Here is a 57,671-nt window from a genome sequence, read left to right as displayed (position 1 = left end):
GCCAGGTGCAGCAGGGCGGCGGCGGTCACCCCACGGGCGCCGCCGGTGGCCACGATCACGGACGCGGAGGTGATCCGTCCCGTCCCGCCCGGCGTCACCGGCTGCGGCACCGCCCGCAGGAGGGTGCGGGTGCCGTCGGCGCGGAGTCCGACCTCCATGTCGGCTCCGCCTTCGAGGAGTTCCCGCACGATCGCCTCGGCGAGCTCCTCGCCTTCCCGGCCGCCCCGCTCGCAGTCGACGATCCTGACCGAGGCGTCCGGCCACTCCCTCACCGCCGTCCTGGCCAGTCCCGCGACACCGCCCAGCCACGCGCGGCCGGGGACACGGCCACCTAGCCCGAAGTCGCCCCCGGTGTCCTGCACGGTCACGAACAGCGCACCCCCCGCGGCGGCTCGCGCCGCGACCGTACGCGCCGCGCGGAACGCCGACCGGTGGACCTCCGCCGCCTCCCGCGGCCCGTCGCCCGCGGTCAGCCCGCCGAGATGGACGACAGCGCGGGTGCCTGCGGGCACCTCCGCCGACGCGGTGGCGTCCACGCCGCGCTCCGCCAGCTTCCGGGCGACGAGACCGGTCAGCCCGCATCCGTCCGTGCCCTCGCCGGTCACCACGACCGGGCCGTCCAGCAGTCCGGCCGTCACCAGGCCGGAGGCCGGCGACTCCACCAAGCGCGGCACCAGCCTCGTCAGCACCGCCGTCCCACCGTCCCCGGCACGCGTGTCGGTGAGCCCGGCGTCCTCCAGGGTGCTGGAGGGCGCGGAAGCCCTGCGGGGCTCCGGTACGGGGCCGACCGCGTCCCGAGGTTCCGGCGCCGGGTCCCCGGAGGGGCGGGCGCCGGCGGTGAGCGCATCGACGATCTCGCGCAGTGTGCGGAGCTTGCCGAGGTGGCCGACGTCTCCCGCCCCCAGGTCGCCGACCTGACGACGTACGGCCGACAGGATCTCGACGCGCTTGATGGAGTCGACCCCCAGGTCAGCCTCCAGCTCCATGTCCATGGCGAGCATGTCGACCGGGTAGCCGGTGAGCCGGGCCACCACGGAGAGCAGCAACTCCTCCAGTTCCGGCGGAGAGAGGGGCACGACCTCATCAGCCGGTGAGGGTGCCGGTGCCGGAGCTGTCGCGGGCGAGGGCGCTGATCCCGCCCCGCCGTACGCGGGGCCTGCGGGAGCGGCGACCGGGGCGGGCACGGCCGCCGTGACACCGGTCGTGACCGGAGCCGGCGCCACGGACTCCGGCGCGCGCCCCGGTGACGAAGGCAGGGGCAGGGGCAGCGCCACCGGGGGTGCGGCAGCGTCGACCACCTCAGCCGTGCGGGGCATTCCGAGCATCGCGGCCAGAGTCGTCTCGGTCATCCGCAGAAAGGCGACATGGCTGTCCGTCAGCATGCGCTGGCAAGCCGCGTGGGCCTCCGCGGTGTGCCTCTGGACGCTCTCGACCGCCGCGTACCAGTCGGCGCCGACGGCCTCGGCGGCGTAAGGGGTGACGGCCTCGTGCACGGGCCCCGGCCCCGGCCCCGGCGACGGTACGACGTCGTGGGCGCTCACCGGATCGTGCGCGGGCTCCGGCGCGGGCAGGGGGACCGCAGTAGTGCCGGACCCGGACGCGTGCACGGCGGCGGTCCAGGGCCGGCCTTCCGGTCCGCGCTCCGGTACGGGTGACGCTCCGCGAGCCGGTGCGGGTGACGGTTCGCCGGATGCGGCGCGGGGCGGGTGGAGCTGACCGTAGTTGGCTCCGCTGATCTTCACGGTCATTCGGGGCTCGCGTTCCTTCGCTGAGGCTCCGGGCGTGCCGTACGGCGCCCAGAGGCTGTCGAGATCGAGGGGGACGCCGCGCACGGCGAGTTCGCCGAGCGCGGTGTGCAGGGTGCTGGCCCCGGACCGGCCCGGCCGGTCCAGGGGAACGGCCGCGTGTTCGCGGTCGCCGAGGATCTGTCCGACCAGACCGGTCAGCGCGGCGCCCGCGCCGACTTCCACGAAGGTCCGGACCCCGGCCGCGTACATCGCCTCGATCTGGTCCTGGAAGAGGACCGGTGAGGCGAGATGACCGGCGATCCGGCCGCGCACCTCGTCGGGGTGCGAGGGGTACGGTTCCGCGTCGGCGTTGCCGTAGACCTCGATCCCTGGCGCCGCGAGCGGCACCGTGCGCAGGTAGGCGGCGAGCGGCTCGGCGGCCGTGGCGACCAGCGGGCAGTGGAAGGCGGTCGACGTGGCCAGCCGACGGGTGCCCACGCCCTCGGCCGCGAACGCCTCCTCGGCGCGCAGGACAGCCGTCTGGGAACCCGAAAGCACCGTCTGGCGCGGGGAGTTGTGGTTGGCCGTCCAGATCTCGCCGAATCCGCCGGCGGCCAGCACCTCCGCCACGTGCGCGCGCTCCGCAGCCACGGCCAGCATCGCGCCCGGCCGCACCGCCGCGTCACGCATCAGCTCACCACGGCGGCGGGCCAGACCCACGAGCGCCTCCGCTTCCAGCGCGCCCGCGCAGTGCAGAGCCACCAGCTCACCGAAGCTGTGGCCCGCCACGCAGTCCGGTCGCAGCCCCAGCTCCCGCACCACGTCCAGCAGGGCGAGCGCGTGCACGGCGAGGGCCGGCTGCGCCCACTCGGTGGAGTCCAGGAGTGCCCGCCGGTCCGCGCGCTCCTCATCGGTGAAGGCGGGCGGCGGGAACACCACCCGGTGCAGCGGCCGTCCCTCGAAGCGGGTGCCGCCGAGCCGGTCCCACGCGGCCTGGGCGGCCGGCGCCAGCATGGCGAGGTCGGCTCCCATCCCCACGTACTGGGATCCCTGCCCCGGGAACAGGAAGCCGATACGGCCCGGATCGGGCTCCCCGGACGCGTACCGGACGCCGGTGGGTGTGGAGAACGCCGTGCCGGGCCGCTGCCGGATCGACGCGATCGCCTGCGCGAACTTCTCCCGCAGATCCTCACCGTCGGTGATGACGACCGCCAGCCGTACCGGGTCGGCGGACGAGAAGGAGGCGTGGCTCTCCCGTGCCAGGGCGGCCAGCGGACGGCCGTCGTCCACCCGCGGCAGTACCAGATCCGGCACGGAGGCGCCGCTGAGGAGGACGAGTTCGCTCGGCGCCGAGCGGTGGCGCAGGGCCGCCCGGCCCCGCGCCGAGGGCACGTACTCCTCCAGCGTGACGTGGAAGTTGCTGCCGCCGAAGCCGAAGCTCGACACCGAGGCCCGGCGCGGATGCCCGGCGGGCCGCACCCACGGGCGGGTCTCCGTGTTGACGTAGAACGGGCCGTCGGGAGCGGCGGCCGCCGGATTCGGCCGGTCGACCTTGACGGTCGGCGGCAGCACCTTGTGGTGCAGGGCCATGACCGCCTTGAGTAGCCCGGCCGCGCCTGCCGCGCACTTGGTGTGGCCGATCTGCGACTTGACCGAGCCGATCGCGCACCACTGCCCGTCCGGGCGGCCCGACGCTCCGAACACCTCGCCGAGGGCGGCCAGTTCGGCGGTGTCCCCGGCCTTCGTGCCCGTACCGTGCGCCTCGACCAGCTCCACGGTCTCCGGTCCGTAACCCGCCTCCTCGTAGGCGCGTCGCAGGGCGCGCGCCTGGCCGTCCGGCAGCGGGGCGTAGATCGCCGTGCTCCTGCCGTCGGACGAGGTGCCGATGCCCCGGATCACCGCGTGGATCCGGTCGCCGTCGCGCTCCGCGTCGGACAACCGCTTCAGCGCGTACATGACCACCGCTTCGCCGAGCATGGTGCCGTCGGCCGAGGCCGAGAACGGCCGGCAGTCACCGCTGGGGGACAGCGCGGGGGTCTTGGAGAAGCAGAGGAACATGCCGATGTCGTTCCCGGTGTCCACGCCACCGCTGATCACCAGGTCGGCCCGGCCGAGGGCCAGCTCACCGACGGCCGTGGACAGGGCGGCCAGTGAACTGGCACAGGCGGCGTCGGTGGTGTGGTTGACGCCGTGCAGATCGAACCGGTTGGCGATGCGGCCCGCGACGACGTTCCCGAGCAGCCCGGGGAAGGTGGACTCGCGCCACGGTTCGAAACGGGCCGAGATCCGGTCGCACATCGCCTGCGCCTCCGCCTCCCCGACGCCGCTCTCCCGCAGGCCCGCGAGCCACATCGGGCGCTGGGTGCGCCCGTACATGTGCGGCAGGAGTTCCAGGGCGGCCGCGCCGAGGACGACACCGGTCCGCTCCCGGTCCAGCCCGGCCGTTCCTCCGGCGTCCGCCAGCACCTGGTCGGCGACCATCAGGGCGAGCAGCTGGGAGGTGTCCGTCGCCGGCAGGTTGGCGGGCGGCACCCCGTAGGCCATCGGCTCGAAGTCCACCTCCGGCAGGAAGGCGCCCCGGCGGGCGTACGTCTTGTCGGGGGCGGCCGGGTCCGGATCGTAGTGGTCCTCCACCCGCCAGCGGGACGGGGGCACCTCGGTCATCAGGTCCCGGCCGCCGGTCACGATCCGCCAGTAGCCGGCCGCGTCCGTCGCGCCGGGCACCACTGCGCCCACGCCGATCACGGCGACGGGAACACGGTGGGACGGGGACTCGTGCACGGTCTCTCCTCGGAGTGGGGCCGTCGTCGTGGGCGCCTGCGGGACGCCGGCCGCGCTCACGCCAGCTCGCACGGCGTGTAGGTGAAAGCCTCCGGCGTCAACGGGACCCCGTAGGTGCGCAGTTGGTGGGCCCGGGTCAGCACGGCGGCCCCTTCGAGCAGGTTGAGCGCGATCTGCACCACGGACCGGTTCGCCGGTTCGGCCAGTAAGGTGCCCTCGACCCACCGGTTGAACGCGCCCATCGCCGGCCCGCACCAGATCTGGTAGTCGGCGCGCCGTGACCCGTCCCCGGTGATCGCCCACCGGCTCGAACTGCCCAGATACCAGCGGAAGACCAGCGCCATGCGGTGCTTCGGGTCGGCCTCCGCACGGGTGACCTCCGCGGGATCGCGCTGCTCCCAGAAGGCGCGGGTCCGCTGCCAGATCTCGTCGAACGGGGCGCGCAGCACATCACGTTCGATCGGGACGCGCAGCGCGGAGGGAATCTCCTCGAGCGAGCCGTGCGCCCGGTACGCCGAGTGGAGCCGGCCGGCCCGCTGGGCGAACATCGTTCCCCGGGAGAGGACCTGCAGCTTCACACCGAGCTCGAACATGTCGGCCGCCGGCGCCATGGCGACATCCGCGATGTCCGCGTCGCAGAGCATCGACTTGGCCTCGTCGGACAGGCCGGACTCGACGGCCGTCTGGTTCACCGACCCGACGACCACGTACGACGCGCCGAGTGCGAACGCGGCGGCCACCGCATCCGGCGTGCCGAGACCGCCCGCCGCCCCGATGCGGACCGGCCGACGGTAGCCGTACCGTCTGCACAGGGCGTCGCGCAGCAGGGCGATCCTCGGCAACAGGGCCGACAGCGGCCGGTTGTCGGTGTGCCCGCCGCTGTCCGCCTCCACGGTGATGTCCTCGGCCACCGGCACCCGTGCCGCCAGCTCCGCCTCCTCCGGGCTCAGTTCGCCCCGGGCGACGAGAGAGTTCAGCAACGCGGCCGGGGCGGGGGAGAGGAATTTCTCGGCCACCTCCGGGCGGGAGACCTTGGCGAGCAGCGTCGTACCCCGGACGATGCCGCCGTCCGCGCCCCGGCGCAGCCCCCGGGCCGCGCACAGCACGACAGCCGGGGTCAGCTCCATGAACGCCGATGCGGAGATCCGCGGGACACCGCTGCGCAGCAGCAGCTCGGCGACGCGCCACTCCAGCTCCGGTTCGGCCGGTGAGTGGATGAGGTTCACGCCCCAGTTCGGGCGCGGTCCCAGCACCTGGACCAGCGTGTGCACGGCCCGCTCCACGTCGGGGTAGGCCAGACCCCCCGCGCCGAAGAAGCCGAGCATGTCCGCCCGGGCCATCGCCGTCACCATCCCCGTGGTCGAGATGCCGTTCGCCATCTCACCCGCGACATAGGGGAAACGGACGCCGTGCGCCTCGCAGAAGGTGCGGCCGCCGAGCCACTCCGGATACAGCGGCGGCAGCGTACCGAGCACCGGTCCGCCGGGTACGGGACCGGTCGCGAGCCCCAGCTCACGGCCGTCCGGTCCGCTGACCACATGGACGGGTTCCCGGATCCTCCGGGCGCGGGCCGCGATCCCTTCGGGGGAGAAGGCCGGCGGGGACGCGGCCGGGGAACCGGGAGCTGCGAGGACGGACACGGAGAGGCTCCAACGGGAGAGGATGTCTGCTGGTCAGGCGTGGCGGGAGGACGAGAGGGCGGCGGGTGCGCCCGGCGAGCCGGTGCGTGCCCGGCCGGGCGGGGCCAGCCCGGACCAGAGGTAGTCGAGGCCCACGGGGGCGGACGCGCCCGAGGACCCCAGCAGTGACCTGACCCGGGTGTCGTCGAACCGCCGCCGGTGGGCGAGGTAGGACGTCATGCCCGGATAGAAGTCGAGCAGTGCTTCCAGCGCCGACGGGGCTTCCGGCTTGACCGCGACCAGTTCGATCGAGAGCGGGACCAGTTGTTCGAGCAAGGTCACGACGGTGGGCACGGGCACGTCCCGGTCATGGACGACGTGGTACGTGTCGACCCCGCCCGACGGTCTCCGGCCGGCCAGCCGCACCATGACCTCGGCGGCGTGCTCCACCTGCAACAGGTTCAGGTGGCCGTACGGATGCCCCACCGTGCGGAGGCGGGGCCGGCCGGGGTCCCCGGGGCCCGCGGCGTCTCGCGCGTCACGCAGGATCCGCTCGACGACCAGCAGCGGATGCGCGGGCAGTTCGGGGTGCGGCGGCACGTCGGAGACCAGGATGCTCGGCCGCATGACCAGGGCCGGCCGGCCGTGCTCCCTGGACCACGCGTGGACGAGCAGCTCCGCCTCGTACTTGGAGCGTTCGTAGGCGTTCTCGAAACCCCAGGAATCGTCCAGCTCGTCCTCGTAGGCCACCCCTTCACGCCGTGCTCCGGCCACGAAGGCGGTGCTCACGTGGTGGAGCAGGGGCCGGCCGCGGCCGGCGGTGGCCAGCTCCAGAAGGTGCCGGGTCCCCTCGACATTGGTCCGGCGCAGCTCCGGGAGGTCCCCCTCCAGGTTGATGCTGCCCGCACTGTGCCAGATCGTGCCGAGCCCGTCGGCGAGCTCCTGGAACGCCCGCGCGGCCAGTCCCAGCCGGGGCTGTACGAGGTCGGTCTCCACCACCCGCAGACGGCCGGGGAGCCCGGCGACGAACGCCTCCGGGGCGCCTGTCAGTTCGAAGAACCTGATGATGCGGTGAAGAGCGTCTCCCGACCCCGCGTGGGCCAGGACCGTGAGCGACCGGTGTGTGTCGAGCAGGCGACGCAACAGGCGCAGTCCGAGAAATCCGGTGGCGCCGGTGAGGGCGACATGCACGACCAATGACTCCAAGGCTTCGAAAGGAACGGATCCGCGACCGGGTGCGGAGCGACGGGCTTGCCGGGGCTGCGGCGACCAGGAGCCGCCGACGGGGCGCCACCGGCCGTTCCACGGCGCGGAGTGTCATCCGGCGGTCGTGGTGCGAGCGGTTCGTCCCGTCCGGCCGTGCCGCTACGACGAGTGCTCGCCGACCCCTCCGACGCCCCCAGCCTCGCCGAGGCTTTCCGGACCCTCCCGGGCCCGATGATCTCCGGCGCACGGCACACGATGTCAGACCGTGAGCAGGGCGGGACCTCCGATTCGATCTGCTCACCCGAACGAAGTACCCCGCGCCGAGGCGGGCGCGACCTGCACGAACGGGAGGGTTCCCGCCGCAGACAGGGACGCCCTTCCCGCCGCAGACAGGGAAGCCCGGACGCACATGAGTGACACGGCGGAGCGGAGGCGCGCGGAGCTCTGTCCCTCCTTCGGGGGATCTTGCGGACGGCGTTCCGGGACGGCGCCGCCGAGCGCGCCCGCGTTCCCGGCCGGGGCTCCGGGCGGCAGCAGACCAGTCACCGCACGGCGTACGGGCACCCGTGAGCCCGAGGGCGCACACGGCGGTCCGCCGTGACGGGTGGCGACCGGGCCGACGGGGGCGGGAGCGGCCTTCCGGTGCCGGACGGCTCCGCCGTGGCCGGTGGTCATCCTGGATGGCCGGGCGGGTCGGCCGGGTCGCCCGGTGCGGTTGGGCCGCCGCGCTCCGCCCTTCCCTCTTCCCCTCGGCCCGCTCGCTGTCGGCACGAATAGGAGCCCTGCCCCCATGCCCGTCCCCGATCAGTCCGCCCGGCCCCTCCCCTCGGACACGTCCGTCCGGCCCGGTCGGTCCGTTCCCTCTCCACGCCACCCTGCCCACTCCGTCGACCGTGCCTTCCTCAACCTGGAACGCCGCCGGCCCGACGTCCGTTGGGACGCCGGCGGCGTCGCGTACCTCAGCGGTCCGGCCCCCGCCCTGGCGGACCTTCGCGCGTATGTGGGCTTCCGCCTGGGCGAACTGCCGCTGCTCACCAGCCGGGTCGAGGGCGGCCGGCGGCTCCGGTGGCAGCCGGACGCGGACTTCGCCGTGGACCGGCACGTCCACGAGGTGGTCGCCGACGGCCCCGACGGGTGGGACGCCGCCCTGCACACCGCGCTCAACGCCCCGTTCGCGCCCGGCGCGTACTGGGGGGTCTGGCTGGTTCACGGTCACGCACCCGACGCGTACGCCGTGTGCTACCGCTTCCGCCACGCCTGCCAGGACGGTTCGGCCGCCGCCATGACCTTCCGCACGATGCTGGGCGGGGGTGAGGTCTCCGCCCGCCCGGTGCCGGGCGGGAGCCAGGGGGCCGGGGTGCCGCGGCGCGTCGGCGCGGCCGTCGGGCTGGCCACGAAATTCGCCGCCGGCACCCTCGCGGTCCGCCGGTACCGTCCCGGTGCCGCGTTCGTCCCCTCGGGGGAGCAACGGCTGTGGCGGGGGCGCGTACCGGTGGACACCCTTCGCCGGATCGGTGCGCCGCGCGGCGGCTCGGCCCACGATGTCCATCTGGCCGCACTCGCAGGGGCGTTGTCGGCCTGGTCGGACCGCTCCGGCGTACCGCTCCCACGGGTGACGGCCGTGCTGCCCGTCGACGCGCGCCGCGCCGACGAGGACCAGACATGGGGGAACCGATGCTTCGCCCTGCCGTTGGAGCTGCCCGTGCGGATCGCCTCACGACGTCCGGACGGGCCCCAGGACGGCGCGGCGTCCCTGCGGCGACTGGACCACGTCATGAAGGCGACCCGGAAGCTGCGCGGCGAGGCGTGGCGGCAGGCCATCCAGGACCTGGTGCGCTTCATGCCGGGACGCCCCACCGACTGGTACATGCGAAGGGTGCTCTCCCCGCGCGTCACCAACGTCATGGCCACCTCCATGCCGCTCGCCGACAGGGGGAGCCTGGGGGAGACGCAGGTGACGGGCACCGCCCTGCTGCCCCTGCTCGTACCCGGGCACCTCTTCGGGGTGGGGCTGTCGTTCTTCGGCGACTGGGCCGAGGTGTCCTTCGTCGCCGACCGCGCACTTCCGTCGGGGGAACTGCTGCCGGAGCTCTGGGAGCAGGCCGTGGGGGAGCTGGAGGAGAGCTCGGCGCCCGCCTGAGCACGTGACTCCCCCTGCCGGGGCGACGTGGAGGATCAGGCGGAGTCGGCGGCCGGAGCGGGGCCGGCCACGCCGGGCAGCGGCAGGAGCGTGCCGCGTGCTCGGCGCCTGCCCGCCCGGAGTTCCCTGCGGAGGGCTCGCTGGTAGGTGCGGACGTCGATCTCGATGCCGTGACGGTAGGTGGACACGTACGTCTTCTCATGGCGCCGCCGTTCACGGGCGATGGCCCGTTCCATGTCCGCCGGGGAAGGAAGGGCGACCGTGCCCTCCATCAGGTCGGTGATCCACTCCGCCTGCGGTTCGAGCAACGGGAAGGCGGCACCGGCGGGTTGGGCGAGCCCCATGAAGTAGAGCCCGGGGAGCCTCGGCGGGACCGTGCGGAGGTAGAGCTCGGTGCGGCCGCCCGGGGCGGCGAAGACGGAGGGGTCCAGGAAGGGGAAGGTGAGGGAGTAACCCGTGGCGTGGACCACGGCGTCCACGGGTTCGCGGCTGCCGTCGGTGAAGGCCGCCGTGTCCCGGTGGAAGGAGCTCACGCCGGGCTTGGGGGTGACCGCGCCCCGGGCGAGCTGGACGAGGAGTTCGTCCGAGGAGGAGGGGTGGGCGGCGAGCGGGCCCCGGACAGGTTCGGGGAGCCCGTAGTGGGCCGGGGCACCACGCGTGAGCCGCAGGAGGAGCGCCATCGCCGGCCCCTTGAGGGGCAGCGGAAGGCGGGACAGCGGGCTCCACACCAGGTGGTCCGCCGGCCGGCCGAGCAGCATCTTGGGGAAGACATGCGCCGCGTCGCGTGCGGAGAGGTAGGTCCGCGCGGCCGTCCGGGAGATCTCCGCCGCGATCTCGCACGCGGAGTTGCCCATGCCGATCACCAGCACCCTCAGCCCGGCGTACGGCTCGGGGGAGCGGTAGTCGTGCGAGTGGACGGCGGCCCCCTCGAACTCCTCGGCCCCTGGGACGGCCGGGTCGGGAAGACGGGGGGCCCAGTGGTGACCGTTGGCCACCACCACTTCGGTGTAACGCCGCGTCTCCGTCTCCCCGTCCGTGTCCCCACGGGGCCGGCGGGTGACCTCCCAGCCGCCGTCGTCCAGGGGCCGCACCGAGGTGACCTCGGTGCGGGTCGTGATGTGACGGTGCAGGCCGAAGGCCGTGGCGTAGTCCTCCAGGTAGGCGAGGACCTTGCTGTGGTGGGGAAAGACCGGGTAGGTCTCGGGCATCGCCAGCGAGGAGAAGGACATGCTCTCCTTCGAGATGTTCGCGTGCAGCGATGCGTACACCCCCGACATGCCGTTGTCGTTGCCGTACCGCCAGAGGCCGCCGATCCTCGAACCGGCCTCGAAGCAGTCGAACGGGACGCCGCGGGAGGCGAGGACCTTGCTCGCCGCCAGGCCGGACGGCCCCGCACCGATCACGCACGTTCTCCGCATGGCTGACCGACCTTCCCTCGTGTGGACGTGACCGCGGCCGGTACGCGCGTGAGCGGGACCGCACGAGGGGGCGGGACCGGACGACGGGGGCCCGGGCGCGGCGCTCCTGCCCCGGCCACGCTAGTCATCCGCGCTCCTCCGGAACCGGTCGACGGCGATGAACCCGCCGCACGCGTGACATGCCGTTCACCGCGTTGACGCCGACGCGCGTCCGGCACCGTTTCCGCTGCGTGGCCCGCTCGTTGACCACGAGCGGACCGGTCGAGCCGCCGTGTGGCCGGCCGGACGAACCGCCGGCCGGACGACGCGGACCGGTTCCGCGAACATCGGGAAGACCTGGCACGACGGAGCAGCGCGATGGACGTCAGAGATGTGCACCACTCCTACCGGCAGCACGCCGTTCTCCGGGGCGTCGACCTCTCGCTGCGCCCCGGCACCCTCGCCGGGATCGTCGGGGAGAACGGTGCCGGCAAGACCACTCTGCTGAAGGTCCTCGCCGGTGAACTCAGGCCGGACCGGGGGACGGTGCACCATGCCGGCAGGTTCGGCTACTGCCCGCAGTCCGTGGTCCTGGACGACTCCTTCACCGTTCGCCAGCATCTCGACTTCTTCCGGAGCGCGTTCGGGCTCCCGGACCTGCGGCGGGCCGGTGAGGTGATGGAGACCCTGGCCTTCACCGAGTACCTCGACCGCCGCGCCGGCCAGCTCAGCGGGGGCTCACGGCAGAAGCTGAACCTGACCCTGGCGCTCATGCACGATCCGGACGTGCTGCTGCTGGACGAGCCCTACCAGGGGTTCGACTGGGAGACGTATCTGCGCTTCTGGGAGCTGGCGACGAGTCTTCGCGACGCCGGACGCTCGGTGCTCGTCGTCTCGCACCTCGCGTACGACATCGACCGGCTGGACGTGCTGTGGCGCCTGGACGGCGGGCGCCTCACCCTTCAGGAACGGCGTGCGGGGGCGACGGCATGAGGCGGCACTGGTCCCTCTTCACCACGGCGTCCCGGTACGCGTTGATCGGGCATGCCCGCAACCGGTTCGCGATGCTGCTGGTGGTCGTGTACATCCCCGTGTGGATCGGGCTCGCCTATGTGACCATCCCCGACGGACGCGCTCCGTTCCGGCTGCGGGCCACGGGGGAGATCCTGTCCCCTCCGGGGAACCACCTCACCCAGATCACCGGTGCGCTGAACGCGGTCACCCTGATCGCCGGGTTCATGATGTTCGCGGCCACCTTCACGGGCGGCGCGTTCGACCGTCGCCTGGCCATGGCGGGATACCCGAGATACCACCTCGTCCTCGCCAAGCTCTCAGCGCTCACCTTGGTCTGCGCCGCCGTCGCCGCGTACGCGACGGCCGCCGCCGGCTTCGCGTGGGCCCCCCGGCAGCCCGTCATGCTCGCCGCCGCGCTGTTCTGTGCCGCTCTCACCTACGGCGCGTTCGGCGTGGTCCTCGGATCGGTGCTCCGCCGCGAGGTGGAGGGCATGTTCGCCATCCTGATGATCAGCATCCTCGACGTCGCCCTGCAGAACCCCCTCTCCAGCTCCGGATCGGACAGCGCCGTCGTGCGATTCCTGCCGACGTACGGAGCCGTGCAGGCGAGCATGTCCGCGGCCTTCTCCGAGGCGTCGGTGCGCGAGGGCCTCGCGATCCAGGTCCTCTGGCTCACCGGCGCCGCGGCCGCCGGATTCCTGGTCTTCCGCCGGCGTACCCGCAACGCGCTGCCACGGGAACGGAAGCGCCGAATTCCGGCTCCTGCCGGGCCCGCTGCGGCCGAGGGCGCCCAAGAGGACCCGCCCGCAAGGGCCGTGACCAAGGGAAGCCGTTGATCGTTCTGTAGCCGCGGGCGCTGACGCGGCGCCCGGACCGACACGTTCCTCGTGCAAGGAGCACCACCCTCATGAGCCTTTCGCGCACCGTCCGGCGCGGCGTCCTCACCGCCGCCCTCCTGTCGGCCTCCGCCCTGGCCGTCCCCTCGCCCGCACAGGCCGCCCCGCTGCCCCCGGCCTGTCAGGAGGCGCTGCTCGAGACCCTCGACAAGTTCCCCGTGGTCGACTTCACGGTCCCCGACAAGGTCCAGAACACGATGCTGGCCGAGGTCCTGGGGCTGAGCGAGGCCGACCAGGCGGTCCTCACCGAGACGGCGTGCGCGGCCTGGAACACCTGGGCGACCGAGAACGGTCAGGCGGTCGCGGCGGACCTCGACACCCGCTACCGGAACGCGGCCGGGCCCGTGTGCAACAAGTTCGCCAAGTCCTCCATGGCGACGATCAAGAAGTACTCCCCGAACGTGCCGGCCGCGACGCGGGAACTGGAGAAGGTGGCCAAGAAGGTCTGGAAGAACTCCATGGAGAAGCTGGCCGCGGAGGCCACGAACGCCGACTGCCGTACCGCCTACACCGGGGTGAAGGCCGGCTGGTAGCGGAAACCGGTCCGACCGGCCTGCGCCCACGGGGTGACGCGTGTGAGCAGGCCGCGCACGCCGTCGGGCTGACCCCGGCGGCTCGGCCGTTCGCCACCTGGATGTGGCGTCCACGGCGTGATGTTCGCCCACGCTGAGGCACTTACCGTCACAGGTTCCCCGTGCGACGGTAAACTCCGGGCGTGAGAGCCGACGCCGTACGCAACATGGAAGCGGTCCTGACCACCGGGGCGCGCATGCTGGCCGCCGATCCGGGCGCCAGTATCGCGAGCATCGCCGCCGAGGCCGGGGTGGACCGTCGTACGGTCTACCGGCGGTTCGCCTCCCGCGAGGAACTCCTCGCGGCCGTCCACACGGCCCGGCTGGAGGCCATCGAGGACGCGCGACTGCGCGAGGCCCCGGTAGCTGTGGCATTGCACCGGTACGTCGAGGACGCCGACGTGGCCGAGGCGGTTCAAGGGCTGAAGTTCAGCTCGCTGCTCAACAACGGCGAGTCCTGCATCGCCCAGACCCGCATCCTTGTCCCGCGGTCCCGTCATGAGGAGATCGTGGCCGCGCTGAAGGAGCTCGTGGAGTCCCTGAAGGTGGGTGACCCCGGGGAGCCGGACACCTTCATCGGCCCGATGATCCGCCCGGACCAGCAGCAGCGGGTGCGCGACTACATCGCGCTGGGCATCGAGGAAGGTGCCCGCCTGGTGACCGGAGGCCCGCAGGTCCCCGAGGGCCTGGAAGAAGGCAACTACGTCACCCCGACCGTGTTCGCCGACGTCGACAACTCGATGCGGATCGCGCAGGAGGAGATCTTCGGCCCCGTCCTGGTCGTCATCGCGTACGACGACGAGGACGACGCCGTACGCATCGCCAACGACTCCGAGTACGGCCTCTCAGGCGGTGTGTGGTCCTCCGACGAGACCCGCGCCCTGGCCGTGGCGCGCCGGATCCGCACCGGGACCGTGACCGTCAACGGCGCTTCCGTCGGCTTCGACGGTCCGTTCGGAGGCTTCAAGGCCAGCGGCATCGGTCGCGAGTACGGGGCTGCCGGCCTCGCGCAGTACACCGAGTACAAGACCATCACCGTCTGAACGGTTCAGTGCGCCGCGAGCGCGCCTCGCCGAGCGGTCTTTTCGTTTCCGTGCCAGTCCAGAATGAGGACGGTCGCGTCGTCCTTGAGATTGCCCTGGCAGGCGTCCAGCACCGCAGTCGTCAGCGTGCGGACGGCCTCCCTCGGGTGCGAGGCGCCGGTCTCGCCCACAAGAGTGGCCAGCTCGACAGCCGCGGCCCCTCGTTCCTGCATTCCGTCGGTGAGCAGGACGAGGCGGTCGCCGGGTCGCAGCTGAAGCGTCTGGAGCTGGTAGGAGGTGGGCGCCGCGACGCCGAACGGCAGGTTGACCGCGAGCTTGACCTCCTCGGCCTCTGTGGCCCCTTCCCGCAGGCGAAGGGGCCAGGGGTGCCCCGCGTTGACGAGTTCGCAGGTGCCCGTCTCGAGCCGGACGCACAGCAGCTGCCCGGTCGCCAGCCCACGGTTGTGGCTCAGCAGGGCCTCCTGAGCGTGATCGGCCTGGCGCAGCGCGTCGCAGCCCGCACGGCGGGCGCCGCGCAGCGCGCCCGTGACCAGTGTCGCCAGCAGGGCGGACTCGGTGTCATGGCCCATGGCGTCGGTGATGGACAGGTGCAGCGTGTCCTGGTCGAGGGTGTAGTCGTAGGTGTCGCCCCCGATGTCGTCGGCCGGGACAAGACCTGCGGCGAGGGTGAACTGGGGAGCCTCGCAGCAGGAAGCCGAAGGAAGCAGCTGATGCTGGATCTCGGCGGCCAGGCTGGTCCGGGTGGTGCGCCGGCCGGCCTGGTACAGGTCGGTGAATCGGCGGTCCGTCACGATGATGTAAGCCAGCGCGTGGGCCGCTTCGCTGATCTGTTCGAGCACCGCCTCGTCGGTGTGCTGCAGTGTCAGCTCCAGCACACCGATGCAGTCGCCCCTGTTGCTCACCGGCGAGATCACGCGGCGTCCGCCCTGGCCGTCCGGCCACACGTGCTGGCGCTGGCTGCGGAGCACCGTGTCGTAGACGCTGCCCTGCAGACCGATCCGCTCCGGAACATCCGCCATGTCACCCTCGACGGGCGCGGTCAGGCGCAGCAGCCGTTCCCCCAGGAGGTCGACGAACAGGAACGACACGCTCTGCGCCCCGAAGCGCTTGCGCAGATCGTGCGCGACCACGCCGACGGACGCCCCGGGCGGGGCGGACTCCGCGGCGGCCAGAAGCTCGCCAAGTTCCAGGTCTCTGCCATCCATGGCAACCTCCCATCGTCTGTCGCCCTTGTGCCCTGGGATTCGCCGACCTCACTTCGCAGCTTCTCGGCAGCCCTCGCCTCCTCCTCCACGACGCAGGCGCTCGGATGCCAGGTCCGGCTCTCCTTCGCGGACTGTTCCGGGGCCACCTCACGCCTTCGACCGCGGTACGGCGGAGACGCGGTCCAGTACGTCGTCGCGGCGCACGACGTCGAACAGCCCGCGAGTGGCCGCCCCCGGCCCGGCCTCCGTGCGTCGCCACCCCGCCGTGAAGGCCCGCGACGGTCACCGGATGCGCCGTGCGCGAGTGCGTGATCCGATACGAAGGTGTCGCCCTTCCGCCCACCGCAGACTGGCTTGCCGGCCCCGCCACCCGGCCCCTCGGGCCGGTGGCGCCAGGCCTTGGAGCGCAGGCTGGACCGGGTCGTGTACGTCCTGCCCGTCTGGTTGCGGCGGCGCCGGGTGGGCTGGCTGCTGCCGCTGGCGGCGCTGCTCGCGGTCGCCGTCACCGACTGGAACACCTCCGGTGACTTCCGGGCGCTCTCCTGGATCGTGATGGTCCCGGGCCTCGCCGCCGCGCTCTGTCCGGTCTGGGTGACCGCGGTCTTCGGGCTCGTCTCCGTCGTGGCGTACCTGGGGCTCGACGCAGCCTGGTCGCACGAGTACAGGGCCGGTCTGCCCGACTTCATCCTGGTCGCCGCGGGCAGCGTGCTCGCGATCGCCGCCTGCTGGCTCCGGCTGCGCCGGGAAGGCCGAATCCTGCACATCCGCAACGTCGCGGACGCGACCCGCGCCACCGTGCTGCGCGACATGCCGCCGCACATTCACGGTGTCGAGAATGCCCACATCTATCTCCCTGCCGACGCGGTGGCCCGGCTGGGCGGCGACTTCTACGACCTCCAGCCGTGCCGCTGGGGAGCCCGGGCCCTCATCGGCGACGTGCAGGGGAAAGGGCTGGGTGCCCTGGCCGCGGCCGCCGCGATCCTCGGAACGTTCCGCGAGGCCGGCTACCACGTGCCGAGCCTCGGCACCGTCGCAGGACGGCTGGAAGTACGGATGGAACGCCAGAGCCAGCTCGGCGTGGCCATGGGGTACGCGCAGCCCGACCGCTTCGCGACCGCCGTGCTGATGGGATTCCCCAACCCTGGCTGCGGCGAGTCATGGGTGGACGTCGTCGATTTCGGCCACGAGCCGCCGCTGGTCGTGAGCCCGCGCGGGGTCAGGGTGCTGCGGGTGGCCAACCGGCTGCCCCTCGGCCTCAGCGACCTGGATCCGGCCGGGGTGGCACCCGCCGTGACCCACCGCTTCAGGCTGGCCGACGACGACGTCATCGTGCTGACCACCGACGGAGTCACCGAGGCTCGAAACGCGGCGGGCGAGTTCTTCCCGCTTCGCTCGTTCCTGGAGGACGCCGTCGTCCGTGATCCTGGCGCGGTGGCTTCCGCACGCCAGGTGGCCGCGCTGGTCTCGGAGGGGCTGCTGCGGCACTCCGGGGGGCGGCTCCACGACGACACGACGATCTTCACGCTGCGGTTCTCCGCCACCGAGGACACGTACTGGACGCTGCCGCGGGAAGAAACCGCCGCGCGGACGCTCGGTCCGCTGCCCGCCGGTGACGGTCCGTTCCATCCGGGCATCGTCCGGCTGCGGAGGGGCCCCGAGGAGGGCCCCACCGCAGCGCGCGGTCCCGACGCGGCCGAGTGAGCAGGGTTACGGGCAGTCTCCGTGGTGTCAGGCGCATCGCGGTCTTCCGGACCAGCGACGGCCACTGCCGCGGGTCCGGGGCCAGGTCAGGCGGACGGGGCCTCGGTCCTGGCGGGGGTTGCCGGGACCTCCCCCTCGTCCAGGGCGATGTCCTTCGTCTCCTTGCCGATGAGGAGGGCGGTCAGGGTGAGGACGGCCATCACCGAGAGGTAGACACCGACCAGCCACGGGGAGCCGTCGCCGGCCTCCCAGAGGGCGACCGCGACGAACGGGGCGACAGCCGCGCCGAGGATGGAACTGACGTTGTAGGCGATGCCGGAGCCCGTGTAGCGGACGCTGGTCGGGAAGAGCTCCGGGAGCATCGCACCCATCGGGCCGAACGTCGTACCCATCAGCGTGAAGCCGAGGACCAGCCACAGTACGACGCCGAGCGTGCCCAGGTTGATCAGCGGCACCCAGACCAGGCCGAAGACGATGATGCCGGCGGTGACCCATACGAGGGTCCTGCGGCGGCCGTACTTGTCCGCGAGCGGGCCGGAGATCAGGGTGAACGCGGCGAAGAACAGCACGCCGAAGATCATCATCAGGACGAACGTGGTGTAGCTGTAGCCGAGACCCGGAACGTCCGCGTCCTCGGCGGTGCGGCCGTAGCTGAGCGAGAACGTCGTCATCAGATAGAAGAGGACGTACGTCGCCAGCATCGCGAAGCTGCCCAGGACCAGCTGCTTCCAGTGGTGACGGAAGACGGTGGCCAGTGGCAGCTTGCGGACCTTGCCGGTCTCCTGTGTCTTCGCGAAGACCTGCGACTCGACCAGACGCATGCGTACCCACAGCCCGATCGCGACCATGACGGCCGAGAACAGGAAGGGGATCCGCCACCCCCAGCTCTGGAAGGCCTCGGAGGGCTGCGAGGGGTCGGCGCCCGCCGCGGAGGGCAGCAGCGCGGCGATGACCAGGAACAGGCCGTTGCCGATGATGAACCCGAGCGGGGCGCCCAGCTGGGGGAAGGTACCCCATAGCGCGCGCTTCCCGGCAGGCGCGTTCTCGGTGGCGACCAGGGCCGCGCCGCTCCACTCACCGCCGAGCGCGAAGCCCTGGGCGAGTCGCATCAGCACCAGCAGCGCCGTGGCGACCCAGCCGGCTTGCGCGTACGTCGGCAGAACGCCGATCAGGAAGGTGGCGATGCCCATCGTGAGCAGCGAGGCCACCAGGGTGCCCTTGCGGCCGAGACGGTCGCCGAGGTGCCCGAAGACGATCGCACCGATGGGGCGGGCGACCATCGCCGCGCCGAACACCGCGAAGGAGGAGAGCAGAGCCGTGGTCGGGTCGCTGCTCGGGAAGAAGAGTTTCGGGAAGACCAGGACCGCGGCGGTCGCGTAGACGTAGAAGTCGTAGAACTCGATCGTCGTGCCGATGAGGCTGGCGATCAGGACGCGGGAGCGCGAGTTGACGGGCGCGGCGTCGGCCTGGGAATGCGACGGGGCCTGGGTGGGCCCGGTGCTGGGAGCGTACATCTCTGGGGCTTTCCCACGAGGGCGTAGTGCGGCCGTCGACGTAGGGGGCGCCGGCGGTCCCGCACGGCGGTGCGGGTCCCCCTCGTGGCAAGGCCGCGCGACCCGTGCGGGCGTCGAAACGATCTCACGCATCTCACGGACCGGTTATGTGTCGTCCAGGATCTGAGACGGTACACCCCGTCGCCGGGCTGTTCCGGCCCGTCGGCCGCGCCCCGGCCCGTCGGCCGCGCCCCGGCCCGTCGGCCGCGCCCCGGCCGCCCGCTCGCCACGCGGCCCCAGGACCCGGGTGAGGGCGCCCGCAGGCGGCGGCGCTCACACGTGGGCGGCCTCCCAGCGGACCGCGAGGTCCAGGAGGTGGCGGTCGCTTCCGCGCGGGCCCACCAGGCACAGGCCCACTGGGGCGGTGCGGCTGTGGACAGGGATGCTGACAGCGCAGCGGCCCGTGAGCCCGGCGAGGCAGGTGAGCTGGAAGGTCTGGGCCCTGGCCTGCTCGATGACCGGGCCGCCGAGTGCGGCCTCCTCACGGGTGGGAGCCACCGAGGACGCGGACGGCAGGATGAGTATCCGGTTGCCGAGCAGGTCGTCGACACGGGCGCGTGCCTCGCGCAGGACCCGCTCGGCCGCCGCGAGGTCGTCCGGGGTGTACTTCGACGCGGTCTCGAAACGGGACCTGACATCCGGGTTGAGCGACTCCCAGTGCCGCGAGACCCACGGCCCCCACTGGCGCCAGGCCTCCACGCCCTGCTTGGTCTGGAAGGCGCGCACCCAGCCGGGCAGCACACCGGCGTCGAACCGTACGCCCCGGATGCGCGGCAGTCCGGCGGCGCGCCAGCCGCCCACCGCCCGGCGCACCGAGGCGGCGACCTCCGGTGAGGCCACGTCGATGATCTCCTGGGCGAGTACGGCACCGGACGGAGCCGGGCCGCCGTCACGGGGCAGCAGCACCCGCCCCGCGGCGCGCAGCGCCCTGGCGTCACGCGTGATCCACCCGACCGTGTCGAAGGACGGCGCGAGCGGCAGCAGCCCCTTGGTGGACACCGCGCGGTGGCTCGGGCGGATTCCGTACAGACCCTGGTAGGAGGAGGGGATGCGGATCGAGCCTCCCGTGTCGGTGCCGAGACCGATGTCGGCCTGGCCCAGTGCGACGGCACTGGCGGGACCTGAGGTCGAGCCGCCCGAAATGCGCTCCGGAGCCGCCGGGTTGGGCGGCGTACCGTAATGTCCGTTCGTGCCTGCCAGGCTGTACGCGAACTCATCGGTACGGGCAATTCCGGCGACGGCCGCCCCCGCCGCGAGCAACGCCGCAACGGCCGGAGCCGTGGTGGCTTCCGGGCGGCTCCCGGCCAGCCACTCAGGGTTGCCCGCACCCACCCGATGCCCCTCGACGGCGAACAGATCCTTGACGGCCACGGTCAGTCCGGCCAGCGGACCGGATCCCGTCGCGGGCACCAGTGGGTCGCCGAGCTCTCTCCACACCGTGGGATCGGGCTCCCCGGACGGACGGGTGTCCTGTGCCGGCTCCCTGCCGGCTCGCGACGCCGCGAACGCCGGCTGTCCCGCGGACGAGACCAACGCCCCTGCCCCTGCCGCCGCCGCGAGTCCAAGAATCGACCGCCGGTTCGTCCACATCTGGCGCACCCCTCATCTCGTATGCCGGTGATGGACGCTAGGCGGGGTGTGTATCGGCGCGGTTTCGCCGTCATGGGTGACAGGTAAACGGCCGACCGGACAGGAAAGGTCACCTGTCTGATCGGCGGAACCGGTATACGAGACCCGGCCCGCGCCCACGACCCGCCCCGTCGCACCTCTGGCTGTGCGGTGCACGCATCACCACCCCACTGGACCGGCACGGGCCGGCGACAGCGACGAAATGGCCTACGCATCACAGGTTTTTCCATCCGGACAGGGGGGCCGACGAGAAAGCGGGCACGGCGACCGGCTGCCGCCGGGGGCAATCCTCAGCGCTTGACCCGGTTGCGGACAGCGAGCACGGCCAGGCCCAGCAGGACCGGCTCGGTGAGGCGGGAGGCCATCTCGACGTAGGTGCCGGCGGTCGTCAGGTCCTGATCGGAGTGGGAATCGGGCGCGGCGACATGCACGGGAGGACGTTCGAGGGCGGTCGGACGGTTGCCGGCCCTCTCCGGCCCTCTCCGGCAGGACCGGGGGAGGGCCGTGGCCGGCCTGGCCGCTGTGGTGCGTGGGTCCAGCGCGCAGCGCATGCTCAGGCCGGAGCTGGTCAAGCCGGGCGTCGCTCCGGAGGGCCGCCCGCGACCGTCAGCAGGTCCACCACGAAGATGAGCGTCGAGTTCGCCGGGATCGAGGCAGAGGGGGACTGCTTGCCGTAACCGAGGCGCGGAGGAACGATGATCTGGCGCCGGCCGCCGGCCCTCATTCCCCTCACTCCACGGTCCAAACCCTTGATGACCTTGCCGCCGCCCACGGCGAACTTGAACAGCCGGTCGCGCTCCCAGGAGGAGTCGAACTCCCTTCCGGACGCGAAGGTGACCCCTACGTAGTGAACCTGGACGACCCGGCCCGGCTGCGCCTCGGGCCCGCCCCCGACCACGATGTCCCGGATCGTCAGCTCGGTGGGCGCATCACCCTCCGGAACCTCGATCCCGGGCTTCTCCAGTTCACTCATCACGGTCCCCTCGTTCGCCACCGGATTCCCCGGCACGGGCCGGCCGGACACATGGACATCCCATGCGGCAGGACGATCACGGTACCGGGAACGCGCGAGCTCAGGGGTGCACCCGTGCCACGGATGGAAGTAGCCGTCTGCCCGACGTGCGTGCGCGGGCTGCCGGTGGGGCTACCCGGCCTTGCGCTCCCGGCGCGTGCGCTCGAACTCATCGACATCCGACATCCACGGGCCGTACTGGTCCAGTGCGGCGCAGCCACCGCGGACGAAGGCGCTCACCAGGGTCCGGTACCCGCGCATCCCGTCGACGAGGCTGTACTCGACCCGGTACTCCGGATCCGACCCGCCATCGCCCTCGCGTTCCGTCGTGATCCGGGCGATGGAGTCCGCGTAGAAGTGGAGCTGGATTCCTTCACCCTTCTTCTCGTCCTCGATGGTGAACACTTCGTTGTCCGAGGCGGAGCGATCGCCGACGAACTCCCAGAACTCCTCCGTGGCAGTGCGAGGACTACCGGGGAGCCACTTCCTTTCGACATCCTTGTCGTCGGTGAACGAGAGGGGCGTCCTCCTCGCACCTTCGCCGGCGGCTTCCCCGTCGCCCACGGGCGCGTTCCTGGAGCGGTCCGCGGCCTCCGAGCACATCAGGAAGCTCACGGTGCGCACCGCGTCATCGACGAGTCCCGGGTGCGCGCGGCGCACGGCCGCGTCGACCGTCGTGGCCATCCGGTCCCAGTCGCGCTTGTCCGTGGCTCGCTTGCCCCGTCGCGGATCGCGGCCGAGCCGCATACCGGCGCACGCCTGCTCCGCGGTGGCGATCACACGTATGACCTCGGGCAGCAGCGCGGGGTCGACGGCAGCGGGCGTCCGCCTCGGAATCGTCGCGCCGTGCACGTACTGGCCCGTGTACATCAGAAGCGCGGCGTCGAGCGGACCGAGTTCCACTCCGCGTTCGGCGCGACGGCGGTCCGCACGGTGCTTCTGAGCGCGTTTCCCGTCGGAGGTCTCCGTTGCCGCACGCATCGCCGCGCAGACCTGACCGCGCTCGAGCAGATCGATGTCAGCCCCATGGGCGATGAGCCGGCTCCTGTCCCACGGGATGCGTCGGAAGAGTGCGTCGACGTCGGCGGGCGCTGAGAGAAGGACCGGGTCCAGGAGCGCGGCTGCGGCGTTCTCGTCGAGCCGGCCCCGGGTTCCGGCGGCGTCGCACAGTGGAAGGACCGCACTCCACAGCAGGAGATGCCTGCCCAGGTCCTCCTGTATCACCGCAAGATGGGCATCCCTGATCGGGAAAGTGAACGTGCGAGGCTCGTGGTTGGCGTCGGCACCGGCGCCGAGCATCAGTTTCAGCTCACCGTCCTCGCGGATCACGTTCGGGATCCAGCCGCTCCTGCGCGTGAAAACGATGTCTCTCATGGCCTCAGTCTTCCCCATCGGATGAGGCCAGGGCCGAGGGGTGAGGTGCAAGGGCCACCGCTCGTACGTGGGCCGGACGGTGGCGGACCGAGGGGAGTAGGCGTGGTCACCGCTCCCACAGGCCGTCGACTTCGCCGTGCGCACTTCGGCCCCGGTCGAGGCCCGCGTCCGTGACCGTGCGACGCGTGGGACTCCCGTCGGGGCCTGGCCTGGAAACAGGCCAGGCCCCGACGGATACCGACGCGACCGGCAGACTCACCCGCCCCTGCGGACTTCCGCCTGGCACCTGCGCGCCCTCGTGTCCGCGGTGGTGCCCCCGGACCGGGCTTCGCAGCTCGCATGCCGCGCAGGAGTGTTGAGTTGCCCGTGTTTCATTCGGCCCAGGGCATCGGCGGGACGGGAGCGAACGTGGTCTCGGGGTGAGCGGCCACACCCTCGGTCGCGTTCGCCATGGGCAGGGTCAGTTCCAGCACGTGCAGTGCGTGATCTGTCGGCAGGTGCGACGTGGCCTTTCCGGCCACAGCCGCCGCGAAGTCCGCCACGCCCCGGGCGAAGTGTCGTTGTGGTGATCGCCCAGGCCCGCGAGGCGCCCGGTGTCCCGGGCGGCTGCCCGAACGACGCGGTCGTGACTTTCGCTCCGCTCAGCAGGTCCGGAAGACCCCCTTCGGGATCGTCCTGGGCCCATGCCGCGAGAATCAATCGTCACTCGGGCGATAATCGGGGGACCCGTCGAGGCCGCGCCGTTATGGTGTGCCGATGACGTCGATCAGGCAGGTCCAAATCACCTTCGACTGTGCGGAACCCGAGCGCGTCGCCCGGTTCTGGTGCGAGGTGCTGGGGTACGTCCTACCGCCGCCGCCCGAGGGGTTCGACAGCTGGGCCGATTACGATCGCTCGCTGGCGCCCGAGCGGCAAGGGGCGTCGTTCGCCTGCGTCGATCCCTCCGGTGCCGGTCCGCGCCTGTACTTCCAGCGTGTTCCCGAAGGGAAGATCGTCAAGAACCGGGTGCATCTCGACGTGCGTGTCGGCACCGGGCTCGTGGGTGACGAGCGCCTCGCCGCACTCGAAAAGGAGTGCGCGCGGCTGATGGCGCTCGGCGCGGTGCACGAGCGCACACTGCTCGCCGACGGCGTCGACGAGTCCTGCATCGGGATGCGGGACGTCGAGGGCAACGAGTTCTGTCTCGACTGAGGCACCGCGAACATCCTGACGACGGCGTCACGCACCCACGACTCAGCCGCCCTGCACCGTGAATGACAGGGCGTCAGTGCCCCGGCGCAGGCATGGCGTACGGGCGGAGGACCATGAGAGGGCCCTCCGAGGTCGCCACCATGGCGAAGGGGAACCGGTCGAGTTCCAGGCAGAGCGCGATGTCATCGGGATGGACGCCCTGGCGCACACCCTCCGCCAGCTCGGACGCGGCGCGCGACTCGCCCGCGCGGCGGAGGTAGCCGGCCGCGTCCGTCCCCGCCCCGGCGGCCCGCCCGGCGATGTACTGGGCACACGCCAGGTCTTCATCGGCGCGCCCGTCCTCGCCGGTGACCACGTACGTGACGCTGTCGCACTCGCGTGTCCGCAGGAGCCGCGCCGTCGCCTCCGCCACCACGAAGCTCGCGCACAGCACCAGTGACGCGTCCCTCACCGCGAGGGCGCCGACCGTACCCGCCGTGGTCTTCTGGACGACGGTCCTTCCGCCGAGGTCGAGGGAGCGCAGCAGGCCCGGAGAGTTGACGGTGTCGAATCCGGGTGCGGGGGCACCGTCCTTGATCGCCACCCACTCCGGGTGGCGAGCCTTCAGGGCTTGTGCCCCGTCCAGCGACTCGGCGAGAACGATCTTCTCCGCGCCCTGGGCGAAGGCCCAGGCCGCCACCGTGAACGCGCGCATGACATCGATGACGACCGCCACGGGCGGAGCCTCGACGTCGACCAGCTCGGGTATGCCGAGGAAACGTGTGTCCATGCGGGCATGATCGCGTATGAGCGACCCGAGGCACCCGGATGGTGGCGCGCATCACACCGACGGGTGGAAACAGCAAAGGCAAGGAGAACCCTCTCCTTGCCTCTCCCAAGTTATAGCGCGCCGGGGGGCTTGCCGCAAGGCCCGGGTCACGGCGCAGAATCGTCGGCCGATGCCACAATCCGCGGAGATGGAGGAACGACGTGCGTGAGTTGCCGTCGATGTACGAACCGGTGGTGGGACCGGCGACGCCGCTGCCGGTGTGCCCGCCGCCCGGCCCATCGGAGGGAAGGCGGCGGGGGCGGGAGGCGCCGGTGACACGACCGGCCCCCGCAGCACGACGGACCTCGGAGGTATCGCGGTGACCGAGCAGTACGTGCTGGACCTTCAGGACATCGACGAGACGCAGGTCGCGGTCGTCGGTGGCAAGGCCGCGCACCTGGGCGCGCTGTCGCGGATCGACGGCACCGGCGTGCCGGGTGGATTCTGCGTGACGACTTCCGCCTTCCGCCGGATCATGGCCGAAGAGCCGTCGATCGAGGACCGGCTCGACCGGCTGGCGAGGGTGGACCCGGACGACCACCGGACGACCCGCACGCTCAGTGCGGAGATCCGCCGGGCCATCGAAGGGATCGCCGTCCCCGACGACCTGTCGGCGGCGATCACCCGCGCGCTCACCGCCCTCGGCGAGCAGGCAGCCTGTGCCGTCCGGTCCAGCGCGACGGCGGAGGACCTGCCGACGGCCTCGTTCGCCGGCCAGCAGGACACGTACCTCAACGTCCTGGGGCCGACTGCCGTCCTCCAGCACATCAGCCGGTGCTGGGCCTCGCTGTTCACCGAGCGGGCCGTGACCTACCGCAGGCACCACGGCATCGACCACCGTACGGTTCACATGGCCGTGGTCGTGCAGCGGATGGTGCTCCCGGACGCTTCCGGCGTCCTGTTCACCGCCGATCCCGTCACCGGCAACCGCAAGGTCGCCACGGTGGACGCGGGCTTCGGCCTCGGGGAAGCCCTGGTCTCCGGCATCGTGAACCCGGACGTGTACAAGGTACGGGACGGTGAAGTCGTCGCCAGGACGATCGCCGCCAAGCGGCGTGCGGTGCTGGCCCTTCCCGCCGGCGGCACCCAGGAAGTGGCGGTCGACGGACAGCGGCAGAGGCAAGCCGCGCTGACGGACGACCAGGCCGTGCGGCTCGTGCGGCTCGGGCGGCGGATCGAGGCGCACTTCGGCTGTCCGCAGGACATCGAGTGGTGCCTGACCGGCGAGGACTTCCGGATCGTCCAGAGCCGGCCGGTCACGACGCTGTTCCCCGTTCCGGAGGCCGGCGACCCGGAGAACCGCGTCTATGTCTCCGTCGGCCACCAGCAGATGATGACCGATCCCATGAAGCCCCTCGGGTACTCCATGTGGCAGCTGACGGCCATGGTGCCGATGACCGAGGCCGGCGGGAGGCTGTTCGTCGACGTCACCTCGCGCCTGGCCTCGTCAGCGAGCCGCGCCGGCCTCCTGGATGCCATGGGGAAGGGCGATCCACTGGTCAGGGACGCTCTGGAGACCGTCCTCGACCGCGGCGACTTCGTCCCGTCGGTCCCCGACACGGCTCCCGGCAGGCGGGCGGGCGTTGCGCCGACCCCGATCGAGAACGATCCGGCCGTCGTCACCGAGCTGATCGAGCGCAGCCGGAAGTCCATTGCCGCCCTGGAGCGCGGCATCCGGGCGAAGACCGGCACGGAGCTCTTCGACTTCCTGCTGGAGGCGTTCGAGGAGCACAGGAGCGTCCTCGGTGATCCCCTGAGCTACCAGGCGATCATGGCGGGGATGGAGTCCACATGGTGGCTCAACGACAAGCTGGGGGAGTGGCTGGGTGAGAAGAACCCGGCCGACACCCTGACGCTCTCCGCCCCCGACAACATCACCTCGGAGATGGGACTCGACCTGCTCGACGTCGCGGACGTGATCCGTCCCCGGCCGCAGGTGGTGGCGTTCCTGCGGGGCGTCCAGGACGAGGACTTCCTGGACGAGCTGGCCGAGCTCGAGGGCGGGACCGAAGCACGTGACGCCATCGAGGCCTACCTCGACCGCTACGGCATGCGCTGCGTCGGCGAGATCGATATCACGAGGCCGCGTTGGCGCGAACGTCCCACCCCGCTCGTGCCCGTGATCCTCGACAACGTCAGGAACTTCGAGCCGGGCGCCGCCGCACGGCGTTTCGAGGAGGGGAAGCAGAAGGCGCGCCAGAAGGAACATGACGTGCTGTCGCGCCTGCGGAAACTGCCGGACGGGGACAGCAAGGCCGACGAGGCCAAGTGGATGATCGACCGGGTGCGCACCTTCATCGGATACCGGGAGTACCCCAAGTACGGCATCGTCAGCCGCTACTTCGTCTACAAGCAGGCCCTGATGGGGGAGGCCGAGCGCCTCGTGAAGGCCGGCGTGCTCCCCGAGGCGGAGGACATCTTCTACCTCACCTTCCAGGAACTCCACGAAGTCGTGCGCTCGAAGCAGGCGGACAGCCGGCTCATCCAGCAGCGCAAGGAGGCGTTCCGGTCGTACCACGCGCTCACGCCGCCCCGGGTGCTCACCTCGGACGGCGAGGCCGTCACCGGGTCGTACCGGCGCGACGACGTGCCTGCCGGAGCCCTGGCCGGTCTGCCGGTCTCCACAGGGATGGTGGAGGGAAGGGCCCGTGTCGTGCTCGACATGGCGGACGCCGACCTCGAAGCGGGCGACATCCTCGTCACGGCCTTCACGGACCCCAGTTGGTCGCCGCTGTTCGTCGGAATCGCGGGCCTGGTCACGGAGGTGGGCGGCCTGATGACTCATGGCGCGGTGATCGCCCGGGAGTACGGACTGCCGGCCGTCGTGGGCGTCGAGCAGGCCACCACGCTGATCCGGGACGGGCAGCGGATCCGTGTGCACGGAACCGAGGGGTACGTCGAGATCCTCGCCTGACCGGCTACACCGAGATCCGGATTTCCGCACGTTGCCGGGTTTGCACGCGGTTCCCAACGGGCGCATCGTGGAGACAGGGCAGCTGTGACGGAAGCAGCACATCGGTCCCGGGCGGAACCCGGCTTTCGGGCAGGAGCGCCGCCCGGCCGACCGGAAAGCCCGCTCCATCACCAGGAGTTCCGTACGCTTCCCAGTGCAGCGGGCCCGGTCCGGTGGGCATGTCCGACTGGGGCAACCGACCGGAACCGGCATCTCGTCGGCGAAAATTGGGGCAGCGATCAATCAAATCCGGTGTCGGCACGGTGACATCTTCCCACGTTCAACAGTCGAATGCTCATCGTGATCCGGCAGCCGTCGAAAAGAGGGGAAGGCCATGGCTACGTTGGCGCCGTTCCCGGGAGCAGCATTCTTCCACAAGGGGCAACGGAGCCCCCTGATCACCGCAATGGGAAAACGCTTGATGGACGAAGGGTGCGGAAAGTACAAGGCGGGCCCTGACCTTGAGTGGACCGAAGCGGACCAGAAGTCCTATGCCGCCTGGCAGCAGAAGCTGAAATTGAAGGGGGCGGACGCCAACGGCATTCCGGGCAAGATGTCCTGGGACAAGCTCCGCGTTCCGTCGGCCGGGCAGCCGGCCGCCGGCGGCGGTGGTGCTCGTGTCGCGTCCCCCGTGCCAGGAGTCGGCGTCGCGACCCCGTACCGCAGGAAGGGGCCTCACTGGAGCCTGGGCTATCACACCGGCGCCGACTACCCCGCTCCGCAGGGGAAGACCTGTGTCGCGGTGCGCAGCGGTTCCATAGCCCGGAGCGGACGGGACCCGAGTTTCGGCAACTACCTCGTGCTGCGCACCGGCGGTTTCGACTACTGGTACTGCCACCTTTCCAAGCGGACCGTGGACGGCGGTGCCGTGAAGGCCGGTCAGAAGGTCGGAGAGGTCGGCTCCACCGGAAATTCCACCGGTCCGCACCTCCACTTCGAAAAGCGTCCGGCGGGTGGCGGGTTCGGTTCCGACGTCAACCCCAACTGGTGACCTGGAACCGTCAGGGTGAGGGCTCGCGGGAGGGCGTTCCCGGAAAACGGTAGTGGGATGACCCGGCGTGTCCTCACCGCCCGTTCGGTATCCGCCCGGCGCTGAATCCGGCAGTCGTGTGTCCGTCGTCGCAACGGCCGTTGACGCGAAATGAGTTGAGCTCGCGTCAGTCCGACCCGGTACATGCGCCGTAAACCCCGGGCGAGTAATACTGAACTCGTCCATATACGGATCTGAATATTGGATCTCTCAACCCTCGTACGGATCACAGGGAAGGAAACTCGCCATGCCAGTCGATTCCCAACTCCAGGTGAGCGGGGGCGTCACTCAGGCACTCGTTGCCGCGCTGGACCAGATTCACTCCGCCATCACGGCCCGCATGGTGGGTCCCGACGGAAAGCCTTCCGGCTCGGCCGTTTACATGCACCTCCCGGTGGGCTACCCCATCGACCCCGCCATGTACTCCTTCGCGTGGACTCCGGCCGGTGGTGCCACCTCGGCCGCAGTCTCGAGTGACGGCCGTTTCGCGCCGGCGGCACCGGCCGCACCGGCGGCTGCCGAAGCCACCACCCCGGCAGCCGCACTGTCCGCGGTACCGCCCAAGCCCGACCCACAGCTCCAGCACTCGCTCCAGGCCGCGGGCTTCACCTCGAACCTCGTCGACGAGATGCTGATGGTCACCAAGGACGGCATCGCCGTCGCCTGGCCGGACCGCAAGGTCAGCTTCGCGTACAAGACCGCTCTGGTCGGCATGCAGGCCGAGCCCGTGCCACCACCCAGCGCCGAGGTCCAGGCCCGGATCGATGCCGCGCGGAAGACGCTCTTCACCTTCGACGCCGAAGGCAACATGACCGGCTACTCGCGCAAGTACGAGATCTACAACAAGAACAAGAAGTCGTACGAAGACGCGGTCACCGCATTCGCGGGTGCCTTCGCCGCAGCCACCGCCGACCCGGCGCTGGGTCAGGTCTGGCCGGTCACCAGCACGAAGTACAAGGGTGCCGTCGACTCCGCCAGGGCCGACCTCTTCGCGATGGGAGGCCAGGAGGTGGAGGACGCCATCGCCACGACCCAGTCGATCGGTGGCAGCGCCGCAGCGTCGTTCATCGCGCAGGCCCGCACGATGTTCGACGCCTATCAGCTGGGGCTCGCCGGAGCCGTGGCCGTGAACGTGCCGTACTCCTACATCGACCCCATCTCCTGGTGGGACCGGAAGAACAAGGACTTCGGTACGGTCGAGGTGCATGTCGAGTCCAACAAGCTCGACAAGTCGGCTGCGGGCGGCAGCAGTTCCTTCGGACGGAGCTACTACGACAACAGCGCCTCCTCCACCTCCGGCAGCGCCGGTTACAGCATCGGCTTCTTCGGCGCCTCCGCCAATGTCTCCCACTCCGAGAGCAGCGCCTCCTCCGGGATGCACACCGACAGCGCCACATGGTCGAGCTTCCACGACGAAACCTCCAACGCCACGGTTGACTTCGAGTGGTTCATGGCGACCATCCGACGCCCCTGGCTGCTCGGTGACCTGTTCCACATGGACGGCTGGCACATCGTCGGCCAGCCGAAGGGCTGCATCAGTGACGGCACCCTCGACGGCCAGATGGGGAAGACCGACAAGCTGCTGCCCATGGTGCCCAAGGGCTTCGTGGTCGTCCGCAACGTGAAGATCTCCGCCGACAACTGGGGTGCCGCGGGTGACGCGTTCCAGAAGGCCGTCGCCGACGCGAGCTCCAACACCAACACCAGTTCCACCAGCTTCGGCGGGTCCGCCGGCTACATGGGAATCGGCGGCTCCGTGCAGCACAGCGAAAGCGAATCGCACGGCGTGTTCGAGTCCAGCGGCGGCAGCGACTACGGCTGGAACTACCACAGCGACGGCCAGCGGGGCACGCTGGAGATTCACGGCTCGCAGATCGTCGGCTGGGTCGGAGAGATCACCCCTCCGGCTCCGCTGGTGGACGCGCCCAAGGGTGAGGAGAAGAAGGAGGAGGAGAAGAAGGCCGAAGCGCCCAAGCCCGCGGCTGAAGCCCCCGCGCCCACACCGGCGGCCCCGGCGCCCGCTGCACCAGCGGCTCCGGCTCCAGCAGCCCCGGCTCCTGCGGCAGCCCCGACTCCGGCAGCACCAGCGCCCGCGCCCGCGGCTCCCGCAGCCCCCGCGCCTCCGGCCCCGGCGGCTCCGGCTCCGGCAGCCCCGGCGCCTGCTGCTCCTGCGGCCCCGGCAGCCCCCGCGCCTGCCGACCCGGCTCCCGCAGCCCCAGCGCCCCCGACGCCTGCCGCTCCGACCGCCTGAGGAGGGTGCCGTCATGGCCGCCCACGAGGACCTGCCGGTCGCCCTCGGTCAGCAGGTCCTCGACCAGTTGCTGCGGACTTACGTCACAGCGGGCGCGGGGAAGTTCGCGCTCGCCGTCCTGCCGGGGCAGGCGGTCGACGACGACATGGTGCAGAACGGTGTGGTCAACCAGCTCCTCGTCTCCGAATGGCTACGGGCGGAGTACGACTTCCCGCTGCTGCTGAGGCTGAGCGACTGCACGCCGATCCCCGCCGCGCTCGGCAGCGGTATCTCCGCCTCCTCCGTCTACACGCTGATCGCCCAGTACGGCCGCCCCTCGGCCGCCCCCGACACGGACGCCTGGGCACGCGTCCGTGATCTGCTCAACGCCGCGAAGCGCGACCTGGGCCCCAACCCCGCCGGTCTTCCCCTGGGCCTCGAACCGGACGACTGGGCGGCGCCCAGCGGTGCCGTGCACTGGCAGACCTTCGACAGCACCGTCACCGCGTCACAGCCCGCGCCCCCGGCACAGGAGGAATCCCTCCCGGACGCCAATCCCGAACTGTGGCGGCTGCGTTCCGCATCCCTGACGCAGCCCGCGGCGGACACGCCCCGGAGCGCGCTCCTCGCCCTCGACGCAGACCGCGTCGAGATGCTGCGGACCGCGATCGACTCGGGGGAAGCCGATGCGCTGGTCCCTTCCGAGGTGGTCAGCGCCCGCGAGCACGCGGCCTTGAGGAGGCCGGCCCTCAGGCTGCTGCCCTCCTTGCGCCCGTCCGCCACGCCGGATGCCCCGGAGGCGGCCGACACGGTGCCGCCGGTCGCTCCCGCGAGCGCCCCGACCGGCGGCGGCGACCTGCACATCCACTTCGAGCACAGCCTGGTGCGTCTGGTGCGCAGGTTCGCCGGGACGCCCTGGTGGCATCCCGAGCTCATCGCGGAACCCGGCTGGTACGTGCCCGGGATGACCCGCGGCCAGCTCGTGCCGGCCCCACCCGAGGACGGCACGGCGCACTGCCTCCCCCTGGCGCTCCTGCTGGTACGGGACGTACGTATCACCGGCGGCTGGACAGCCGAGGCGAACGCCGCTCTCGGCGCCGCCGCACCCGCCTTCGGCCCCTTCCTGCTCAGGTCCGGCTCCGCACCGGCCGCCGGCAGCCCTGGTGCGACGACCGTCCAGGGGCTGGGCACCCAGGTGATCGGCATTCTCGGTACGCCGATGACCGCACTGCCGCCGATGGACGACCCCGGTCGGCCGCCTCCGCCCGCCTACGTGCCCTTCCCCGGTGCGGCCTGGTTCAAAGGCGTCCCGAAGAGCCCGATCGTCCTCGCGATGGGCCTGCGGTTGGTCGCCGAGGGCTGCTCGGCCTACACGAAGGCGCCGGGGCCCCAGTGGACCCAGGCGGACCGGGACTCGTTCGCCCACTGGCAGCGCAAACTCGGGTACCGCGGCGCGGACGCGGACGGCCTCCCCGGCCCGGCCTCCTGGAAGGCCCTGCGCGTGCCCGCAGGGGCGTGATAGTCGTCGGTGGTGAGCCACACGGCGGCCGTGTGCGGGGTCCGTAGCCCCGCGACGAAGACGGGCCAGAGTGCCGACCCCTCCAGGACCAGGCCCGTACTGCCGCAGTTCTCGGCCGCACGAGCCGTGATCAGCTCTTCGACGCGGGGCCAGAGCTGACCGTAGTGGTCGAGAACGGACGTCATCAGTTCGTCCACCGTAAGTGATCCGTAGTGCTCCGCGACGTGCGCCGGCACCTCCCGGTCCGGCGTTCTCCAGGGTCGCCCCGGGTGCCGGGCCAGCACGTCGGTACTCATGCACTCGAACCCAAGTCTCTCCGCCACCACTTGGGCGACCGTCGACTTCCCGACGTTCGACGTCCCGCCGATCAGAACGACTCGTACATCACGCACGCCGCCGACCCTAGTGGTCCTTCCGGAAAGGTCCCTGCAGCCGGCCGTCGTCGTTCACGCCTGAGGGTTCTGGCTCGCTCTGCTTCAGCAGCGACGCGCGCCGCGCACCAGACGGCGGCCAGGAATGTTCCGGCACGCCCCTGAGGGCTCCGGCCGGTCTTCTGCGTGATGATTGACGAGAGAGTTTCTCGCCGCACAGACATGAGCCGCTGCCTCAAGGACGGCGGGAAAGGGGCGGCAGCCATGCCTACCTCCAGGACGAAGAGACCGGCCGCCGCCGCACTCGCCGCGCTCACACTTGTCGTCACCGCGGCCTGCACCAGTTCCGGCGGAGGGGAGACACCATCCGCACCCCGCGCCAAGGTTCTCGCCGTGAAGATCGACAACGTGGCCGCGGCCCGGCCGCCCACCGGCCTCGAGAAGGCCGACATCGTCTACGTGGAGCAGGTGGAGGCAGGCCTCAGCCGCATTCTCGCCGTCTACTCCTCCGGTCTGCCGCCGGTCATCGGCCCCGTACGCAGCGCTCGCGAAACGGATCTGGAGCTGCTCCGGCAGTTCGACGAGCCCACGCTCGCGTACTCGGGCGCCCAGTCCGCCCTCCGGCCGTCGATCGAATCGGCCCCCATTGAGGCACTGCCGCCGTCGAAGGCGCCGGACGCCTACTTCCGCAGCGGGGACCGCGACGCACCGCACAATCTGTATGTGCGCCCGGGGAAGATCCCGCACGCCTCCACCGGGGTGAACGCTGCCGGGGACATCGGCCTCCGCTTCGCCGCGCCGCCCCAGGGCGGCACCCCGGTCAACGAACGTACCGTGTCGTACCCGTCGGCACGCTTCACCTTCACCTGGGCCGAGGACCGGGCGGAGTGGCTGGTGAGCATGGACCAGACCCCTGCCCGTACGGCCTCCGGGCGCCGGCTCGGAGCAGCCACGGTGATCCTGCAGGATGTGGACGTGCAGCCGTCGCGCTTCCGGGACCGAGGGGGAAACACCTCGCCGTTCAGCGCGACCGTGGGGGCGGGCTCGGCTGTGGTCCTGCGTGACGGCATGTCGTACGACGTGGCATGGGAACGGAACAGCGCCGATTCAGCGACCGGCTTCACCACCAAGGACGGCGAGCCGATGACATTCGCGGCCGGCCAGGTCTGGATCGTGCTCGTACCGGACTGACGCACCGGGCTGACGCGGTGCAGCAGCGAAACCGGGCGTACGTCGCGGGACGCTGGCCAACTCCTGGGCAGGACCGCGTGCGGCGCGGCCCACTACGCCCCCGGGCCGCTCTCCGCGGAGTCCTTGGGTCCATCTCAGCCGCAGCTGGACAGTCGCCTTCGACGTGCCGTCGGCCAGGACGGCGTTCCCGTCCATCCTGCCGTTCGACACCCGGAAACGGCTGCTGCTCTCACCGCGGGCAGCGTTCCCCTCGGGGGAAGCCGCCCTGCCCGGCCGACGACCACACCCCGAACCACTGCTCGGCGCCGTACTCCTCGAACCGCTCCACCTCGGTGAACCCGAGTCCCGAGGCGAGTCGCATCGAGCGGTCGTTGGCGGACTGCGTGCAGAGCACCACGGGCTCGTCGGGCAGCGTCTCGGCGCACCAGGCGAGAGCTGCCGCGCAGGCCTCGGCGGCGTAACCGCGGCCCCACGCCTTCGGCAGGAGCATGTACCCGAGTTCGGTCTCGCCGGCTTCCGGGCGTAGGTGTCCCGGACGCTCCGCGCCGCGCCGGTCGAGCGTGATCATGCCGATCATCGCTCCGTCCAGCTCGACGACGAACAGGCCGGGGCGTCGCCCGGGCACTTCCGGCACGGTCCGCTCCAGCTCGTCCCGCGGCCGAGGGCCGCCGATGTAGGCACCCACCTCCGGCGAGGCGAAGAGCTCGATGAACGCCGTACGGTCCCGGGCCTCGGGCCCGCGGAGCACGAGGCGCTCGGTCGTGATCGGGGCGGGTGGCCAGGTGCCGGTTCCGAGCTCGGTCATGGCGGGGAACCTACCGCACGCTCCGCGAGTTTCCGCGTACGGGACGCACCGGCTTCGATGCTGCGCCATGGTCCGAGGCGCGGGACCGGCGGAAGGCGTCTCCGTCGGCCTTCCACGCGGCCCGCGTCGGAGTGATCGACGTCGTATGTGATTCGCTGTCCGCGTGATCGGGTCGTTCGGCAACAGGGGTACCGGGTGGTTGTGGCGTGGTGAACGCGTGTGGTCCGGTCGTGGCGGCTGCCGGCTCCGGGCGAATGACGAAGGCAGGCATCTGCAAGTGAACGCTGGACAGGCGAGGTTCAGGAACGGCCCCGGCCACGGACACCAAGGACGACGATGAGACCACCCGGCACCGACACCGCCGCTCTTGAGCGCGCACGGCTCCGGAGCGAGTTCGACGACTCAGGACACCGGGGTCGGCCGGCTGCTGGAGCGCTTCCTCGCGATGAAGGACTTCACCCCCGCCGCGGTCGCGGAGGCGGCGGAGTGGTGGAGCGCCGACGAGGTTGCGAGGGGCTTCGCCGAGACCGCCGCCCTGGAGGAGGAGCGGTCCGCGACCGCCCGTCTCGACCAGGACGCACTGGACCGCTTCTGCAGGATCTGGGCCGACTCCGGGTACGACGACCGTTGGGATGTGCACTACGTCCTCTTCGACAGCTGCACACTCGACGACGCCGGCGAGGCTCGCGACGCGCTCCTGGGGTTGATCCGGACCCTGGGACTCGAGCTGGTCGATGCCCCGCCGGGAGCTGCCACCGGTGAGGTGTGGGTGCGCACGGATCCCCGTATCGACGCCGAACTCGAACGCTGGTCATGACCGGGCGGGTGAGGGCCGGCGATGAGTCAGGAGCCCAAGGCGTGGTACGGCGCCAGGACCTTCTACAGATGGCTGAGCTGGGAGAACCGGCCCTACGAGGAGCGCGTCGTGCTGTTCCGGGCGGCGTCCCTCGACGAGGCGATCGAACTGGCGGGGCGCGAGTCGGCCGAGTACGCCGAGGAGGGCGGTTTCGAGGTCCTCGACATGGTGCAGGCATACCGGATCTGCGACGGCGACGAAGAAGTGGGCGCGGGTACGGAGGTGTTCTCCGCACTGCACGCGCTGGATCTCCCGGCGAACGCGTTCCTCGACCGCTACGACTCGGGACCGGCACACACCCGGATCGGTGAGTGATGTCGCTGGCGGCGGCGCTCGGCCCCTGAGCAAGGTGGGAGGACGCATGGGTGGCCGCCCGTCACGGATCACGTGGCGGGCGGCCGTTGCCGCGGGGAGCAGGGGCCGGTCAGGCCGGGAGCGGGGGCCGGGTGCCGAGACGCCACACGGGCGTCGGGCTGAGGGCGCCGCGCGCACTGCCCGTGCGTCAGTTCTTCTTGAGCTCCTCGGCGAGCATCACGAGGATGCCGCTGGGACCGCGGAGGTACGTGAGCTTGTAGACGTCCTCATAGGTCGCCACACCGCGCAGCGGACGGCATCCGTGCTTCGCGGCCGTTTCGAGGGCCTTGTCGATGTCGTCCACCGAGAAGGCGACGCGGTGCATGCCGATGTCGTTGGGGCGAGTGGGCTCCGACTCGATCGCTTCGGGGTGGATGTACTCGAAGAGTTCGAGGCGGCCGTGACCGTCCGGCGTCTGCAGCATCGCGATCTTGGCGTGATTGCCGTCAAGGCCGACGGCGGTGTCGGTCCAGTCGCCGCTGACCGTGTCACGGCCGAGGACCGTGAGGCCGAGGTCGGTGAAGAAGGAGATCGCTGCTTCGAGGTCGCGAACGGCGATGCCGACGTTCTCGAGTTTGATGGCCATGCGTGGGATGCTACCGAGCCGAGCCGAGCCGAGCCGAGCCGATCGGTCGCTGTCGAGGACGCGGCCGAGCGCGCGTCGGGATCCTGAGCCGGGTTCGTGAGCCGGGCGTCTGAGCCGGGCGTCTGAGCCGGCTTCTGACCCGGCCTTCTGTGAAGAGGCCCGACGGCGGAGGGAAATCCTTCGGGTTCTCCTCTCGCCGCACTCCCAGGAGTGTGTGCGCCGGATCAGCGGAAGGCGACTGCGCTGCGGGTGGCCCAGTCCGCGAAGGGGCGCGGCGCACGGCCCAGGACCCGCTCTACATCGGAGCTCACCCGACGCTCGGCGGGCCAGCGGCTCCCCGAGGATGGCGAGGGTGCCCTCCACCACCGGCTCGGGCATGAACGCGAGCATCTGCTCCCGGGCCTCCTGGCGGGTCTGCTCGACGAAGCGGACCGGCTCCCCGAGAGCGGCGCCGATCGCTGCGGCCCGCTCGCGCGGCGTGGTCGGGGCGGGGCCGGTGAGCTCGTACACGGCGCCGGCGTGGCCGGGCTCCAGCAGCGCGGCGGCGGCCACCTCGGCGACGTCCGCCGGGTCGACCATCGGCAGGCCCACGTCACCGAACGGGGCGGCAGCCACCCGCTCGGTACGGATCGAATCGGCCCAGGCGAAGGCGTTGGAGTCCAGCCCGCCGCAGCGCAGCACGGTCCAGTCGAGGCCGGAGCCGCGGAGCGCGGCCTCGAAGGCGGCAGGGTGGCGGTACGCCTCCGGGCGGGTGGCGACGCCGAGGGAGGAGACCAGGACCACCCGCCGGACGCCGCCCGCCTTCGCGGCGTCGAGGATGCCCTGCGGGTCGTCGCCGGCCACCAGCAGGAAGAGCGCGTCCGCGCCGTCGAGCGCGGGGCGCAGACCGTCGGGAGCGGCGAGGTCGGCCTGTATGTGACCCGGCGGGCGGTCAGGGGCCGGGCTCATGTGCCCGCATGCTCCCCGGCCGGTTCCGAGGCGTCCGGGCTGCGAGCCGCCTGAGCGCCGGTTCCTGCGAACCCGCCCGCACCGGGCGCTCCGGCCGTCGCCAAGGGCCCGGCCGGTGGTCGCCGGCCGGGCCCCTCGTATCGACCGCGTTCAGGGTCAGACCTTGTCGGCCGCGATCAGCAGGTACTGGAAGCTGCCGTCCTTGTAGGCGTCCAGGAACGCCTTCTCGATACCGGTGGCCAGCGGCGACTTGGCACGCAGCTCCCAGTACGGGATGGTCGCCGCGGTGAGGTCGACGACGCTGGAGGGCACGAGGCGGTTGGCGGCCATCTCCTTGAAGTACTTGCTGCGGGGATGGATGTTGCAGATGTAGTGGGCGTTGATCTCGCTGACGGCTCGCGACGGCAGCCCGTACGCGTCGTTGTAGCAGCCGGTGATGGTCACATAACGCCCACCGTGCTTGAGGAGCCTGGCGTACTCGGGAAAGAGGAGCGAGAGGTCCACGTACATCGTGCTCTCGTTGTTCCAGATGGCCTGGAAGCTGTCGCTCTCGAAACCGGTGTGGAGCATGTTCTTGAGGTGGAAGCTGACCTTGTGGTCCACGCCGCGTTCCTTGGCCTGGCCGTTGGCGAACGCGACCTGGGTCTCGGAGATGGACACACCGTCGACGCGTGCCCCGAAGCGGCTGTGGGCGACGAAGCTGCTGCCGCCCCGGCCCGATCCCGAGTCCATGAGACGGTCCTCGGGGGTGATGTCGCCGAGGTGCGACATGAGGACATCGGCCTGGGCGCACTCCAGGCGGTGCAGCTCGGCCGTCAGCCGCTGCTGGCGGGTCTCCTCGGGGCCTTCGAGGACGGACCAGTCCACGTCGCCGACGCCGTAGTGGTGGTGGTAGATGCCGTCGACCTCCCCGAGGCGGAGGTTGACCGGGTTCTTCTCCTCGTTCCAGTAGTTGGCGACCGACTTCTGGTAGAGGCTGCGCAGGGGATGGGCGGCGGTGTCCTGGACGGTCATGCAAATCTCCTTGGATACGTGATGAACGGTGTGTGTTACGGGTTCAGCCGGCTTGCTGGTAACGGGCGCTGGTGGCATGCCACTCCTTGCTGCCGCCCATCCACGCCCACAGACCGGCCAGGTAGCGGCGCAGCTGGGGCGAGCCGGCCGTCGCCAGCACGGCGCAGTCGGCCTCGACGGTGTGCATGAGTTCGTCGTGGATGGCTGCCGTGCGGTCGACGGCTTCCTGGAGGGAGCAGTTGTCCTCGGCGGCGATGAGGTTGGGCAGATTGGTGTCCCCGGGATCCTCCTTCGCCATCGAATAGATGTCGTTGAGCAGGACGTTGGCCATGCCCGCGTAGAGGTAGGTACGGCGCACGGTGGGGTCGGCGAACTCGTGCGCGGGGAGCTCGTAGCCGCCGACCGGGTCGATCAGGACCATGCACGGGTAGAAGGCGTTCTCGTACCGGTGCAGGAGGTACTCCCACACCGCGGGCGTGCGCCCGCTGCTGCGCCACTGGGCCTCCTGCCCGTACGCCACGAACATGACGGCGAGCTCATGGCGCAGCCGCGCCACCTGGGTGGTGCTGGCGATTCCGGAAAGGTGCGCGAGGCTGGACCGGAAGGCGCGCAGGACGGGCTGCCGCTGGACGAGTTCCTCGAACTGCGCCAGATAGCGTGCGGGGAGGCGGACGGGGTCGATCACCGCGTGGGCCATCGCGAGGCGGGCGCCGAGGAGCTCCGGTTCGGTGTCCTCGCCCTCATCGACCCAGTGGTCGTCCACGGACCATTCGGCGAGCCCGCAGCGGGCCGCGGCCAGCAGGCGGTCGGGGTCGTCGCAGTCGGGATGCGCGAGCATGAACAGGCGCCCGAACTGGTGTGAGCGAAGGCGTTCGAGACGGCCCGTGAAAATGCCGGTCTCCGCGGCCCAGTCGACCAGGCGGTTGTTGACCTCCTCACCGAGAGCCGGGTCGTCCCGTACGGCTTCCGGGCAGTACAGGGTAGGGATCCGTACCTCCCGGGCCTGGTCCGGTGTGCCGCCCTGCCCGGGCGGCGGGCCCCCGTCCTGCCCGCCGCTCCCTGCCTCGGCCGCCTCGGCCGCCTCGGCCGCCTTGGCGGACGGGGCGGGGGAGTGGAACAGCCGGGCCGCGGACGTGCCGATTCCGGCCGGGCCGGCCAGCAGTCGGTCCAGGAGCGCGGAAGAGGGAGGAAGGGACGGGCTCCGGACGGCGGTTTGGGACGTGAGAGCCGGCAGGCGGCCTGCCGGGAACCCGTTCCGTGTCCATGGGGGGTCGTCGGCACCACTGGATGAGCTCATGCGAACAGAGCCTTTCGGCTGGGGACTTGGGGGCACGCCTCCTGGCGGCCGCGCGTGGGGCGGGCCGAAGGCAGGCGTCAGAGGCGCGCCGCCGTACATGGGCGCGCGGGCCCGGCCGGACGCGGACGGCGCGAGGCCGTCGGCGCCCGGGGGCGGATGTGCTGGGGTTTGTCCGGTGCCTGTCGGCTCCCGGTCAGCGCCAGCGGCCGACCTCGACGTTCTCCAGGACGCCGAGAGCGTCGGGAACCAGGATCGCGGCGGAGTAGTAGGCGGTGACGAGGTAGGAGATGATCGCCTGCTCGTCGATGCCCATGAAGCGGACCGAGAGGCTCGGCTCGATCTCGTCCGGGATGCCCGACTGACGCAGGCCGACGACACCTTGGTCGTCCTCACCCGTGCGCATGCACAGGATCGAAGTCGTGCGGGCCTCGCTCACGGGGATCTTTCCGCACGGATAGATCGGCACACCGCGCCAGGCGGGGATGCGATGGCCGTTGACCTCCACACGGTCCAGGTTCAGACCGCGCTTGTTGCACTCCCGGCCGAACGCCGCGATGGCCCGGGGATGTGCGAGGAAGAGCTTGTTCCCGCGCCGCCGTGACAGCAGCTCGTCCATGTCGTCGGGACCGGGCACCCCGTCGTGCGGCTGCAGACGCTGCTCGTAGTCGCAGTTGCTGAGCAGCCCGAACTCCCTGTTGTTGACGAGCTCGTACTCCTGCCGCTCGCGCAACGCCTCCAGGGTCAGGCGGAGCTGCTGCTCGGTCTGGTTCATCGGATCGTTGTAGAGATCCGCGACACGGCTGTGGATCTTGAGGATCGTCTGCGCGACGGACAGCTCGTACTCGCGGGGCGAGGGCTCGTAGTCCACGAAGGTGTGGGGGATGCGCTGCTCGCCCACATGGCCGGCCGACAGGTCGACCGCCGCCTCGCCGTACGTGTTGGTGTCGTGCTGGGGGAGCGCCGCGAAGCGTTGCAGATGACTGCCCAGCGACTCGGCGCGTACGGCGAGGTCGGCGACGTCGTCCCGGGGCAGCACCAGCACGGTGCATGCGGTCGTGGCACGGAAGGTGCACTCCCAGGCCGCTTCGGACTCGGTCAGGCACTCGTCGCCGAAGTAGGCGCCGTCGGCCAGGACCCCGAGGACGGTGTCCCCGCCGTACTGCCCGGTGCCGACCTTGTCGACGCGGCCGTGCGCCAGCAGGAAGACGCGGTCCTTGGAGTCGCCCGCGGAGGCCAGCACGGAGCCGGCCGCGAAGTCGACCTGCTCGCATCTTCCGGCCAGTTCGCCCAGCACCGCCTCGTCGTCGTACCCCCTGAGCGCAGGCAGCTCGCCCAGCTCGGCCGGGATGACCGAGACCTGCCCTCCGGTCTGTACGAAGGTCACCCGCCCGTCTCCCACGGCGTAACTGAGCCGTCGGTTCACCCGGTACGTCCCACCCCGGATGTCCACCCAGGGCAGCATCCGGAGCAGCCACCGGGAGGAGGTCTCCTGGTTCTGCGGGACGGACTTCGATGTCGTCGCCAGGTTCCGTGCGGCGGACGTCGCCAGACTCTGCTGGGCGGGCGCCTGTGCCTGCACGGCTTCCCGGTCGGCTTCAACGGTCATATGTGGTTCTCAGCCCTCCTGTAGGTGCGCTTGATCACCCTCCCTCTTCATCACTTGGCCTGTCATCACACGAAAGAAGGTGAATGTCTCCTACGCGGATGGGTAGTTGAGCTGAAGATTCGTTTCCTCGTGCACATGTCCACGAGGGTGTGTGAGGGGTTCGCCCAGGTGGTGAGCGGCGGTGCGCCACGCAGCCGTGACGGCCCGGTGGGCGGCCGCGCTCGCCGGCCCGACCTCTGCCGGCAGATGCAGCGGCGCGCCGATGTGGACATGGAACCGAGGCCGTCTGGCGGGGGCGGTGAGGAGCCCCGCCACCTGCTTGAGCGGGCTGCCCGAGGTCACGCGCCGGGCACCGGCCTGCCCGACAGGGATGACGTGCGCCCCGGATGCGGCGGCCAGGCGAGCGGGACCGCTCCGGAAGGCTTCGGGGCCGGCTTCCGAGGCATCGCGGCGCGGGGGGATGCGCCCCTCGCCGTAGATGAGCACATACCGTCCGGCCGCGAGCGCGGCGGCGGCGCCGTCCAGCGCGTCGGCAGCACGGGCGGTGCGGCGGTGGACGGGCACGTGGCCGCCCTGGTCCAGGAGCCGGTTCAGGACGGGCACCCGCCACAGCCCGGCGGCGGCGAGGACGACGGGCTCGATGTCCAGCCGGCGCAGAGCGGCCAGCACGATGCCGGGGTCCGCAAGCGAGGTGTGGTTGGCGACGAGGATGCCGGGGGCCGGGACGGCGGCCAGGTCCGCCGACGTCGTGAGGCGGCCGAGGGCGGGGACGACTGCGGAGGCGATGTCGCTGAGCACGGGACTCCTGAGTTCCGGACGCGGGTGCCGGGGCGGCGAGGTGTGTTCATCGTCGCGCCGCGTCCGGGCCGCGGACCTGAGCACCTGTACTCAGGTCGTCGTGGTACGGGGCTCACATGCTCGGCCGCGAGCGTCGTTTGCCGAGCAGGAGACCAAGGGCTGTCCCGCCAACAGGACGGTCCTCAGGGGACGAGGGCGGTATCAGTCCGTCGAGCCCCGCACGTCGTCCCGGCGGTCGTGGGCGTCGCCGGGGACCGTCGCAGAGTGGCGTGCGGCCCATGCCGTGAGGCCGGTGAGCAGGGCGTAGAGCTCGCGCGCCTCGTCGGTGGCGCTGTACTCGACCTTGGGCGGCACCGTGGGGTACGCCGTGCGGGTCACCAGACCGTTCTCCTGGAGATCGCGCAGGGTCAGGGTGAGAATCCGACGGCTGATCCCGCTCATCGAACGTTCGAGCTGGGCGAATCGGACGGGGCCGCGCACGGTCTCGCTCAGCACACCGAGGGTCCACTTGCCGCTCACCTTGCGAAGAACCTCATGGACGGCACAGACCTCACGCCCCCCGGCCTCCTCCGCCGTGCATCCCGCCCTGCGTGACATGAATGTGCCTTCTTCCCTTGTACGGCCTGCTCTTCGAGGATGGGAGCCGTGCACGTCAGTGCCCAGCGGGGAGGCGGCCCCGGCCGCTTGCGCGGTGCCACAGGTTCAGCGAGAGACGAGGGACGACGCATGGGAAACGCCCGAGAGCCGGAGGAACTTCCCGTGCCGGTGGAGCTCGGTGTGCAGGCGAGGGAGCTGGTCGACGGACGGAACTTCGCGGTCGTGGCCACGCTGAATCCGGACGGCGGCCCGCAGACGTCGGTCGTCTGGGTCGGAAGGCAGCAGGACGCCGTGCTCTTCTCCACGACCGCGGGAAGGAAGAAGGCCCGTAACCTCGCCCGGGACCCGCGGATCAGCCTGACGGTCTACGACAGCGCGAACCCGTACCGGTCGGTGGAGATCCGTGGAACGGCCGAGTTGCTGCCCGACCCGGACAAGGCGCTGCCGAGGGAACTGTCGCAGCGGTATCTCGGTGAGGACCCGCCGGCGGAGCCGGACGACGTCGTCCGGCTCATCGTGCGGGTCACGGCGCAGAAGGTCGTCACCATCGCTCTCTGAGAGCCGTCCGGGGAGTCACCCCGTGGCCGCCAGGCAGGCGCGGCGGGCACGGGGTGACTCCCAGCCGGACCCCCCGACAGGCGCCCCGCGGTGGCCTACGCGGCCCGGGCGGAGTCCTGCCGACCCCACCGGTGCGACAGGTGCGCCCTCCGCGGAATCCGGAGGGGCCGGCGACCGGCTCACAGGGACAGGGGGGCCTCCGTCGCCCCCACCGCCCCCGAGCGGTGGGGGCGTGGTCGTCGAAATCCGTCGAAAATCAGGGGCACGTATGGACGGCCTCGCGTTCCGAACCTAATCTCGCCGTTGTCGCAGCCCAGGTGGCAGCACATTCCGGAGCATCGAAATCCTTCGACGGCGGTTCGGAGACCGGAACAGCAGACATGAGGACGGGCAGAGCGAGATGGTCGGCATCACCGATGTGGCACGGCACGCGGGCGTCGCGGTCAGCACCGTGTCGTACGTGCTCAGCGGGAAGCGCCCCATCTCGCCGGCGACCCGTGACCGCGTCCTCGGCTCCATCGCCGCTCTGGGCTACCAGCGCCCCGCCTCCGGCCGTTCGCACACCCTCGGGCTCGCCGTGCGGGTCGACGACGGCGCGCACCGGCCGCTGCTCGCCGAGTTCATGCTGTCCGCGAGCGTCGCCGCGCGCCGCCACCACTGCAACATCCTGCTCCTCACGGACCACGCCGACCACGGCGTGCTGGACGCCGCACTCCTCGACGGGTTGATCCTGATGGACATCGGGATCCGCGATCCGCGGCTGGAGACCGTACGCGGACTGCCGGTCCCCGCCGTGCTCATCGGCCTGCCCCACGATCCGGCGGGCCTGGTCTGTGTCGACCTGGACTTCCGTGCGGCGGGAGGCCTGTGCGTCGACCACCTCGCCGATCTCGGCCACCGCGAGGTCGTGCTGCTCGGCGCTCCCGAGGCCGCGTACCGGCGCCGTGCGGGATTCGCCGTACGGACCGTCGCCGGGGCGCTCGACCGGGCCGCGGCCCGAGGGGTCCGGCTCACGCACCGCTCGGTCGAGGGGGACTGGGACAGCACGGCGGGCACCCTCACACGCGTGCTCCAGGAGCGCCCCGACGCCACGGCCCTGATCGTCCAGAACGAGGCCGCGACGCCTCACATCGCGCCCCTGCTCCGCAGCCTCGGCCGGGCGCTGCCCGAGGACATGTCCCTCGTCGTCGTGGGGTCGGACGCGGTGGCCACCGCGGGCACCCCTCAGCTGACGTCGGTCTCCGTACCCGCGGCCGTGCTCGCCGAGCGCGCCGTCGAGCTGCTCAGACAGCTGCTCGACGGCAGGAGTACGGACTCCGCCGGGGCGTCGCCCACCCTGCTGGAGCCGGAACTCACCGTACGGGCCAGCAGCGGGCCGCCCCGGCCGCCTTCCTGACCCGCCCTCCTCCTGGCCCAACCTGCCTCTTCCGTCCAGCTGTTCGCGACCGACGGCGCCCGCGCCGTGCGGCCGTTCCTCGCCATGCCCCCGCGCAGCCCCAGCCGCGCACACGGGCCCCCTACGACCCCGAAGGACACCCTCTTGTCCCCCCGCACCCGCGCAGCCACTGCCGCCTGCGCCGCACTCGCCCTCACCACGGCGCTGGGCGGCTGCGGCCTCATCACGGCCGACACACCGCCGAACACCCTGACCGTCGCGGACTACTACACCGCGGAGCCCGGCAACACGGCACTGACCGAGATCCTCCGCTCCTGCGGGCGCAGTACCGGCGTGAACGTCGTACGCGAAGTCATGCCCCGCGCCCAGCTGGTGCCCAAGCTGCTGCGTGACGGCGCCGCGCAGACCCTCCCTGACCTGGTGCTCAGCGACAACCCCGACCTGCCCAAGCTCGCCTCGACCGGGGCACTGCTGCCGCTCGAAGGCCAGGTGAGGACCGACGGCTTCTACAAGAGCGTCCTCCAGGCCGGGACGTACGAGAACGAGCTGTACGGCGTCGCGCCCGGCGTGAACGGGCTCGCGCTCTTCTACGACAAGGCCCTCTTCGAGAAGGAGGGCCTCCAACCGCCCACCACCTGGAAGGAGCTCCAGGAGACCGCCGCCCGGCTCACCGACGGCCGCCGCTACGGCCTCGCGCTCTCGGCCGTCGCCACCGAAGAGGGCTCCTGGCAGTACGAGCCCTTCTTCTGGGGAGCGGGCGCCGGCCTGGAGAAGCTCGACTCCGCCGAGTCCGTGTCCGCGCTGACGTACTGGGCCTCGCTCTTCGAGGACGGCTCGATATCGAAGTCGGCCCTGAACTGGCAGCAGTCCGATGTCGCGGAGCAGTTCATCGGCCACCACGCCGCCATGATGATCAACGGGTCATGGCAGCTGGCCGCGCTCTCCGCCGAGAAGGGGCTCGACTACGGCGTCGTGCCGCTCCCCACACGGACGAGCGGCGACGCGGCGATCACCCCGCTCGGCGGTGAGACCTGGGCGGTGCCCAAGGGGGACAAGCAGGGCAAGGCCGTCGAGCTCCTCAACTGCGTGCTCAGCCAGGACAACATGATCGAGTGGGCCCGGCTGCGAGCCGACGTACCAGCCCACCCCGCCGTCGCCGGGAAGCTGGTGAAGGAACTGCCCGACCTCGCCCCCTTCGTCGCCAGCGCCCCCACCGCCCGGTCCCGCACCGCCGAGCTGGGCACCGCCTACCCGGCCGTCTCCAAGGCGCTCTACACCGCACTCCAACAGGCCGCCATCGGACAGCTGAGCCCGGCGAAGGCCCTTGCCGCCGCCCAGCGCGAGGCCCAGTCGGCAGACCACTGATCAGGCGAGGTGCCCCCATCATGACGACTCTTCTGGACAAGCCCGTCCACACCCCGGCACGCACGGACAGCCGGGCCGCCGGCGCCGCCCGCCGGGCGCGACTGGCACGCATGAGCTTCTACGTCCCCGCAGTGCTCTACCTGGTGATCTTCTTCGGCTATCCCATCGTCGCCAACGTGGTCATGTCGTTCCAGGACTACACGGTGACGTCCTTCTACGACGGCGGCGCCCCCTTCACCGGCCTCGCCAACTACACAGCGGTCTTCGCCGACGAGCTGTTCTCCACGTCCCTGTGGAACACGGCCGTGTTCACCGTCGCCTCGCTGATCCTCCAGTTCGCCATCGGTCTCGGCCTCGCATTGTTCTTCCGCCGCCGCTTCCCCCTCGGCAGCACCCTGCGCGCCCTGCTCCTGCTGCCCTGGCTGCTGCCGCTGCTGGTCTCCGGCACCGTCTTCCGCTGGCTGCTCGACCAGGACTACGGCGTGGTCAACCAGGTCCTGCTCAGCCTGCACCTCATCAGCGACCCCGTCCCCTGGCTGGTCAGCCCCGACCACGCCATGACCGCCATCGTCATCGCCAACGTGTGGATCGGCATCCCCTTCAACATGGTGATCCTCTACGGCGGCCTCCAGTCCATCCCGCCGCAGCTCTACGAGGCCGCCTCGCTCGACGGCGCGGGCGCCTGGCAGAAGTTCCGCCATGTCACCTGGCCGCTGCTGCGCCCGACCACCTCGGTCGTGGTGATGCTCGGACTGATCTACACCATCAAGGCGTTCGACGTCGTCATGGTCCTCACCCAGGGCGGCCCGGCGAACTCCACACAGCTGCTGTCCACCTGGTCGTACGCCCTCTCCTTCACCAACCTGCAGTTCGGCCAGGGTGCCGCGGTCAGCAACGTCCTCATCGTCATCGCCATGGTCTTCGCGTTCGTGTACCTGCGGGCCGTGCGCGCCGAACAGTCCGAGAGGTAGTCCCGATGTCGTCCTCCGCCCTGCGCGCATCCCGCCGCTGGAGCAGCACGGTGATCGCCCTCCTCGTCGTCGGCGTCCTGCTCTTCCCGCTGTACTGGATGGTCAACGCCTCGCTCCAGCCCGGCCAGGCGCTGCTGAGCATCCCGCCCAAGTGGTTCCCCACGGACCCGACCCTCGACGGATACCGCGCCGCCTTCGACACCCAGGGCAGGCACCTGGTCATCAGCCTCTTCGTGGCCTGCGGCAACGTGCTGATCACCCTGGCCCTCGCGGCCCCGCTGGCCTGGTCGCTGGCGAAGTTCCGACTGCGCTGGGCCGCACTGCTGCTGTTCGTCCTGCTGATCGTGCAGATGGTCCCCGGCATCGTGAAGGCCAACTCGCTCTTCGCGCTCTACAGCGAGCTCGGCCTGCTCAACAACACCATCGGGCTGATGCTGGCCCAGTCCACCCTGTCCGTGCCGTTCGCCGCCGTGCTGCTCCGGGCCCAGCTGCGCGACATCCCCACCGAGGTCATCGAGGCCGCGGCGCTGGACGGCGCGGGGTCCTGGCGCACCTTCCTGCGCATCGTCGTCCCCATGAGCCGCAACGGCCTGATCACCGCCGGGCTGTTCGCGTTCCTCTTCTCCTGGGCCGACTTCCTCTTCGCGATCACCCTCACCTCGCGTGACGCGGTGACCCCGGTCACCGTCGGCATCTACCGCTTCATCGGCGCCAACGCCACCGACTGGAACGCCCTGATGGCCTCGGCCGTCCTCGCCTCCATCCCGGCGGCCGTCCTCCTGGTCATCGCCCAGCGGTACATCGCGGTCGGCATCACCGGAGGCTCGGTCAAGGACTGACCGGACCCGGCGCGGCACCGAGCACACCTTCTTACGCACACTGGAGAAACACCTTGAGCACCTTCCGGGAACACGACGGCGGCCTGGAGTGGCGCGGTCAGCACGAATCACTGCGCATCGAACCCTGGGGCGCCGACTCCGTGCGCGTACGGGCCGCACTCGTCCCGCTCCGGGACGACATCCCCGGCGCACTCATGGAGCGCCCCGGCACCGGGGCCGAGATCATCCTCCCCGACCTGACCGGCCTCACCGTCTTCAAGAACGGCCTCGGCTCACCCACCGACCCCGTGCCGCCGGCACGCCTGGTCAACGGCCGCATCACCGCCGAGCTGACCGTCGACGGCGTCCTGCGCTTCGTCCGCACCGACGACGGCACGGAGCTCCTCGCCGAGCGCCCCGCCCACTTCTGGTGGCCCGGCACCCGCGTCCACACCCCCGTCGGGCACGGCTACCACCGCTTGGAGCAGAACTTCCAGGCGTACGAAGGAGAGCGGCTGTACGGCCTCGGCCAGCGCCAGCACGGGCTGCTCGACCAGAAGGACACCGTCATCGACCTGGTGCAGCGCAACACGGAGATCACCATCCCGTTCGTGCTGTCCAGCCGGGGCTACGGACTGCTGTGGAACAGCCCCGCCGTCGGCCGCGTCGAGATGGTGCGGACCGGAACCCGCTGGGTCGCCGACAGCGCCCGCCAGATCGACTACTGGATCACCGCGGGCGACCGGCCCGCCGACATCCTCCGCTCCTACGCCGACGCCACCGGCCACGCCCCCGCGTTCCCCGACTGGGCCACCGGCTTCTGGCAGTGCAAGCTGCGCTACCGGACCCAGGAGGAACTGCTCGGCGTCGTACGCGAGTACAAGCGACGGGGTCTGCCGATCTCGGTCATCGTCGCCGACTTCTTCCACTGGACCCGGCTGGGGGACTGGAAGTTCGACCCCGAGGAGTGGCCCGACCCGGCCGGCATGGTCCGGGAGCTCGACGAGCTCGGCGTCAAGCTCATGGTCTCCATCTGGCCGTCGGTCAACCGCTCCAGCGAGAACTACGACGAGCTGGAGCGCCGGGGCCTCTTCGCCGCCAACGAGTACGGCACCCCCGCCCACGCCACATGGATCGACAAGGGCTCCGACAGCCGCGTCATGGTCTCCTTCTACGACCCGACCAACCCCGAGACCCGCGACCACGTCTGGTCCCACGTGCAGGAGAACTACCAGAGCCTCGGCATCAACCTGTGGTGGCTGGACGCCTGCGAGCCGGAGATGAAGCCCGGCCACCCCGCCAACCTCCGCTACCACGCGGGTCACGGCCAGGAGGTCGCCAACCTCTACCCGCGCGAGAACGCCCGGCTGTTCCACGAGGGCATGGCCGCCTCCGGCAACACCGACGGCATGTCCTTCTCCCGCTCCGCGTGGGCCGGCAGCCAGCGCTACGGCACCGCCGTGTGGTCCGGCGACATCGGCACCGACTTCGCCGCCCTGCGCGCCCAGATCGCCGCCGGTCTCAACATCGGCCTGTCCGGCATCCCCTGGTGGACCACGGACATCGGCGGCTTCCACGGCGGAGACCCGGACGACCCGGCGTTCCGCGAGGTCCTCGTCCGCTGGTTCCAGTTCGGCGCGCTCTGCCCCATCTTCCGGCTGCACGGCTTCCGGCTGCCCTGGCTGCCCCTGGGCGGCGAGATGACCGGCGGACCCAACGAGGTCTGGTCGTACGGCGAAGAGGCGTACGAGATCATGTGCGGCTACCTGGCACTGCGCGAGCGCCTGCGCCCTTACGTCGCCGAGCAGATGGCCACCGCCTCCGACGAGGGCCTGCCCCCGATGCGCCCGCTGTTCCTGGAGTTCCCCGAGGACGAGACGGCCTGGACGGTCGGGGACCAGTTCCTGCTCGGCCCCGACCTCCTGGTCGCTCCCGTCACGGAGGCCGGTGCGACGAGCCGCGAGATCTATCTGCCCGCCGGCGCGCGCTGGAGGTGCGCGTGGACGGGCACCTCGTACGAGGGCGGAGCCCGGCACACCCTCGACGCGCCGCTCGACCGGATTCCGCTCCTGCTGCGCGACGGCGCCGAACTGCCGGTGAACGGCTGACACGGGCCCCCGGTCCCGGGCCGCGCACGCCGCCGCCCGGGACCGGGTCCGGGTCCCGGGCCGGGGTCCGCCGCCTCAGGACTCCTCGCCGTACGCCAGTTCACTCGCCAGGAACGCCGCGCCCACGACCCCAGCGCGCGGCCCGAGTTCGGACATGACGATCGGCAGATTGCCCGTGGCCAGCGGCAGCGAGCGCTTGTACACGACGCTGCGGATCTCGGCGAGCAGCGGATAGCCGAGCCCGGTCAGGCCGCCGCCGATCACGATCATCGACGGATTCATGAAGCTGACGAGCGTGGCGAGCACCTGGCCGACGCGGTGGCCGCCTGCCCGGACGAGATTGACACTCGTGTTGTCGCCGCCGGACGCGCACTCCGCCACATCCTGGGCGGTCAGCACCCCTCGCTCGGCGAGGCGTCCGGCGAGGGCGGGGGACCGGCCCGACTCGGCCGCCTCCATGGCGTCCCTGGCCAGGGCCACCCCACCGAAGTAGGCTTCGAGACAGCCGGTGTTCCCGCAGGAGCAGACGGGTCCCTCCGACTCGGCCTCCACCTGGACGTGCCCGATGTCCCCGGCGCACCCCTCCGCTCCGCGGTAGATACGGCCGTGGTGCTGCATGCCGGAGCCGATGCCGCTGCCGATCTTCACGAAGAGCAGATGGTCGACGGTCCTCGCGACACCGCTGTGCCGCTCCCCGAGCGACATCACGTTGACGTCGTTGTCGACGACGACGGGGCAGCCGTGGGCCTGGGCGAGGGTGTCGCGTACGGGGAAGCGGTTCCAGCCCACCATGATCGGCGGCGAGACGGGCACGCCCTCCCGGAAGCTGACGGGGCCGGGCACACCGATTCCGATCGCGTCGAGCCGTGTGTAGCGCCCCTCGGCCGCCATCGCGTGCAGCAGTTCGCTGATCCTGCCGAGGACGGCGTCCGGCCCGGAGCGGATGTCGGCGGGCTCGGAGCAGGAGGCCACGGGCGTGAGCGCGCCGTCGGTGATCTCGATGTCGATGGAGCTGGCGCCCAGATCGACGGCGGCGAACCGGATGCCGGGGTCGAGCTGTACGAGGGTGGAGCGCCGCCCGCCGCGTGACGCGGCGGGGCCCGCCTCGCTGACCCGACCGGAGGCGACCAGGCGGTCGAGCTCACCGAGGAGCCGTGGGCGCGGAACCTCCAGCCGGTCCGCGAGCTGGGCGCGGGACAGCGGACCGTTCTCACGCAGCAGACTCAACACGCGGTACTGGATGTTCACGGGCTCACTTCCTCTGGGCGCCTTCGGACAGCATGCATGGGTGCCGCGAGGCGGGACGGGGGCCGGAGTGTCGTGCTCCCGGCAGGACGCGCTCGCGCAGTGGCAGGATCACAGCGACGCGGGCGGCTTCCGGCAACTTTTTCACAGAACGTCGAAAGGTGTCGCCTCGTTGACCGAATGCAACCTGGCAGGCACTGTCCCGCCCCGAGTGCCGGTCCGCGAGGGTGCCGGTCCGGGCACGGGAGTGCCCCGCCGGTGAGGGCGGGGCACCCCTGGGAGTCCCGGCGTCAGCCGGCGGAACCTCCCTTCAGGGCCCGTGCGTCGCGGGCCAGGGCCTCGCCCGCCGCGCTGTCCGGCACCAGGGAGCGGTCGGCCGCGTAACCGGCGAACGACTCCAGGACGGATGCTGCCTGAGCGGTGCGGCCCGCCTCGGCGTGCGCCTCGGCCTGGCCGATCCGTACGGTCAGCCGCTGCTGCCCCTGCGCCGTGATGAGGCCGTCCGACCCCAGCCGGGTGATCAGCGCGCGGATGTCCGCGTAGGAGGTACGGGTCGTGAAGGCCACCGTCTTCGTGGTGGTGTTGCCCGCCTTGTCCCGGGCCCTGACCGTGAGGTCGTGCGGGCCCAGCGGCAGCCGCCACAACTCCAGGGCCTGGCCGGAGGAGACGGCCTTCCCGTCGAGGGTGGCCGTCGCGCCGGCTTTTCCGGAGACCGTGTCCGCCGCCGAGAAGACCGGCGTGGGACGCTCGGAGTCCCCGTAGACACCGTCGGCGTCGATCCCGCTCGCCGTCACCGTGGGACCGGTGCGGTCGATCCGTACGGTGAGCGAACCCACCTCGGAGACGTTGCCGCCGTTGTCGGTCGCCCGGTAGCGGACGGTGGTGGCACCCTCCGCCGACAGCGTGACGGCGGCGTTGGCCGACTGCCAGGTCGTGCCGTTGTCCACCGAGTACTGACGGCTCGCGACCGTCCCGTTGTCGGTGGCCGTGACCGTGAGCGACACATTGCCGGTGTACCAGCCGTCGTCACCGTTGGGCCGGGGCGGGTTGAGCGTGGCGGTGACCTTGGGCGCGGTCTTGTCCGCGACACCCGCGCCCTGGAAGGTCAGCGAGTCCAGCTCGACACCGCCGGAACCGGTGACGAAGACCTCGCCGGTCCCCGAGGGGGCGTCCGGCAGAGCGGTCGTGACGGTCTGCCAGCCCTCGCCGGCCGGGACCCGCACCGTGGCGAACGGTTCCGCGTCGGCCGAACCCCAGCGCAGCGCCAGGGTGCCGTCACCACTGGCACGGGTCTTGACCCCGTTGATCCCGGCGAACGACACAGGGTCGTAGGCGATCCAGTCACCCTCGTCGAAGGAGGTCAGCTTGCGCTGTCCGGACGCCGTGGTGTCGTCCGTGATCGTCACGCCCTCCGCGGAGTCGTAGTGCTCGCCCTGCATGAGCGCCGGGTTGAGCACCACCTGGGCGTCACCGGTCGCCGGCGGGACGCCGCCCGCGCCCTTGTCGGTGTAGGTGATCCCGAGGACCCCGAAGACGTTCTCGGTGTCACCGTGCCCGGCGTCGGCCGGGGTCAGGACACCGCCGGTGCAGCCGGTGCCGCTGTTGACGGGGTGCCCGTGCTGGTTGTGTCCGAGACCGAAGGTCCAGGCCGCCTTGGCGCAGTCCGGCGTGGTGCCGTCCTCAGGGTCCTCGACGGCGATGCCGTACGGCACGGCGTCACCCCAGTTGAAGAACCCGCCGTCGGGCGGCGAGGTGATCTTCACCGTCGGAGCCGTGTTGCCTACCGTGATCTGACGGCTCGACAGTCCTGCTTTGCCCTGCGGGTCCGTGACCTTGAGCCGGGCCTGGAACTGCCCGTTGTCCGCATACGTGCGCGTGGCCGTGGCGCCGGTGGCGTCGAAAGTACCGTCGCCGTCGAGGTCCCACTGGTAGGTGAGTTCGCCGTTCTCCGGGTCGCTGGAGCCGGTGGCGCTGAAGGAGACCTCGAGCGGTGCCTGCCCGGACGTCCTGTCCGCCTTGATCACCGCGGTGGGCGCCTTGTTCCCTTCGGCGTAGTCGATCCGGTAGAGACCCGCGTCGGGGTTCTGGCGGAAGAACCCGTCGCCGTAGTCGAGGACGTAGAGCGCGCCGTCGGGGCCGAACTCCAGGTCCATCGGGTTGTCCCACTGCGGGATGCCGTTCTGCGAACGCTCGCTGTTGGGAAGGACGTTCTCCAGCTTGCCGACCGGGCCGTCCGGACCGTCCAGCGTCAGCGCGGCCACGTAGTCCTGGGAGAACTCCGCGAAGAACGCCTTGCCGTCCCAGTACTCGGGGAACTTGCCGGGCGCGGGGTTGTCCGCGTCGTAGTGGTAGACCGGACCGCCCATCGGGGCCTGGCCGCCGGGACCGCCGGGACCGCGGAAGGCGGTCAGCTCGGGCCACGGCTGGTCGCTGTCCTTGTCGCCGTACCAGAGTGTGGCGGGGGTGGCGGGGGGCAGCTCGGTCAGGCCGGTGTTCCAGCGGGAGTCGTTGACCGGCGCCGCGCAGTCGAAGGCGGGGCCGGGTGTCAGGGTGGCGAAGTCGAAGTCGCGGTAGGGCTTGCTGTTGTCACCCGTGCAGAACGGCCAGCCGCTGTTCATGGCCTTGGTCGTGGTCTGCCACTCGACGTATCCCATCGGCCCCCTGTTCGCGTCGGCGGTGCCGGCGTCCGGGCCGTAGTCGCCCCACATCACGGCGTCGGTCTCGGGGTCCACCGCCAGGCGGAAGGGGTTGCGCAGGCCCATCACGAAGATCTCGGGACGGGTCTTCGGCGTGCCCGGCTCGAAGAGGTTGCCCTCCGGGATGGTGTAACTCCCGTCCTCCTGCACGTCGATCCGCAGGATCTTGCCGCGCAGGTCGTTGGTGTTGCCCGCGCCCCGGCGCTCGTCGAGACCGGGGTTGTAGCCGGCCGCGTCGTTGATCGGCGTGTAGCCGTTGACGTTCGGTCCCGACGCCGGTGTGTTGCCACCCGTGGAGAGGTAGAGGTTCCCCTCGCCGTCGAAATCGACGTCGCCGGCGACGTGGCAGCACTGCCCCCGGTTGGAGTCGACCCTGATGATCTCCTGGGCGGTGGAGAGGTCCAGCTTGTCACCCGTCCACTTGAAACGGGTCAGGGAGTCGTATCCCTCCCACTGCTTCCAGTAGGCGTCCGTCTGCCCGGCGGGCAGCTGCTGCGGCGCGGAGCCGGCGGGGGTGTTCAGCGGAGGCGAGTAGTAGAGGTAGACCCACTTGTTGGTGGCGAAGTCCGGGTCGAGTGTGACCGTCTGCAACCCCATCTCGGAGTTCTGGTACACATCGACGTGGTTGACGACCTTCGTGACACCGGTGCCGGGGTCGGTGAGCCGCACGTCGCCGTTGCGGGCGGTGTGCAGCACCCGGCTGTCGGGCAGTACGGCGAGGTCGATCGGCTCGCCGGTGTCCTTGGTGAGGGTGACCTTCTCGTAGTTCGACCAGTCCAGGGCGTGTTCGTGGCCCTCGTGCGCCTGGGCGGCGGGCGCGACGGCCACACCGCCCAGCGCGGGCAGTGACACGAGCAGGACACCTGTGATCAAGCGTCTCAGGGTGCGTTGCACGGTGATGCGTCTCCTCGATCGCTGGCGGTAAGGAGCGGACACCCGGGCGCCTTGGCGCGCGGCGGCGGCGCCCGGTGTACTTCGGCGGGAGCCGAACCCTGCGGCTCCCTGTGGCTCTCTCAGCCGAGGAGTCCCTCGAGCGCGGTGAAGCTGCGCTGCGCCGCGGCGAGCGAACCCGGGGGATTGGGCAGGGTGTTGGGCGCGGTGTCCTGCTCCCAGATGCCGACATGCGAGGCGCGCGGCCCGATGTCGCGGACGAACCGCTCGTACGGAAGGTCTCCGGCGCCGAATTCGACGATGTCGAAGCCGTTGGCGTTCGCCGCGTTGGCGTCGCCGTCCTTCATGTGGAACAGCGGGTAGCGGTAGGGCTGGTTGCGGACGTAGGCGGCCGGGTCGAATCCGGGCCAGCGGTACTGGCCGACGTACGCCCAGTAGATGTCCAGCTCCAGATAGACATGGCGCGGGTCGGTGTTCTTGAGGAACACGTCGTACAGCCGGACGGACGGCTGGTCGGTGGCGAACGCGAACTCGCCCGCGTGGTTGTGCTGGTAGAGCTTCAGGCCGCGTGCGGTCGCCGCCGCACCCCAGACGTTGAACTCGTCGGCGGCGGCGCGGTAGCCCGCCACGGTGTTGACGTTCGACGGCGCGTTGGCGGTGCCCACGTGCGGCATGCCGAGGATCTGGGCCGCGTCCAGCTCGGCCTGGAGGTTGTTGCGCAGATTGCCGATGCCGACGTGGCTGCCGACCGCGCGCAGCCCGTTGTCGTCGAGCAGAGTCCGGATCTCGGGGAGGGTGATCTGCCGGCCCAGGATGGAGGTGGACTGGGTGTATCCGGCGAACTCGATCTCCTTGTAGCCGATCCGGGCCAGCTCGGCGAGGACGACTGCGAAGCCGAGCGAGCTGACCTTGTCGCGGATGCTGTAGAGCTGGATGCCGATGCGGTCCTTGGGGATGGACAGACTGCTCGGCGCGGCGGCGGCGGAGGTGGCGGCGGCCCCGGTGACGGAGGCGGCGGCGAGGGCCACGGTGGTGCCTGCGGTGGCACGCAGGAAGTCCCTGCGGTCGAAGGACTTGCGGATATGGCTCACGGTCACTCCTGGGGAATGAGGAGAACGGGGTAAGGACCGGGGCGCGCGGGGCGGGGCCGCGCGCCGGGAAGGCCGGGAAGCGGGCGCTCCGGTGAGGCACGGAGGCGAGGGCGTGCGGCGCAGGGGCGGGGCACGGCGACTGGGCGGTCGCCATCACTCACCGGTACTGCCGGGATGTGGTCCGTGGACCGCCCCGTCGGGGCCACCCCTGAAGCCCGGCGGCCCCTGAGGGCGTGTGTCCACCGAAGCCGGGTGCCCCTGAAGGCCGGTGTCAGAGGCGGGACTTGCCCGCTTCGCCGGCGTCGGCCCGGGCGGCGGCCGTGCGCTCGGCGGCCTTCGCCGCGAGGTCGGCACCCCGGTCCTGCGGTGCGGCCTTCTCGGCCGAGCGGGCGGCCGAGACCCCCGCGGTGGCGGTCTCTCCGGTGACCGCGCCACGGATGCGCGCCAGCTCCCCGACGACCAGCACGGGGTTGTTGCCGGTCGCGGTGAGGCCGCCACGCACGATGGCGTTGTCGAGCACGGCGTTCGCGGTGTTGTCGGTGACGACCAGATCACCCCCGAAGTACGAGGCACCCGCGCACGATCCGAGCAGGCCCTCGCCGCCGATCTGGAGGTTGTCGGCATTGCCGGTGTACTTGGCGGCGCCGTACACCTCTCCGGCGCAGAACACTCCGCCGAGGGTGTTGCCGTTGACGGTCAGCGCGCCCTTGACGGTGGAGTCGTACACATCGCTGTACTGGTTGCGGTCGCCGGTCAGGGAACCGCTGAGGGTGCTGCCGGAGACATACAGTTCCCCGGCCTCGGATCTGACGTTCCCGCCGAGCGTGGAGTCGACGGCGTACACGAATCCCTCGGTGGCGTCGACCGCCTTGAGGGTGCTCTTCTCCAGGTGGGTGCCGAAGGCGGACTCGGTGGTCAGCGTGCCCTTGACGATGCTGTCGGTGAGGTCGAGATAGCCGTTCTCCTCGACCGTGACCGCACCGTTGACGGTGGCGCCCGCGGCCACGAGATCGGCTCCGGCCTCGACCGTCACCGTGCCCTTGACCTTCGTGCCGGTGAGGGTGCAGGACTTCCCGGCCGGCACGACCAGGTCGTTGCTGACGGTCACGGCCCCGCCGTCACCGACACAGGTGGTGTAGAGAGCTGCCTGGGCCGACCCGGAGAAGGCCACCAGGCTTCCGGATGCCACCAGGGACGCCGTGGCGATGAATGTACGGATCTTCATGTCGCTTCCCTTCCGCTGCGGTCGCGGCAGAGTCGGTGACCCGGCCGGTTTCCCCGCCTTACGACGGGGGTGCTGCACGGTGCGTGAGCGACGACCGCCGTGAGGGCGGTCGCACAGCGCCTCGAATCGGGCGGGTGGCCCGGTCATGGGGGGAGAGACGTGGAAAGACTCGTGAGGGGCGGGGCGTTCGACGGAACGCCGGTGGGCTGCGGTGTTACTGCGACGAAACACATGTCTCGATGGGCCGAGACAGTAGAACGCCGTGCAGGGGCTGTCCAGAGGTT

General features: G+C 71.1%; 41 protein-coding genes and 6 pseudogenes (1 of these 47 cut by a window edge). 22 read left to right on the top strand and 25 right to left on the bottom strand.

Annotated features, from left to right (window positions below):
* The 3 genes in view from ACWCQM_RS09565 to ACWCQM_RS09555 are tightly spaced (at most 56 nt apart) and all read right to left on the bottom strand, a layout consistent with a single transcriptional unit that may run on beyond the window.
* Positions 1-4,508, bottom strand: the 5' portion of a protein-coding gene (locus ACWCQM_RS09565) for an SDR family NAD(P)-dependent oxidoreductase (protein WP_450914718.1). The gene continues 1,573 nt to the left of window position 1, outside the view; only the first 4,508 of its 6,081 coding nucleotides appear in the window; its start codon is at positions 4,506-4,508; the stop codon falls past the left edge of the window.
* Positions 4,509-4,564: 56 nt separating this feature from the next.
* Positions 4,565-6,148 carry a PfaD family polyunsaturated fatty acid/polyketide biosynthesis protein gene (locus ACWCQM_RS09560; RefSeq protein ID WP_450914717.1) on the bottom strand — a complete coding sequence of 528 codons (1,584 nt, stop codon included), beginning with the start codon at positions 6,146-6,148 and terminating at the stop codon, positions 4,565-4,567.
* Between the two features lie 33 nt (positions 6,149-6,181).
* Entirely contained in the window at positions 6,182-7,333 is a 1,152-nt protein-coding gene (locus ACWCQM_RS09555) for an SDR family oxidoreductase (RefSeq protein ID WP_450914716.1), read from the bottom strand.
* Positions 7,334-8,123: 790 nt separating this feature from the next.
* On the opposite strand from ACWCQM_RS09555, the gene ACWCQM_RS09550 reads away from it, so the two are divergent.
* Entirely contained in the window at positions 8,124-9,473 is a 1,350-nt protein-coding gene (locus ACWCQM_RS09550) for a hypothetical protein (RefSeq protein ID WP_450914715.1), read from the top strand.
* Positions 9,474-9,508: 35 nt separating this feature from the next.
* On the opposite strand, the gene ACWCQM_RS09545 is transcribed toward ACWCQM_RS09550, so the two are convergent.
* On the bottom strand, positions 9,509-10,891 hold the full coding sequence (locus ACWCQM_RS09545; RefSeq protein ID WP_450914714.1) for a flavin-containing monooxygenase: 1,383 nt from the start codon (positions 10,889-10,891) through the stop codon (positions 9,509-9,511).
* A 357-nt stretch (positions 10,892-11,248) separates the two neighbouring features.
* On the opposite strand from ACWCQM_RS09545, the gene ACWCQM_RS09540 reads away from it, so the two are divergent.
* The 5 genes and pseudogenes from ACWCQM_RS09540 to ACWCQM_RS09520 all read left to right on the top strand — a co-directional run.
* On the top strand, positions 11,249-11,863 hold the full coding sequence (locus ACWCQM_RS09540; RefSeq protein ID WP_450914713.1) for an ABC transporter ATP-binding protein: 615 nt from the start codon (positions 11,249-11,251) through the stop codon (positions 11,861-11,863).
* On the top strand, positions 11,860-12,720 hold the full coding sequence (locus ACWCQM_RS09535) for an ABC transporter permease (protein WP_450914712.1): 861 nt from the start codon (positions 11,860-11,862) through the stop codon (positions 12,718-12,720). Before ACWCQM_RS09540 ends, ACWCQM_RS09535 begins: the two co-directional genes overlap by 4 nt.
* Before the next feature lie 71 nt (positions 12,721-12,791).
* Positions 12,792-13,313 (top strand): hypothetical protein, encoded by a 522-nt coding sequence (locus ACWCQM_RS09530; protein ID WP_450914711.1) that lies wholly within the window; start codon positions 12,792-12,794, stop codon positions 13,311-13,313.
* A gap of 206 nt (positions 13,314-13,519) precedes the next feature.
* A pseudogene (locus ACWCQM_RS09525) lies at positions 13,520-13,651 on the top strand (TetR family transcriptional regulator); the annotation flags it as partial.
* Positions 13,652-13,744: 93 nt separating this feature from the next.
* Positions 13,745-14,395 (top strand): annotated as a pseudogene (locus ACWCQM_RS09520) (aldehyde dehydrogenase family protein); the annotation flags it as partial.
* Between the two features lie 5 nt (positions 14,396-14,400).
* Here the strand turns inward: ACWCQM_RS09520 and ACWCQM_RS09515 are convergent.
* Entirely contained in the window at positions 14,401-15,600 is a 1,200-nt protein-coding gene (locus ACWCQM_RS09515) for a PP2C family protein-serine/threonine phosphatase (protein WP_450914710.1), read from the bottom strand.
* 354 nt (positions 15,601-15,954) lie between these two features.
* Here ACWCQM_RS09515 and ACWCQM_RS09510 point away from each other — a divergent pair, with 354 nt between their 5' ends.
* Entirely contained in the window at positions 15,955-17,301 is a 1,347-nt protein-coding gene (locus ACWCQM_RS09510) for a PP2C family protein-serine/threonine phosphatase (RefSeq protein WP_450914709.1), read from the top strand.
* An 86-nt stretch (positions 17,302-17,387) separates the two neighbouring features.
* Here ACWCQM_RS09510 and ACWCQM_RS09505 read toward each other — a convergent pair whose 3' ends face one another.
* The 6 genes from ACWCQM_RS09505 to ACWCQM_RS09480 all read right to left on the bottom strand — a co-directional run bounded on the left by ACWCQM_RS09505 (position 17,388) and on the right by ACWCQM_RS09480 (position 23,411).
* Complete coding sequence (locus ACWCQM_RS09505; protein ID WP_450914708.1) at positions 17,388-18,815, bottom strand: MFS transporter; 1,428 nt, start codon at positions 18,813-18,815, stop codon at positions 17,388-17,390.
* Positions 18,816-19,127: 312 nt separating this feature from the next.
* Positions 19,128-20,264 (bottom strand): amidase family protein, encoded by a 1,137-nt coding sequence (locus ACWCQM_RS09500; protein WP_450914707.1) that lies wholly within the window; start codon positions 20,262-20,264, stop codon positions 19,128-19,130.
* Positions 20,265-20,773: 509 nt separating this feature from the next.
* Positions 20,774-20,914 carry a hypothetical protein gene (locus ACWCQM_RS09495; protein ID WP_450914851.1) on the bottom strand — a complete coding sequence of 47 codons (141 nt, stop codon included), beginning with the start codon at positions 20,912-20,914 and terminating at the stop codon, positions 20,774-20,776.
* Between the two features lie 137 nt (positions 20,915-21,051).
* Positions 21,052-21,456: an FKBP-type peptidyl-prolyl cis-trans isomerase gene (locus ACWCQM_RS09490; protein WP_450914706.1), complete on the bottom strand. Its 405-nt coding sequence runs from the start codon at positions 21,454-21,456 to the stop codon at positions 21,052-21,054.
* Positions 21,457-21,627: 171 nt separating this feature from the next.
* Positions 21,628-22,869: a DUF6357 family protein gene (locus ACWCQM_RS09485; protein WP_450914705.1), complete on the bottom strand. Its 1,242-nt coding sequence runs from the start codon at positions 22,867-22,869 to the stop codon at positions 21,628-21,630.
* Between the two features lie 371 nt (positions 22,870-23,240).
* Positions 23,241-23,411 carry a hypothetical protein gene (locus ACWCQM_RS09480; protein ID WP_450914704.1) on the bottom strand — a complete coding sequence of 57 codons (171 nt, stop codon included), beginning with the start codon at positions 23,409-23,411 and terminating at the stop codon, positions 23,241-23,243.
* Positions 23,412-23,625: 214 nt separating this feature from the next.
* Here ACWCQM_RS09480 and ACWCQM_RS09475 point away from each other — a divergent pair, with 214 nt between their 5' ends.
* A complete protein-coding gene (locus tag ACWCQM_RS09475) occupies positions 23,626-24,060 on the top strand; it encodes a VOC family protein (protein ID WP_450914703.1) in 435 nt (144 codons plus the stop codon).
* A gap of 73 nt (positions 24,061-24,133) precedes the next feature.
* Here ACWCQM_RS09475 and ACWCQM_RS09470 read toward each other — a convergent pair whose 3' ends face one another.
* Positions 24,134-24,829, bottom strand: coding sequence for a 2-phosphosulfolactate phosphatase (locus ACWCQM_RS09470; protein WP_450914702.1), 696 nt, complete (start codon positions 24,827-24,829; stop codon positions 24,134-24,136).
* Positions 24,830-25,187: 358 nt separating this feature from the next.
* On the opposite strand from ACWCQM_RS09470, the gene rph reads away from it, so the two are divergent.
* The 5 genes and pseudogenes from rph to ACWCQM_RS09445 all read left to right on the top strand — a co-directional run.
* Positions 25,188-27,782, top strand: a complete 2,595-nt coding sequence (gene rph, locus ACWCQM_RS09465) for a rifamycin-inactivating phosphotransferase (protein ID WP_450914701.1) — start codon at positions 25,188-25,190, stop codon at positions 27,780-27,782.
* Positions 27,783-28,167: 385 nt separating this feature from the next.
* Positions 28,168-28,404: pseudogene (locus ACWCQM_RS09460) on the top strand (peptidoglycan-binding protein); the annotation flags it as partial.
* A gap of 48 nt (positions 28,405-28,452) precedes the next feature.
* Entirely contained in the window at positions 28,453-28,812 is a 360-nt protein-coding gene (locus tag ACWCQM_RS09455; RefSeq protein WP_450914844.1) for a M23 family metallopeptidase, read from the top strand.
* Positions 28,813-29,098: 286 nt separating this feature from the next.
* On the top strand, positions 29,099-31,102 hold the full coding sequence (locus ACWCQM_RS09450) for a hypothetical protein (RefSeq protein WP_450914700.1): 2,004 nt from the start codon (positions 29,099-29,101) through the stop codon (positions 31,100-31,102).
* Positions 31,103-32,327: 1,225 nt separating this feature from the next.
* Positions 32,328-32,600 (top strand): annotated as a pseudogene (locus tag ACWCQM_RS09445) (peptidoglycan-binding protein); the annotation flags it as partial.
* A gap of 2 nt (positions 32,601-32,602) precedes the next feature.
* On the opposite strand, the pseudogene ACWCQM_RS09440 reads toward ACWCQM_RS09445, so the two are convergent.
* Positions 32,603-32,992: pseudogene (locus tag ACWCQM_RS09440) on the bottom strand (hypothetical protein); the annotation flags it as partial.
* A 243-nt stretch (positions 32,993-33,235) separates the two neighbouring features.
* On the opposite strand from ACWCQM_RS09440, the gene ACWCQM_RS09435 reads away from it, so the two are divergent.
* Positions 33,236-34,162 carry a DUF3048 domain-containing protein gene (locus ACWCQM_RS09435; RefSeq protein ID WP_450914699.1) on the top strand — a complete coding sequence of 309 codons (927 nt, stop codon included), beginning with the start codon at positions 33,236-33,238 and terminating at the stop codon, positions 34,160-34,162.
* A gap of 229 nt (positions 34,163-34,391) precedes the next feature.
* Here the strand turns inward: ACWCQM_RS09435 and ACWCQM_RS09430 are convergent, their stop codons facing one another.
* Positions 34,392-34,967: a GNAT family N-acetyltransferase gene (locus tag ACWCQM_RS09430; RefSeq protein WP_450914698.1), complete on the bottom strand. Its 576-nt coding sequence runs from the start codon at positions 34,965-34,967 to the stop codon at positions 34,392-34,394.
* 367 nt (positions 34,968-35,334) lie between these two features.
* Here ACWCQM_RS09430 and ACWCQM_RS09425 point away from each other — a divergent pair, with 367 nt between their 5' ends.
* Together ACWCQM_RS09425 and ACWCQM_RS09420 are read left to right on the top strand one after the other, a co-directional pair.
* Positions 35,335-35,784 carry a hypothetical protein gene (locus ACWCQM_RS09425; RefSeq protein ID WP_450914697.1) on the top strand — a complete coding sequence of 150 codons (450 nt, stop codon included), beginning with the start codon at positions 35,335-35,337 and terminating at the stop codon, positions 35,782-35,784.
* 21 nt (positions 35,785-35,805) lie between these two features.
* Positions 35,806-36,138, top strand: coding sequence for a hypothetical protein (locus ACWCQM_RS09420; RefSeq protein WP_450914696.1), 333 nt, complete (start codon positions 35,806-35,808; stop codon positions 36,136-36,138).
* 187 nt (positions 36,139-36,325) lie between these two features.
* Here ACWCQM_RS09420 and ACWCQM_RS09415 read toward each other — a convergent pair whose 3' ends face one another.
* The 7 genes and pseudogenes from ACWCQM_RS09415 to ACWCQM_RS09385 all read right to left on the bottom strand — a co-directional run bounded on the left by ACWCQM_RS09415 (position 36,326) and on the right by ACWCQM_RS09385 (position 43,023).
* The gene (locus ACWCQM_RS09415; RefSeq protein WP_450914695.1) at positions 36,326-36,763 is read right to left on the bottom strand and encodes a VOC family protein; all 438 of its coding nucleotides are present in this window, start codon (positions 36,761-36,763) and stop codon (positions 36,326-36,328) included.
* A gap of 224 nt (positions 36,764-36,987) precedes the next feature.
* Positions 36,988-37,711, bottom strand: a pseudogene (locus tag ACWCQM_RS09410) (NAD(P)H-binding protein).
* A gap of 156 nt (positions 37,712-37,867) precedes the next feature.
* On the bottom strand, positions 37,868-38,725 hold the full coding sequence (locus ACWCQM_RS09405) for a geranyl diphosphate 2-C-methyltransferase (protein WP_450914694.1): 858 nt from the start codon (positions 38,723-38,725) through the stop codon (positions 37,868-37,870).
* Between the two features lie 43 nt (positions 38,726-38,768).
* Positions 38,769-40,022 carry a family 2 encapsulin nanocompartment cargo protein terpene cyclase gene (locus tag ACWCQM_RS09400; RefSeq protein WP_450914693.1) on the bottom strand — a complete coding sequence of 418 codons (1,254 nt, stop codon included), beginning with the start codon at positions 40,020-40,022 and terminating at the stop codon, positions 38,769-38,771.
* A gap of 193 nt (positions 40,023-40,215) precedes the next feature.
* Complete coding sequence (locus ACWCQM_RS09395) at positions 40,216-41,628, bottom strand: family 2B encapsulin nanocompartment shell protein (protein ID WP_450914692.1); 1,413 nt, start codon at positions 41,626-41,628, stop codon at positions 40,216-40,218.
* A gap of 90 nt (positions 41,629-41,718) precedes the next feature.
* A complete protein-coding gene (locus tag ACWCQM_RS09390; RefSeq protein WP_450914691.1) occupies positions 41,719-42,426 on the bottom strand; it encodes a lysophospholipid acyltransferase family protein in 708 nt (235 codons plus the stop codon).
* Positions 42,427-42,627: 201 nt separating this feature from the next.
* The gene (locus tag ACWCQM_RS09385; protein ID WP_450914690.1) at positions 42,628-43,023 is read right to left on the bottom strand and encodes a winged helix-turn-helix transcriptional regulator; all 396 of its coding nucleotides are present in this window, start codon (positions 43,021-43,023) and stop codon (positions 42,628-42,630) included.
* Positions 43,024-43,152: 129 nt separating this feature from the next.
* Between ACWCQM_RS09385 and ACWCQM_RS09380 the strand changes: the two genes are divergently transcribed.
* From ACWCQM_RS09380 to ACWCQM_RS09355, 6 genes are all read left to right on the top strand, one after another.
* The gene (locus ACWCQM_RS09380; protein ID WP_450914689.1) at positions 43,153-43,581 is read left to right on the top strand and encodes a PPOX class F420-dependent oxidoreductase; all 429 of its coding nucleotides are present in this window, start codon (positions 43,153-43,155) and stop codon (positions 43,579-43,581) included.
* 400 nt (positions 43,582-43,981) lie between these two features.
* On the top strand, positions 43,982-44,977 hold the full coding sequence (locus ACWCQM_RS09375) for a LacI family DNA-binding transcriptional regulator (protein WP_450914688.1): 996 nt from the start codon (positions 43,982-43,984) through the stop codon (positions 44,975-44,977).
* A 144-nt stretch (positions 44,978-45,121) separates the two neighbouring features.
* The gene (locus tag ACWCQM_RS09370) at positions 45,122-46,342 is read left to right on the top strand and encodes a sugar ABC transporter substrate-binding protein (protein WP_450914687.1); all 1,221 of its coding nucleotides are present in this window, start codon (positions 45,122-45,124) and stop codon (positions 46,340-46,342) included.
* A 20-nt stretch (positions 46,343-46,362) separates the two neighbouring features.
* Complete coding sequence (locus tag ACWCQM_RS09365) at positions 46,363-47,313, top strand: carbohydrate ABC transporter permease (protein ID WP_450914686.1); 951 nt, start codon at positions 46,363-46,365, stop codon at positions 47,311-47,313.
* 5 nt (positions 47,314-47,318) lie between these two features.
* Positions 47,319-48,152 (top strand): carbohydrate ABC transporter permease, encoded by an 834-nt coding sequence (locus ACWCQM_RS09360; protein WP_450914685.1) that lies wholly within the window; start codon positions 47,319-47,321, stop codon positions 48,150-48,152.
* Positions 48,149-50,239, top strand: a complete 2,091-nt coding sequence (locus ACWCQM_RS09355; protein ID WP_450914843.1) for a glycoside hydrolase family 31 protein — start codon at positions 48,149-48,151, stop codon at positions 50,237-50,239. Before ACWCQM_RS09360 ends, ACWCQM_RS09355 begins: the two co-directional genes overlap by 4 nt.
* Positions 50,240-50,314: 75 nt before the next feature.
* On the opposite strand, the gene ACWCQM_RS09350 is transcribed toward ACWCQM_RS09355, so the two are convergent.
* The 4 genes from ACWCQM_RS09350 to ACWCQM_RS09335 all read right to left on the bottom strand — a co-directional run bounded on the left by ACWCQM_RS09350 (position 50,315) and on the right by ACWCQM_RS09335 (position 57,387).
* Complete coding sequence (locus ACWCQM_RS09350) at positions 50,315-51,487, bottom strand: ROK family transcriptional regulator (protein ID WP_450914684.1); 1,173 nt, start codon at positions 51,485-51,487, stop codon at positions 50,315-50,317.
* Between the two features lie 287 nt (positions 51,488-51,774).
* Positions 51,775-55,053, bottom strand: coding sequence for a PQQ-dependent sugar dehydrogenase (locus tag ACWCQM_RS09345; protein ID WP_450914683.1), 3,279 nt, complete (start codon positions 55,051-55,053; stop codon positions 51,775-51,777).
* A gap of 140 nt (positions 55,054-55,193) precedes the next feature.
* A complete protein-coding gene (locus ACWCQM_RS09340; protein ID WP_267079042.1) occupies positions 55,194-56,162 on the bottom strand; it encodes a sugar phosphate isomerase/epimerase family protein in 969 nt (322 codons plus the stop codon).
* 271 nt (positions 56,163-56,433) lie between these two features.
* Entirely contained in the window at positions 56,434-57,387 is a 954-nt protein-coding gene (locus tag ACWCQM_RS09335; protein WP_450914682.1) for a hypothetical protein, read from the bottom strand.
* Positions 57,388-57,671 lie beyond the last annotated feature (284 nt).

The organism is Streptomyces sp. NPDC002125 (assembly GCF_053593715.1).
This window is presented reverse-complemented; position numbering and strand designations above follow the sequence as displayed.

Coding starts and splice junctions, on each gene's coding strand:
- ACWCQM_RS09550 (WP_450914715.1), top strand. CDS start 8,124: ATGCCCGTCCCCGATCAGTCCGCCCGGCCCCTCCCCTCGGACACGTCC.
- ACWCQM_RS09545 (WP_450914714.1), bottom strand. CDS start 10,891: ATGCGGAGAACGTGCGTGATCGGTGCGGGGCCGTCCGGCCTGGCGGCG.
- ACWCQM_RS09540 (WP_450914713.1), top strand. CDS start 11,249: ATGGACGTCAGAGATGTGCACCACTCCTACCGGCAGCACGCCGTTCTC.
- ACWCQM_RS09535 (WP_450914712.1), top strand. CDS start 11,860: ATGAGGCGGCACTGGTCCCTCTTCACCACGGCGTCCCGGTACGCGTTG.
- ACWCQM_RS09530 (WP_450914711.1), top strand. CDS start 12,792: ATGAGCCTTTCGCGCACCGTCCGGCGCGGCGTCCTCACCGCCGCCCTC.
- ACWCQM_RS09515 (WP_450914710.1), bottom strand. CDS start 15,600: ATGGATGGCAGAGACCTGGAACTTGGCGAGCTTCTGGCCGCCGCGGAG.
- ACWCQM_RS09505 (WP_450914708.1), bottom strand. CDS start 18,815: ATGTACGCTCCCAGCACCGGGCCCACCCAGGCCCCGTCGCATTCCCAG.
- ACWCQM_RS09490 (WP_450914706.1), bottom strand. CDS start 21,456: ATGAGTGAACTGGAGAAGCCCGGGATCGAGGTTCCGGAGGGTGATGCG.
- ACWCQM_RS09485 (WP_450914705.1), bottom strand. CDS start 22,869: ATGAGAGACATCGTTTTCACGCGCAGGAGCGGCTGGATCCCGAACGTG.
- ACWCQM_RS09475 (WP_450914703.1), top strand. CDS start 23,626: ATGACGTCGATCAGGCAGGTCCAAATCACCTTCGACTGTGCGGAACCC.
- ACWCQM_RS09470 (WP_450914702.1), bottom strand. CDS start 24,829: ATGGACACACGTTTCCTCGGCATACCCGAGCTGGTCGACGTCGAGGCT.
- ACWCQM_RS09450 (WP_450914700.1), top strand. CDS start 29,099: ATGCCAGTCGATTCCCAACTCCAGGTGAGCGGGGGCGTCACTCAGGCA.
- ACWCQM_RS09435 (WP_450914699.1), top strand. CDS start 33,236: ATGCCTACCTCCAGGACGAAGAGACCGGCCGCCGCCGCACTCGCCGCG.
- ACWCQM_RS09430 (WP_450914698.1), bottom strand. CDS start 34,967: ATGACCGAGCTCGGAACCGGCACCTGGCCACCCGCCCCGATCACGACC.
- ACWCQM_RS09420 (WP_450914696.1), top strand. CDS start 35,806: ATGAGTCAGGAGCCCAAGGCGTGGTACGGCGCCAGGACCTTCTACAGA.
- ACWCQM_RS09415 (WP_450914695.1), bottom strand. CDS start 36,763: ATGGCCATCAAACTCGAGAACGTCGGCATCGCCGTTCGCGACCTCGAA.
- ACWCQM_RS09405 (WP_450914694.1), bottom strand. CDS start 38,725: ATGACCGTCCAGGACACCGCCGCCCATCCCCTGCGCAGCCTCTACCAG.
- ACWCQM_RS09400 (WP_450914693.1), bottom strand. CDS start 40,022: ATGAGCTCATCCAGTGGTGCCGACGACCCCCCATGGACACGGAACGGG.
- ACWCQM_RS09395 (WP_450914692.1), bottom strand. CDS start 41,628: ATGACCGTTGAAGCCGACCGGGAAGCCGTGCAGGCACAGGCGCCCGCC.
- ACWCQM_RS09385 (WP_450914690.1), bottom strand. CDS start 43,023: ATGTCACGCAGGGCGGGATGCACGGCGGAGGAGGCCGGGGGGCGTGAG.
- ACWCQM_RS09380 (WP_450914689.1), top strand. CDS start 43,153: ATGGGAAACGCCCGAGAGCCGGAGGAACTTCCCGTGCCGGTGGAGCTC.
- ACWCQM_RS09375 (WP_450914688.1), top strand. CDS start 43,982: ATGGTCGGCATCACCGATGTGGCACGGCACGCGGGCGTCGCGGTCAGC.
- ACWCQM_RS09365 (WP_450914686.1), top strand. CDS start 46,363: ATGACGACTCTTCTGGACAAGCCCGTCCACACCCCGGCACGCACGGAC.
- ACWCQM_RS09360 (WP_450914685.1), top strand. CDS start 47,319: ATGTCGTCCTCCGCCCTGCGCGCATCCCGCCGCTGGAGCAGCACGGTG.
- ACWCQM_RS09335 (WP_450914682.1), bottom strand. CDS start 57,387: ATGAAGATCCGTACATTCATCGCCACGGCGTCCCTGGTGGCATCCGGA.